This window comes from Sutcliffiella horikoshii (assembly GCF_008180725.1).
Taxonomy (GTDB): domain Bacteria; phylum Bacillota; class Bacilli; order Bacillales; family Bacillaceae_I; genus Sutcliffiella_A; species Sutcliffiella_A horikoshii_B.
Window position 1 is genome coordinate 1 of record NZ_VTEV01000012.1, and the last position, 57,671, is coordinate 57,671.

The following is a 57,671-nucleotide window of genomic DNA, read 5'->3' on the forward strand; positions in this document are numbered from 1 at the left end:
TTTCCCGAAGTTATCCCAGTCTTACAGGCAGGTTGCCCACGTGTTACTCACCCGTCCGCCGCTGACCTTTCAAAAGCAAGCTTTTAAAAGGTCCGCTCGACTTGCATGTATTAGGCACGCCGCCAGCGTTCGTCCTGAGCCAGGATCAAACTCTCCAATAAAGAGTCTGAGCTTTTGCTCAAAATTTGCTAGCTTGTGTTACTTAAAATCATTTTGTCGTGTTCCGTAGAACCGACGTTATGACGCTGTTGTTTTGTTTAGTTTTCAAAGATCATTTTCTGTCGCTCCGTGGCGACTTAATTACTATACCATGCTGTGCGTTTCTCGTCAACATGTTTTTTTAAGTTTTTGTTGCGCGCATTACAGCGAGTTAACAAATCGTGTTTTGCAGCAACGAATAATAATATACCATGCTTACCTTAACACGGTCAACTACTTTTTTAATATAATTTTAAATTACTATTTTAAGAGGACTTTCTTCTATATATAAAAGCAAGAGTGACCTCTTATATATTCGGTACCACCTATACATTTCCTTAAACCCAACTAACAGAAAAAACCCCTGCCATATTTTAGCAGGGGTTTAAAGCCTTCTTTTAAACTATTCAACCAAGAAAACAAAATACAGAACGAAGATGACAAACAATGCATACATGATTGGGTGAATTTCTTTCGTTCTGCCCTTCATGATCATCGTGATCGGGTAGAAGATAAATCCTACTGCAATACCTGTTGCGATGCTGTATGTTAATGGCATTGCAATAACTGTTAAGAATGCAGGTACTGCAATCTCAAATTTGTTCCAATTAATTTTTCCTAATGCTGATACCATCAACACACCGACAATGATTAGTGCTGGTGCAGTTACTGGTTCAGTGATGACAGAAAGCAATGGGAAGAATACTAGTGATAATAAGAACAATCCTGCTGTTACGACAGATGCGAATCCTGTTCTACCTCCAGCTGCTACACCGGAAGATGATTCAATGTAGGAAGTGGTAGTGGATGTTCCAAGTACCGCTCCGGCTACTGTTGCTGCAGAGTCTGCGAAAAGTGCTTTTCCTGCACGTGGAAGTTTGTTGTCTTTCATGAAACCTGCTTGGTTTGCAACGGCTACAAGCGTACCAGCCGTGTCAAAGAAATCTACGAATAAGAATGTAAGGATAACAACTAGCATTTGGATCGTGAAGATATCTCCTAAACTAGCAAACGCTGCACCGAATGTAGAATCGATACTTGGAACTGACCCGACAACTGCAGCAGGTCTGTCAATTAGGCCAAATAGCATTCCAACTACTGCTGTAATGACAATCCCGAAGAAGATTCCGCCTTTAATGCCTCTTACCATAAGAATAACTGTGATTACTAGACCGAAGATTGCTAATAATGTATTACCGTTTGTTAGATCTCCTAATGCCACAAGTACTACTTCGTCTCCGACGATAACGCCGGCATTTTGTAAACCGATGAATGTAATGAATAACCCGATACCTGCTCCAACTGCATATTTTAATTCTGCTGGAATAGCATTGATGATTTTTTCGCGAATACCGAATAGTGTTAAAAAGATAAAGATGATACCAGAAACTAATACGCCTGCTAGTGCTGTTTGCCAAGGAATGCCCATCCCAAGTACAACAGAATAAGCGAAGAATGCATTAAGACCCATACCCGGTGCAAGTGCGATTGGGTATTTTGCATAGAGGCCCATGATTAAGCAACCAACTGCTGCGGATAGTGCTGTCGCTGTAAAGATGGCACCTTGATCCATGCGAAGAGCATCCGGATAATCCCCTACGCTTGCCAAAGATAGCATTAGTGGATTTACTATCAATATATAGGCCATTGCCAGGAATGTCGTTAGTCCCGCAATGGATTCTGTTTTGTAGCTAGTACCGTGTTTCTCAAACTCAAAATAATTCTTCATGCAAAAATCCTCCTCAAGATAATTCGTACAAACATGAAAACGCCCCTGGCATAAACCAGGAGCGCTAACATTTAACTGACGAGGATAGGAAGTAGTGATAACATTCATCTAATAAATTCAGATACATGTACCACCTAGTTCCTATTACCTCGTAGTCAAGCTGTTTACGGTAGCCTGGTAGAAACTTTTGGGCCATATTCCCAAATTTATACGAGATTTGAACTATAAATGTATGATAATTTCAGTTTTTATATTACCAAGCTCACAAAGATTCGTCAACATAAAAAACGAACATTCGACAAATAATTTTTACCAATGTTCGTTTTTAACCCAAATCAAAAGCCGACCAGGGGATCCCAGTCGGCTTTTTTATTTATTATTCCCACTCAATTGTTGCAGGTGGCTTACTTGTAATGTCATAAACCACACGGTTGATGTGGTCTACCTCGTTGACAATACGCGTGGAGATTACTTCTAGCACATCCCAAGGGATACGCGCCCAATCGGACGTCATTCCATCAATGGATGTCACCGCACGGATACCGATTGTGTAATCATACGTACGTTGGTCTCCCATTACTCCGACACTGCGGATGTCTGGAAGTACCGTGAAGTATTGCCAGATATCGCGGTCAAGACCAGCTTTTTTAATTTCTTCACGAAGGATATGATCGGATTCACGAACGATTTCTAGTTTTTCATCAGATATTTCACCAAGCACACGGATTCCTAGACCAGGGCCTGGGAATGGCTGGCGCCAAACGATTTCGTCCGGAATGCCCAGTTCTGTTCCTAGTGCACGAACCTCATCTTTGAACAATGTGTTCAACGGTTCAATCAGTTGGAACTGCATGTCCTCTGGAAGCCCGCCAACATTGTGGTGAGATTTGATGGTTTGTGCGGTTGCCGTACCACTCTCAATGATATCTGTATAAAGCGTACCTTGTGCAAGATAGTCGATGCCCTCTAATTTAGAAGCTTCGTCATCAAATACATAGATAAATTCGTTACCAATAATTTTACGTTTTTGCTCAGGGTCAGAAACACCTTTTAGCTTGTTAAGGAAGCGGTCTTTTGCATCTACTTTGATAACGTTCATGTTGAAACCTTCACTAAACGTCTTCATTACAGCATCCGCTTCGTTTTTACGTAATAGACCGTGGTCTACGAAAATACAAGTCAATTGGTCACCGATTGCTTTGTGAATCAACACAGCTACAACCGAAGAGTCTACTCCGCCACTTAGTGCGCAGAGTACCTTTTTGTCGCCGACAACGTCACGGATTTTTTGCATTTCGATTTCAAGGAAGTTCTCGATTGTCCAGCTGTCTGTGCAACCACAAACGTTGTACACGAAGTTTCTTAATAGATCGTTTCCATACACAGAGTGACGTACCTCTGGATGGAATTGAACACCGTACATTTTCTTTTCTTCGTTACTGATTCCGGCAATTGGACATGCTGGGCTAGTAAGGTCAACATCAAAGTCTTCCGGTTCTGAAACAACTAAGTCACCATGACTCATCCATACAACTTGCTGTTCCGGAATATCTTGATACAACGCAGATTGGTTAGAAACAGTTGCAAGAGCTTTTCCGTATTCACGGTGACTTGCTTTTTCTACTACTCCGCCAAAGTGCATCGTCATCAGCTGCATGCCGTAACAAATACCTAAAACAGGGATGCCAAGTTCAAAGATTTCTTCGTCACAACGGAAGGAGTTTTCCCCATAGACACTGTTTGGTCCGCCAGAAAGGATGATTCCTTTTGGGTTCATTTTTTTAATTTCTTCTGCTGTAATCGTATGTGGATGTAGTTCGCTGTAGACACCGAACTCACGGATACGACGTGTGATTAGTTGGTTATATTGACTGCCGAAGTCAAGGACGACGACCATTTCTTGGATACCTTCCACCCGAATTCACCTCATAAGTTTATTATTTTTCGGAGCATATCTTTTCGTTTATTTTGACCTAAAAAAGGAAAGATATGCCTTTCGTTTTCAAAAGGGCACTCTGTTTAACTCCTGTAGATTTCCGTTCCAGGTGTTCACTTTCCTAGTGTCGCTGCTGGAGCCTCCTCGGCTTCGCCTGTGAGGTCTCCGCCTAACGCTATCTCCCTAAGGAGTCTCACACTTTACACTCCAATCTACAGGTGGATAAACTATCACATTTAAAAGTTGAAATACCCTTTAAAACACAAAAAAACTAGAATCTTCCCCTCATATATACATAAGAAGGCAGAATTCTAGTTTGCTAGTGGGAACTTATATAAATATAATGCACCCTACCAGGAATAGAACTGCCTTCATAGTCGGGTAGTTGACGGCAACCCGGTAGAGACTCTCGAACCATATTATCGAGGATATATGAAGCCACTAAAAATTATAGTTGTATTAATTTGACCTTATTCTATCAGTGTGTTTCTACTAGGTCAAGATGATGTCTTTTTAATTAAATTTTCCCATAATTCCACCGATTTCTCCCATTCTTGTTCAGAGGAATCGCCGCGGTAAAGGACACGTTCGTAACGAGCAGTGAGGGATTGCATATCTCCAGTGCTGTAATAGTCATCGATATACTTGGCATATTCGCGAAGTGTCTGACCTTCTCTTCGTGTAAGACCGATGGAATGCAACTGTCTTAACAAGGCAGGATACGCTTTATTAAAGGTACCCTCATCCTTCTTTCCTTTATAGCGCAAGATATAGTAATAAGGAATCCACTTATTTCGGGCAAAAAATAGCACGGCACCTGCAGCAAGTAACGACGCCATGAAAAGTGCTACTGGCTTCCAAGAAATATCCGCAAAATTCCACGTTCCACCATTAGAACCGGATGCTCCGGCAGCCTCTTCATCTTCCCCAGGATCCAGTTCAGGAATATTGCTTGGATCTGACTCTGGCTGTTGCGGTTGTTCAATAGTATCTTCTTCCTCTGTCGTTTCTCCTGTATTCTCTTCTACAGACTGATACACAAAGCTATATGGGTTAGAGAATCCGCTTGTTGGTTCATATGTTACCCAGCCAACTTCCGGATAGTAGACTTCCACCCAAGAGTGGGCGTTGTTGTTTGTTACTTCAAAAAGCCTTGTGTTATTATCTGTGACATCGACAAACTCACCTTGCGTATACCCCTTTACCCATCTTGCCGGTATGTCGACAGCACGTAATAGGGCGACCATGGAAGTCGAGAAATTATCGCAATACCCTTGCATCGTTTCAAACAGGAATTGATCCACATAATCCTCGTCCCCTGCTGGAACGGCAACTTCTGTAGTTTCATAAACAAAGTCGTTGTTGCGGAAATATCTTTCCACCGCATTGACTTTATCAAAGCGTGAAGTAAACGACCCGGTTATTTCTTCCGCAAGGTCGACCACCCTGTCTGGCAAACTATCAGGCAACTGAGTATAACGATCCACAAACTCTTCGTTGCTTTCTTCACCAGTTCCAGGCTGTGCTCCCTTTAATGCTTCTATATAATACCTTGGAAAATCATAGTTCACACTGTATTCTTCTAATTCAATGGGATCTCCCTCTTCATCCAACGTACGGATTTTTTCCGTACTGTCGTTTAGACTAAAATTAATCCCCTCTTCTTCCACTTGTATTTCATTTAATCCAAGCGGATAATTGATATGGGGATAAGTTTTCTCCATCGTCAATGTTGCAGAATAGGCATCTGTCGGAACCTCATCGCTCATCCAAGTGACCTGATCATTGAGCCCCCTATTAAGTTCCGCTCGTTCCCCTTCAGTTGAATCCCAGCCTTTTCCGGTATAAATGTCTTTTGTTTCCACTCGCCAATAGTGAGTGCGCGTCAGCTCTGCTTGGAAAACGACGCTATCATCCGGGACAAACGGGCCACCAAGGCGGGAATCATTTTCTCCATAGCCGATTTTACGCACACCGCCACCAGTTCCAGGACCGTCTCCATTTCCGATTCCCTTTAAAAAAGGCACAGGATCCGGCCATATAGGTGCAGCTTTAGGCGAGAAGTAACCGGCAGTAGCGGAAAGGAGAATAAAGATAATCAGTGGAACTCCCCATCCAATCAGGAGTTTGCCGCTTCTATATACCCCTTCCCTTTCTTTCAATCTCTCTAAATGGACAAACCCAACAATGGATAGTCCAACAACAATCAACCGCATAATCGCTTCATTCCCTTGATACGGTGTAAAGGTATCAAGAATGGCAACATAGGTGATGGTGAATATAACAAATAACAACATCTGTTTTCGATACAAGATCCAGTAGATTACGAGATAACTTACAAGCCAAAGCAGGATAAACAGCAGGATACTTCTAAACATCCCTGTCATCGCAATCCAATCTTGTGCCCATATAACATTCACGTTATATTTCAAATCATTCCAAAGGTATGCAAACCAGTCCTTACTCAGAAACTTTCCATCTATATAGAGGATATGGATAAAATAAAACATAAACCCGAGATGAACGAAAAAGCTTAGGAGTGGAAGTATTTGCAAAAAGGAAAGCGAAAAAGATATTAGAAGGAACACAACGAACACATATAAGTTCGCGGTATTTGTTACCTCCTTTAACGGCAGGATCCATTCTAATAACAAGATAAATCCGAATACATGCATGAGTAAGGCATAACCGTTTCGCTGATAGGGGTTGGATTTTGCCATCGCTAACTCACCTCACTTATGATGGGACTTTTCGGCATAGTCGGATAGACGGTCTTTATCAAAATATTTCTCCGTTTTAACAGGTCCATGTAGGAAAGTTCTTCTTTCGTCAAACGAACTCCCTCATCCTTTGTAAGATGGACTTCTAGATGCAGGTGTCTAGTAGAGAGTTTCTCAAGACTTTCTACCATGCTCCTGTTAAGTTTGCCTGTGATAAAAATAAATGTAACGGTTGGTTGGAATTTGCCGATTTCCATTTCAATCACTTTGGAGAAATCCCTTTTGCTGTTCGGTTGGATTTTCGCCAGGTGATAATAAATCCCTGCAAATTGTTCTTCCCCGCTTCGCAACGAGTAAACCGATCGATCTTCCCCAACCGACACAAGGCCAACCTGGGATCCATACTTGAGGATAGCTTTGGTCATGGCAGCGCTATAGCTGACCGCACTTTCAAACGAGGCGCTTTGGGAACGATCAATAAACAACATAACATCATGGGATTGCTGCTGTTCAAATTCCTTTGTCATAATATCGTTACGACGCGCGGTCGCTTTCCAATCAATCCAAGAGAATCTGTCCCCAGGCTGATACTCCCTGACACCTACCGTCATCGATGTATCACGAACCATTTTCATTTTGGAGGACGTGGACCCTTGATCAAACTTATTTTCGTGTTGCCTATATGTCATGTCTGCATAGCTTGGATACACCAAAAAGTGCTGTTCCAATTCTATTGTTCTCTCTTTTTCAATCAAGCCGAGGAAATCACCTGTCACCAAACGGATCCCAGTCAATGTATGTTCTCCGCGCGGTACACGGTCTAAGGCATATTGAATGGTGATGGTGCTTTTAAACCACGGAAAAAGAATCCGCTTTGCCTGCTTTGTTTGCTGACAGAATAATAGGTCATTTGGTAGAATTTCTTCTACTAAAAGATACGCAAGCGGTACCGGCACCGTTCTCCTAAGCGTTATAGTCCCTATTAACCTATCGCCGGCACGGTATTTTTCCTGATTGATCGTTCTTGACACTTCAAAATCCTTGAGCGGATACACTAAAATGAAGAAAGCATACAAGGCAAACGGGAGAAAGCTCACGAATAAAAACCAGCTGACAAACCCGCCTTGGAACATAGCATAAACAAAGGTGGTGACTACCAACAGCAGAAAAGAAACCAATTTCCAGATTTTTTTAGCTTTCTGAAAAAATGCCTTCATTATCTGCTCATCGACCTTTGAACGGGAATTGGCGTGCGGTCAATCACCTTTTTCACCACTTGCTCTGCTGTCATCCCCTCAAACTTCGCCTCAGATTTAAGGATAATCCGATGCGGCAACACATAAGGAGCCAAATATTGAATATCATCCGGAAGCACATAATCTCTGCCATGTATAAAAGCATACGCTTGGGCCGCTTTCATCAACGCCACTGAACCACGCGGACTTGCGCCTAAATAGACGGACTGGTGAGTACGAGTACGATTGACCAAGTCAACGATATATTCTTTTACCGTCACATCCACATGCACTTCTTTTACCTGCTTCTGCATTTCCTGAAGTTCTTCCAAAGTAATAACCGATTGCAACTCATTGATCGGTTGTTTCTTTTCCGTTGTATGTAAAATATTCACTTCTTCCTGAGGCGACGGATAGCCCATATTCATTTTGAATAAAAAGCGGTCAAGTTGTGCCTCAGGCAATGGATACGTTCCTTCATATTCAATTGGGTTTTGTGTTGCCATTACGAAAAACGGGCTTCCTAATGACAGGGTGTTTCCATCCACCGTGACACTTCCCTCTTCCATTCCCTCTAACAGAGCCGCTTGTGTTTTAGGAGAAGTTCGGTTAATTTCATCCGCTAGGACAATATTCCCCATAATTGGGCCAGGTCTGAACTCGAATTTCAATTCTTTAGGGTTATAGATGGAGCTTCCTGTTACATCTGAAGGCAAAAGGTCAGGTGTGAACTGGATACGTTTGAAATTTGCACCGACGGATTTGGCAAGAGATCTCACCATTAATGTCTTCCCAACTCCAGGTACATCCTCAAGCAGCACATGTCCTCCCGCAAGCAAAGCAACAATACTTAATTCTGCTACATGTTCTTTACCAATCATTACATTGCCAATATTGTCCAATATTCGTTTTACTTGTAATGGTGTAGTTTCCAAAATCCGTACCCCCTAGATTCTATATTTATATATAAATCGACAACATTTAACACCTAATCTACACTATATTCGCTTTTCTGTCAGAAAAACCCTTTAATACCCATGCAAATAGTTTCAATTTTCCCTATATATAGAATAACAAAAAAAGTAGAGCGAATGGTACTAATCGCTCTCAGGGAAAAAATAGCAAAGAATATCAAATTACAAAGAAGGAATTTCGGATTCCGTGTAGAATTTTTTACATATAAGAGGGTGTAATCAACTTAAACATTTACCCTTATATCAAAAGGGTTAAACTTTTTTAATCATGCATCCCTTAAAATCTTCACAGAGCACAGGGCCAAACTCCTTGTTCTTAAAGGGATGAGACAATGGAAGTGAAAGTGCAGCAATCCGAATTATCGAGTGAAATAGGAAGGTTACTTAGGAAACACTTCGGAAAAGGGCCCGAGGCTGTTTTTGTAACCATCGCATCTCCTTATGTCATCATCTATTTGCGCCATTTTCTATCTCCAATCGAAAATATGCTGCTAGAAGACAATCACACGATGACAGTTGAAGAAATTCGGGATAAAATGATGCGCAAACTGAATGAGAAAATTAAAGAAATAATTCATTCCGTCACGGGATTACCGATAAAAGAGTTTTACTATGATTGGACTTTCGAGAACGGATCTGGCCTTTTGGTCGGAGTCGAGGGAAAAGCAGAGAAATTCTTTGAATACAACTATCCAAACCGACGAGAAATGGAAACCATCATTACCAAGATTAGCGCCGAAGCAGAGAAACATCCGGACATTACATATTCCCATATGTTGAACGACCGCACACTCATTGTCATTCGGGAGGGCATCCTCGTTCAAATAGAGGAACAGCTCATTGAACTGGGATTTGAAGAAGCATTGACTCTTGCAAAACGGAAACTGGAGAAAAAACTTCTATTCCAAGCAAAGCCATCCTTTCAACAACTGTTGAAAAGGGACATCACCGAAATATTTGTTAACTGGGACTTCAGCTTAGACAAAAGCATTATCGTGTTTATTTTAGCACCACAGAAAACATAACCGGCAGTAATGATCTAGGCATGGAACTAGACATAAGCCAAAGAGAAGGCAGTACTTACCTGCCCTCTCTTTGGCTTTTTTTGTTAACAGCTTACCTCTCCGCTTATGGAAATTTGCTTTACCCCAGGAGGGATAAAAGGATGGAAATTAAACACCAACTCACCATCAAAGACGACAAAGATATCATTTATGTAAGAAAGCTTGGACGTGAAATAGCCACTGGTATGGGCTTTAACTATATTGATCAAGTACGAATCACAACCGCCATCTCAGAACTCGCGCGGAACGTGGTCAAATATGCCGGATCCGGCACCGTATCCATTGAAGTAATACATAAATACGCCCCCGGATTATGCGTAATTGTAATAGATAACGGACCCGGAATAACCAGCATTGGCAAAGCAATGGAAGACGGCTACTCCACCTCCGACAGCCTAGGCGCCGGCCTACCCGGAGTAAAAAGAATGATGGATGAATTTTTGATAGATTCCGTGATCGAGCAAGGAACCAGGATTGAAATGGTGAAGTGGTTGCGGGGGTAGAGGGCTGTGGGGTGGCCTTGGGGTTGCGGGGACAGGCTCCTCGACCCACCTCACTTCTCCTGACACGGTGAATTGCATTTATTGAATAATTCAAAGCTTTTATTGAATAATCCCCGTTATTTTTTGTACTTAGAACTCAAACCCACTCCAAAAACTCCAGCCTGTTTCCAAAAGGATCACTTACGTAAATTCTATTTGCCCCAGGAAGATTCTCGTCCACCGTGTATTCCAGCGCCTGTGAACTTAAATACCTTTTAAAATCTTCTATTCGGTGCACCTCAAATGCCGGATGTGCTTTTTTAGCAGGAACAAAAGGCTCCTCCACGCCTAAATGAAGATGAACGGCCCCGTTACTAAACCACACGCCGCCTCTTTTTCCAAGTGACTCCGGCTTTTCTATTTCTTCAAAACCCAAAATCTCACCATAGAATCTACGCGCATCACCCTCCATCCCCTTTGGCATGGCAAGCTGGACATGATCAATTTTGTTGATAGTAAATGACAAGGTAACCCCTCCTTTTGTTTATACTTTCATCTTACTTAAAAGAGGTGGTCATAGAAATAACTGTTATTTTATGAATGCCTATAAGCTTTTCTTATTCTTCTTCACCTTTTATGTATCGTGCAGAAAAATAAAAGGTACCTAGTGAAGTAAGTACTCCTGCACCAAAAAGGATACTCCCTATAATGACGAAATTGTTGGTTTGGGTGTCGACTATTCTTTCATAATTACTTGTATCAGCCATACCACCTACGCCATCCAACCACGAATCCCCTATCGCCGTACCAAAGGTAACACTTAGAAACATTAACACCAAACCACCAATTATTAGTGCTGCGTTAAGAATCTTTAGTTCTTTAATATGCTCATAATTCATATATACTCCTCCTATCATAAAAAAGCTATTATCCATATAGACTTACGCACCAACCAAGAAAAAGTTTCCAAAATTAAAAGGTGATGCCACATGCGCATCACCTTTTTATCTTACTCTCGTCATCCCATCTAATTCCTTATATATTCTCTTGTTTTAACCCATCAATAATGTTTTCTTTTCTAATTTTTGAAGTGGAATATAGCATGGCCGAGCTGACGATAACGAAAATGGCAGTTATCACAAACAGGATATCCAGCCACGGCAGGCTAAAACCATATTCAAAGGTTACATTTACAGAGCGATGCAATAAATACATAACACCTATACTGATTGGCAGACCAATCAGGAGGGAATTGACTCCATAAAAGATGCTTTCGTAATTAATCATTTTGTTAAAACCTTTCGGGGTCATTCCAACAGACTTTAGCATCGCAAATTCCCTTTTTCGCAAGGAGATACCGGTAGAAATGGTATTAAAGATATTGGCGATGGAGATCAAGGAAATCAAGGCGATGAATCCATAGGTGAATACCGATAGGAACATGATCATTTGTTGATCACGCTCTCTGCTTTGTACCGCGTTATAGATATACATAGAAGAAGGGACGACTTCCTCCAACGTTTCTTGCATCTCCATTGGATCACTGCTATTCAAATACAGATAGGATTGGACTTGATTTGCCGCACCATCATTAAGGATACTATCGAACGTTTCCATGGGGACAATGACATCCAAACCGCCAAGTGTTGCAGTTCTGATTCCCATTAGGAGTTCGTCTGTGAGTGCGCCGATTTCCAAGTCCGAAAGAGTAGTGTTTTCGTTTGTATCATAGTCTGTAAATAGTAGCTCCAGCTTATCACCTGGCTTTGTTTGAATCGATTCCGTTTCAACAAACTTAGATGCTTCGTAATCATGATAGGAGATTGTATTAATAATGATAGCCTTCGGGTTATTAGGGTCCTGATAATTCGCAGGATCTGTTCCTACTCTCTCTGCATACTCTTGAAAACTGCTTTCGCTTAAACCGTATAAATTAATATAATATGGGTGTTTTCCTTCTTGGAGTGCCCAATTCTCCTTTTTTATACGTTCAACTAATAAAGGAGGAAACATCTCTTCATCTATTAAGGACGTCAGCTGGACGGACTTATGAAGACTATGTTCCGTGACACCTTCTAACTGTACCAACGACTCCAAACCGGAAATGTCTCCGCTACTATCTGAAACTAAAATATCAAAGTCAATGCCTTCCTGTGACATTTCCACCGATGTGCTTAAATTCGCCGTAAAGAACGATACGGTTAGAAAAAGGATGATGCTGATAACAAGTGAAAACAATGTGGCATAATACCTTTTCTTATTCCTTTTTACATTTTTCAGTCCGATTTCCGCTTCCAAGCCGAATATTTTCCTTACCAGCTTGGATGTCTTGACCGCTTTGCCCGTCAGCTTTATATCCTGTGTCTGGCGGATTGCATCAATGGCCGAAACTTTGGATGCTTTACGGGCAGGCAGGTAGGTGGAAATGAAGATGGTGGTGCTTGAAATTAAACAGGCAACCAGAACAGAAAGCGGTGTGACAACTACTTCGAGCTTAACACTTGTTGCCAATGCACCCGCTATATAGGTATTGATGAACATAAAGGTAATTGCTATCCCACCAAGCCCCGCTAAGACACCGATTGGGATACTGATCAACCCAATGACGGCCCCTTCAAAGAATACCGAATTACGCTTTTGTTTCTTGGTTGCCCCAACACTTGAAAGCATCCCCAAATGCCTTGCCCGTTCTGATACGCTAATTGCAAAAGCATTATATATCAGAGATACCGAACCAATCACTATGACAGCAATAATGATACCTGCCAAAGAATACATGGTCGTATGGAGATTATCGTTATCTGAGATTCCATAATATCGGAGCAGCTCCTCATTGAAACCTACCCCAACTATATCGTTTTGTTGTGCCAATTGTTCCGCTTGTTTAAAAATGGAACGGGTTAAATCCTTTACCACCACAACGGCATCAACATTTACCGCTTTATTCAGATTTTCCTGATCGATATAATTGATCACCGTATATCCGGGTGCCCACGGCTCCTCCCAAGAAGGCCTTTCAATTGTTCCTACAACAGTGAAAGTTTCTGTTGAGTGTATATCCAAGTCTTCAAGGAATCCCTCTTCATCCCTTTGAACCGTATCGTTCTGCAGCAAAGCATCCGGCTCACCTTCCAACATACGATTTCCAATATCAACGGCCATCTCAGCGCCAATTTCATAGTTAATCCCTGTGTCTTTCGCAATATGATCAGACACGACTACTTCATTTGCCGCTTCAGGCAGGCGTCCACTGGTTAACTTTATAGGAAATTGTTCCAACCCTTCCTCATTGTATCCTTTAAAAAAGAGATAAGGCTTATCACTTATCTCATCCCCTTCCAACAGTGCATACCCCATATCGCTGGAAAGAATCAATTTTTCCGTATTCCCATCTTCTTCGATAGTTTTTATTTGATTACTGGTGACGTTTTTATATTGAACATGCCACTCTCCGCTGTCTGCAATGCTTTGCCTTTTAAAAAGGTCGAGAAAAGAGACTCCAAGCGTCGCAACAGCCATCACCATCGCAACCGAGATGATGACACCAATAATCGTCACCAACGTCCTTCTCTTATTTTTCTTCAGATGCCTTAATGTCAGCTTATTGATGATGTTCATGGACGAATCACCTCGTCCTTCGCAACTTTTCCATCGTTGATTTCAATGACACGATCAGCCTGCAGCGCAATCCTTTCATCATGGGTAATGACGATAAGGGTCTGATTATAGGTTTTATTAAACATTTTCAAAAGTTCCATGATCTCGCCGCTATTTTTACTATCTAAATTACCCGTCGGCTCATCCGCCAGAATGATCGCCGGATTGCTGATGAGGGCCCTTCCGATAGATACACGCTGCTGTTGTCCACCGGAAAGCTGATTGGGCAAGTGATTCAGACGATGATCCAATCCAAGGGTGGATGCAATATTACTGAATTGTTTCTGGTCCACTTTGTGTTCATCCAATAGTAATGGCAGTGTCATGTTCTCTTCTACTGTCAAAATCGGGATTAGATTATAAAACTGATAGATCAATCCGATTTGCCTGCGTCTGAATATCGCCAGCTGTGTTTCATTCAATTGGTAGATATCCGTATTATCTACAAGCACCTTGCCACTTGACGGTCTGTCCACACCACCCAGTAAATGAAGCAACGTTGATTTACCAGATCCGGATGGACCGATAATCGCCACAAATTCTCCCTTTTTCACCGAAAATGATACATTATCCAATGCTTTTACCGCTGTATCTCCCTTACCATATACCTTAGACAGATTTTCTATTTGTAAAATGCTCATCGCATTCGCCTCCATATGTTAAATGTATCTTTAATATATCTGCCTAAGATGACTATAAGGTGACTTCCTAAGTGACAGTTTAGTCACTTAAGGGGACAGATTCATGTCCAACAGGACGAACCTATCCCCTTATATCAGGTGCGAGCCTTGTTATAAAACTTAATATGAAACTCGGTACCCTTGCCTTGTTCGCTTCTGACCTCAATATCCCCCTGCTGACTTGTGATGATGCTGTATGCCATGGCAAGCCCAATTCCCACGCTATCTTCTCCTGCATTTTTTCCTTTATAAAAACGCCTGAAGATATAGGGGAGATCTTCCTTTGGGATTCCATGCCCATTATCCTTTACTTTTATCTCTGTATAAAGTGGGTTTTCCGAAAAGGAAATGGAAACTTGGCCGCCTGTTGAAGTATGCTCCACACAGTTTTTCAAAATATTAATCAATGCCTCTGCCGTCCAGTGATTATCCCCTGTAAAATTAACAAACTCATCCCCTTGCACCAATAAAGTCTGCTCCTTGATATCCATGGGAATCAACACCGACTGCACTGCCCTATCTATAAGCGCGCGTACTGAAACTTTATCTTTTTTAAAAATAACAGTGCCCGCATCAATTTTAGATAATTTTAAAAGAGAGGACACAAGCCACTCGATTCTTTCTAATTGCACACGGATATTTTGTGTGAATTCAGCACGCTTCAATTCATCGAGCTTATTATCGCTGAGCAAATCGGCCATGACCATCATGGAGGTAAGCGGAGTTTTCAATTGATGCGAAATATCGGAAATCGCATTTGTTAATTTGACTTTATCCTCTTCCAAATAGGTGCGCTGCTCAGAAAGCATAAGGGTAACTTTATAGATATCGCTTTTTAAAATACTCAGTTCGCCCTCATGATTGTCACGAACATCCAATTCATAATCACCATTGCTGATACGGCGTAAATACCCTGAAAGTTTTTCAATTTCACGGTACCTCCACTTGGTGAAAATCAAACTGCAAGTAATGAGCAACATGGTGGTTGTGAGAATAAGTATTGCAGCAGATATGGACAGGAAGAATCCTGCTGCCACGCTGGCTACAGCGCCAATCAAGACCATGATGACTATGTATAGTTGGATCTCTCTGTTACGCCACATTTCATTGACCTGCCTTATAGCCCATTCCACGAACGGTTTTGATGATCACAGGGCTTTGAGGGTTGTCCTCCAGCTTTTCCCGCAACCGCTTAATGTAGACGGTCAGCGTATTGTCATTGACAAAATCCCCTGCCACATCCCAAATCCGGTCAAGCAGCTGGGCTCTTGTCAGCACCTGCCCGATATGGTTGGCAAAGATCATCAACAACCGGTATTCCAATGCAGTCAGCAGGACCTCTTCCCCATTTTTGAATACCTTGCCTTCTAATGAATTAATGCGGATATTCTCGATATCTATGTAGCTTTTTGCCTGCTCAGGCTGCTTATGGTAACGTCGTAAGACCGACTTAATGCGGGAAAGGAGCTCACGGATCCTGAACGGCTTCGTAATATAATCGTCCGCTCCCATATCCAGCCCCATCACCACATTTACCTCATCATCAAAGGCCGTAAGAAAAATCACCGGTTTGTCCTCACGCTTCTTCACCTGTTCGCAAAGGTCATACCCGCTTCCATCAGGTAAAGACAAATCAAATAAACATAGATCTATCTCACTAAGTCTATCACCGATCGCTGACTCTGCTGATTGAACATCATGACAAAGAATGGTCTCATACCCTTCCTGCCGAAGAGAATACTCCAAACCAGTAGCAATCGTCCTATCGTCCTCAACCAACAACACTCTCATCTTTCAACACCCCAACCAAGACCTTTTCTTTTATCATATTTTATCTCTTCCTTCGCGTCAAAAACGTCTTTTTCACAAGCACTGAAATTATCTTGAGGCATGGCAAACGGATACAAATGTAAAGGTGATGCATATTTGCACCACCTTGTTTAGCTGTCCATAAAACATTTTTCTACTATACTATGCAAAAATAGTCGATATTACTCGATGCAATTTCAAGGCCCTTATCACAACAAAAAAAATCAGCTTAATCGAACGTTTGTTTAAAAATTACTATTCACTTAGGCACTACTCTAGGGATGGTTGCAACTCTTACATATTCTTACATAAATATATGAGCAGGGGTTAAGGAGAAGAAGTAGACTCTTTTTTCTATTATCTAGAAGTTGGAAAGCAGGGGCACTGGATGAAGACCTTGTTTTTTGCGGTAGAGACGTCTTCATACCCTCGATGAAGACCTCTCTGCATCCATTTTCACCTCAGAGATGTCCTCATACCCTCGATGAAGACCTCTCTGCATCCATTTTCACCTCAGAGATGTCCTCATAACCCCTATGAAGACCTCTCTTCCTCCAGTTTCACTGCACAGACGTCTTCATAACCTCGATGAAGACCTCTCTTCCTCCTGTTTCACCGCACAGACGTCTTCATACCCTCGATGAAGACCTCTCTTCCTCCTGTTTCACCGCACAGACGTCTTCATACCCTCGATGAAGACCTCTCTTCCTCCAGTTTCACCTCAGAGATGTCCTCATAACCCCGATGAAGACCTCTCTTCCTCCTGTTTCACCGCAGAGACGTCTTCATACCCTCGATGAAGACCTCTCTTCCTCCAGTTTCACCCCAGAGACGTCTTCATACCCTCGATGAAGACCTCTCTTCCTCCAGTTTCACCGCACAGACGTCTTCATATCCTCGATGGACCTCTCTTCCTCCAGTTTCACCGCACAGACGTCTTCATAACCCCTATGAAGACCTCTCTTCCTCCAGTTTCACCTCAGAGATGTCCTCATAACCCCGATGAAGACCTCTCTTCCTCCAGTTTCACCGCACAGACGTCTTCATACCCTCGATGAAGACCTCTCTTCCTCCAGTTTCACTGCACAGACGTCTTCATAACCCCTAAGCAAGCCTCTCCTTCTACAACTCTACAAAACCAAAAACTTTTCTAACTTCCTTTTCCAATTCACCAATCAACTTAAACGCATCTTTCCTAGGAGCCAATGCCTTCACAATGCTTGCATAGTACCAGTGCTGCTTCTGTTTCCCTCTATTAAACCGCCCCCAAATCACTTCCCCATGCTCTTCAAGGTCCGTTCGAATGGAGCGTAAATTATGTAACTTATCCGCAACGATCACTTGCAATTCATCCATCGATGCATCTTTTAACCCATCAATGGTGTGTTGTTTTCTGTCTTCCCAAGAAAGACTTTTGTCATTTTCAGAAGCAGCCACAACTAGATTTGCTACAGGGGCACCGAACTCTTTCACCAAACTATCATAAGTAGCTTCCGTATCTTCTAGTGTGTCGTGCAAAATTCCAGCAGCAACCACTTCTTCAGAGCAACCGGCACCTTGCAACATCATCCCAACCGCAAAAGGATGCGTGACATAGGGTGTCTCCGTCCCTTTTCTTGTCTGGTTTTTATGTGCCATAGCAGCGAAAATAATGGCTTTTTCAACTAGTTTCATATATAACACTCCCCTACCTTGTTATTTTCATATACCATTCGAAAATAGTCGATATTTCCCGAAACGATTTTAAGCCCTTACGTTCAATAACAAAATTCGATTTGTTCAAACGTTTGTTTAAAAATTACTATTCAATCTGAAATAAAATCAGACATCTCTTCTTTTAAGTTTATACTGACTCATATAAAAAAGACACATGAAATCCAAATGATTCCATGTGTCTGACCTATAACTCTATAACAATCTTCTTCTCTTTCTCACAACCACCAAACACCCTACTCCCATCACCAGCAAAATAAACCCGATGACATAAAAGTCATATAGATTAGTAGCCGTGTTCGGAAGCTTCTCTCCACTCTGTTTCTTTCCTTGTTCGTTTTTCTTCTCATCGCCCTTGCCTGGAGCTGCGGGATTATTTACCTTAACCGGATCTGCAGGTTTTCCAGGTTGCCCAGGCTTTGGATTCACCGGCCCAGGCGTACCTGTACCTGGATTACTTGGCCCTCCAGGATTTCCACCTGGTATCCCCGGTGTCCCCGGTTTCCCCGGTTCTCCTGGTTCTCCTGGCTCAGACGGATCCGGCCCTTCCACCACTTTCCCCTTAGTGAAAGTCCAAATATCCGACGTAGTCACCCCAGTGTGCTCATCCTCCACCACAACATACCACCAATAACGCTCATTTTCCGCAAGCCCTTCCCACACCATTTCTGCCACACTTCCGCTCGAAACGGCTACTTGCTTGCCAATTTCCACTTCCGTATAAACGTTTACCGCAAAATAATCTGTTGCCACTCGCTTTTCTTTTGGCTGAAGGTCTAACTCAAGCACAAACTCATCCTTACCTGGATAGGTTTCCGTATCATAATAGTTATACTGATCCAGATACGGAGAGTACGTATTTACGACAATCCGGTTATTGTCCGTATCAAAATGCAGCAGTCGCATGAAGCCCTGTCCGCCTTCTGGACCTGCTTGATAGTCGGCAAGCATTTGATAAACTTGGCGGTCAGGCGCACCGTCACCGTCATCATCTACTGCATCAACCAACAACTGCGACTCATGATAATGGCCGCTCAACACCGCAAACACATTTTCATTTGGCAGCACAACCTCCTCATACAACTTGTCACCAAGCGGATGGCGCACTCCCGTTGCCTGCAAGTACTCATGAAAATTCAAGATCGCCATGCGGTCTGGATGGGCAGCAAGCACCTCATTCATCCAGGCAATTCCTTCGTCTTCCACACCCCAACCGAGATACACCATGATATAGTCATTTCCGTTGGAGGAAATAAGGTCATAATGACCGCGGTTATTTTTATAACTACCGCCGTAATAAGGCTTGTCCTTAAAGCGATCTTCTCCAAAATATTTATAATACTGTGTGTAGTCATTCGTTTTGTGGTCCACGTCATGGTTTCCTGCCAGCACGCCATATGGAATTTCGTTCTCGTCCAAGACGCCCATAAACTGATCCGCATAATTCCATTGGGACTCTTGATCGGGCATATTTACAAGATCTCCCGTGTGGAACACATATTCAATTTTCATTTCCTCTTCCATTTCCGCTATCCATTCGGTTTGTCTTTCATAGATGTGCGGGAAACTTTCCGAGTAATACTGCGTGTCTGACATCCAGACAAACGTATAATCATACTCTTCAGGGGAGGCTGGAATTTCATCCTGAACCAGCACGTTGATGTTGCTTTCTTTTACAAAATCAGCGACTGCGATCTCTCCTTGCAGGCCAAAGTCTTCCGTTCCAGCAATCTTATAATCAATAATCTCCCACTTGTTGGACGTGTGGTTCCAGGCATACATCGTCACTTTTCTGCCTTCAAGGGAGTTCCCCTTCCAAACAAGCTCGACCGAATCCCCTTCATGAACAGAATCGTCCACCGTTACATCAAAGCGGTGATAAGGGAATTCTGTAGAAGAATCCGTGATGAGATATTCCCCGTCTTCGTTAGAAACAAGGGCAATATCCTCTTCTGTAAAAGCTTCCTCGCCCTCTGGAACCATCGTTTGCGGCGGCTCGACTTCGTTGGCATTTTTGAAGCCCTTCATACGATCACCTTGGGTTACATCGTACTTATACCCACCGTAAAAAGTAACATCTAAATCATCGTCAGTCGGATCCGACACCTTCACTTTTAACGTCGGGTCGCCGTCCACTGGTGTTTCCGCCTCATCTGCCGGGGATACCAGTTCCGGTTTCAACGGATTTTCATTCACAACGGAGAAGTGCACCACTTTTACTGCTTCATTTCCTACTTCATCGATCGCCACGACTTTCAACGTATGCTCGCCAGCCGAAAGCTTAGAAGAGGCCGTCTCAAAAGGGACCGCAATCACCTTATCATCAAGGAACACCCTCGTTTCTTTTACCCCGGCTATCCCGTCGGTTGCTGTTACGTCGATGGTAAAAGCACCCTTATATTCCTTGCCTTCTTCTAGTGAAGTCGTGATGCTTGGAGCCGTGTTATCCACCATTACGGCAGTTGAAATTTCCTCATCTGCATCCATGGCGGAAACTACATGCTCCCCGTCCGAGACAGAAGTCGTGTCCCATTTATAGGATTTAGAAGGAGCCTGCTCCCCTGTCACCGTAAAAGTAAATTCTTCAAAAATACGGTCTGTTCCGTCATCGCCCATGTCAAACACTTGAGTGGGATCATTTTTCCCCGCATCGCGCAGGATCGTTCCATCTGCCAAAACGAGGCGGACATTTCTCAAATTATAGTCATCTCGGTTGTCCTCGGACTCCAGGTCAAACGGGGACGCCTTGTTACCCGCACGAATCGTAATTGTGTTGTCCCCAAGCTCCAGTTTGTCCGGGTTAATCGGAACCGTGATTGTCTGCCATTCATTGATCCAATCATCAAAAATATGCAGAACCTCATCTCCCATGGTGACCCCGTTCTGGAAGAAGGTATTGATGCCGCTTACCTCAAATGCGAAATAAGAGGTATGCTCAACAGCTTGGAACGTTTCCCCTTCCACTTCTTTCCCATCTATCAATAGCTTCACATCTTCCGGAGTATCCGTGCTGGAAGTCCCTTTCAATATCTTCTCCCCAGCAAGGATTTCACCGTCTTGTACATTCAAGCGGAGACTGGAGAAATCTAATTCGGTTGTGACATTCACCTTATACGTTTCAGTTGTCACCTCATTCATGCCATCTGTAATCTCGAAATAATATTCTACATATTCTTTTGCGATAATTTCAGGCGAGTAGACGGTATAGTGGTAAAGCAAGTCATTATAATCCTTTGTCAGGATGGCTTGTTTGAACTCGGTCTGGTCGTTCGTCCGGTAAAATAAACGGACCGTCTTCACTTCCTTATCATCCTGGGCATCTAGAACGATTTCAATATTTTCCGTCTGATCAACCTCGGTTACCTTTGTTAAATTTTCATACGTCGGCGCAACCGTATCTGCTTCCATTTCCACCGTTTCGGCAGGCACTTGAGAAGCATCCACCATACCAGGTGTTGCCGCTTTTTCCGCCGCACTTGTCTTGATCATCTGTGTCGAGCCATCTAACGGGTATTGATATAACACACCCATATTGGCTGCCGTATCCTTCACATTCGGAACATCATTGTAATAGGCGACCGCAAGCTCCTTTTTCGAGTTCGTTGCCACTACAAGTCCGCGCATCGCACCATTGGCCATGCCGTCACTATAGATCCGAACGATATTTTTATCCTCCACTAGGTCCGATCCGTAATTGGCATTGAAATCCGCCACGGTCTGCTCGCGGTTTTGCGCATTGATGATCCAGAATACTAGCGTTTCCTTGGATGGAATCACCACATCATCCGGAATCGAAGGCCACACCACATCTGTCGCACTCTCCGCCCCGTAACGATAATAAAGCTTATAATCTTTAAAACTCATATCCTGATTCGTATTGTTATAAATTTCAATGAACTCATAGCCATCCGCCGATCCAACATTTGTTGAATCTGGAACCACTTCCGTTACCAAAAATGGCGGCAATGACTGATAGTCCACTTCGATTTGTTTTACCTCAATCGTGAACTCATCCGTCTTGGCAACATTCCAACCATCCGAAGCTTCCACATAATAAACGACATCCCCCGAAACATCCACCCCAAGTATTTCCGCACTATAGACAGAAGATCCTTCAGACGTTGGGTTCATGGACAAGGAAGTAAATGTCTCGTCCCCTTTCTTTTTATAAAATAAAGTCGCAAAAGGGTTCGCCATATCATCTGTAATGGTCGCTTCAATCCGAATTGGCGAGTACGCAGTGCCATTTGTGACAGGCGTATGCTCCACCACAGGCGCCATTGTATCTTCCGGGATTTCCTCCAGCTCCACCGGCTTAGTCGGGACCTGGCTTTCCTTTGCCATACCAGGTGTCGGCGCAGCCAGTCCTTCCAACTTCATCATCGCCGTTCCGCTTGTCGGGAACAGATAATCAATGCCCGCTCCGTTATTGTCATTGTCACTGCCAAGATAACTTGCCGACACGACTTCCGCACCATCTGTATCTTTGATCACAAGGGCACGGTTGCCTCCATTTGCAAAGCCAGGGAAGACATCCTTGAACTCGACAACCTGATCTTCCGTTAGCGCCAGCCCAAAGTTTTCGTTAAACTCAGCCAGCGTCCTGTTTCCGGTGTTATACCAAAATACGAGTTCCTCCTGCGGCTCCAAAATCACAGCAGGCACCTGGAATGGCAGCTCACTTCCCGTGTCCGTATATTTATAGACAAAAGAATAGTTTGCCAGATTCATCGGTTGATTCGTATTGTTGTACACCTCAAAAAACTCGTAGTAATCCGTTCCTCCCCCTTTGGAGTTCGGGGACAGCTCGGTGATGAGCAATGGCAGCTCACTGTAAGTTTCTTCTGGGACTTCAACTGAAATAGTAGACGGTTCCGTAGCTGCTGTGTTCGTTCCATCCGCTGCTTCGATATAGTAGGTGATTGGTCCATCCACTTTGGAAGCTGGAATTTCGGCAGTATAGTTAGAAGTCTCCTCTTGTTGAAGCATACTTAGACTCGTGAAGCTTTCCTCTGTTTCTTTTTTATAAAATAATGTTGCCGCAGAGACACCAACGTCATCCGTTATCGTTGCATGAACAGGGATGGCAGTGAACCTTTCCGCATCTGTCACGACAGTGTGCGCAATCACTGGCGGTGTTTGATCAACGACAGGCGCTTCCTCTTCTACCACTGTTACCGGCTGCTCAGGTACTTGAAGAGCTTCAATGGATCCTGGCGTTGGCAATGCAAGAACCGCATGCTTGTCCATCACCGTCCCGCTCGCCGGAAACTTATACTCAATTCCCGCTCCGTTGTTATCATTCTCACTTCCTAGATAACTAGCAGAAACCAATTCCTTCCCTTGCTTATCCTTGATCACCAAGGCGCGGTTTCCACCGTTCGCAAAGCCTGGAAAAACATCTTTAAAAGAAACCACTTGGTCTTCTGTTAGTGCCAAACCATAGTTCTGGTTAAAATCAGCAAGGCTTCGGTCTCCAGTGTTATACCAAAACACCAGTGTTTCCTGTGATTCAATGGTCGTGTCAGGAACAGGGAAAGGAATCTCCCTTCCTGTATCGGTGTATGTATAGACAAAATTCAAATCCGCTGTAGAAATCGCTTGATCTGTATTATTGTAGAGCTCATAGTACTCATAATAATCAGTTCCAGCACCAGCGGAGTTTGGAGAAATTTCTGTGATGAGTAGATGAGGGAGCAGGTTATAATCCAGCTCTTCTGTGATGGCCTGCTCTTCCGTTTGTTGCTCTTCAGTAGGTTCTTCTGGTTGTTCCGTTGGTTCATCCACTTCTTCCTCTTCTGCTGGAGGTGCAACTTCTGTTTGTGGTTCTTCCACTACCGGCTCTTCTTTTACAGGCTCTTCCGTTACCTCTTCTTCCACCGTTTCCACATCCTGCGGTTCTACCTGTTCCTCGGCAGGCGGCTCTGTATTTTCGACCGGCTCACTATTTTCTTCCGGGGTTGTTTCCTCATTTTCTTCTACAGGAGGCGTTTCCGTTTCTGTAACCTCTTCCTCCGCATGCACCACTCCGAGTGGCACAATCGGCTGAAAATTCGTTCCCACAATAGTAATAATCATCAAAGACGACAGCAGCTTCCGACCAAACTTTCGCTTCTCTTTCCTCATCACTAACCTCCACCGAACTATTTTGAACATTTAAAATTTTACCGATGGATTGTTAAGTGGGTATGAAGGTGTTGTAAAATTTATGGAAAGCTGGGTAGTTTTGAAAGTCTAGACCAAAATTGCTGATGCGACCTAAAACCACGGCCCAAGTAGGATTTTAATCTTTTGGGACGTTTCTCGCTTTTCGCTAGCTTTAAAATATTGGCATTGGCCGGTTCTTACCCTTTGCATTTATCTTCGACCATTTAAATGAAATTTCATTGTCACCAAAGGCTTCATATTGGTGATGAGGACCTCTCTCCTCCTTTTTCCTTGTCACGGAGGTCTTCATATCGGTAATGAGGACCTCTCTCCCCCTTTTCCCTTGTCACGGAGGTCTTCATAACGGTGATGAGGACCTCTCTCCTCCTTTTTCCTCGTCACGAAGGTCTTCATAACGGTGATGAAGACCTCTCTCCTCCTTTTTCCTCGTCACGGAGGTCTTCATCCCAAAGAATCCAGCATTCCATTATTTTATAATTTCTCAAACAACAAAAACCCGAATGACGATGTCCATCATTCGGGGTCTGATATGTTACCTAACTACCGCTTCTCTCAACCCACGACTTCCTTCCAAGTAAAAACATTGTCGCAATTTTGTATCTTTTTTCCTATATCTAAGTTAGGATGGGAGTAAGAAGGAAGGCAGGTGATACCGATGACGCATGCACATAGCTTGGTTTATGAAACAATGGAAGAAGCGGCAGATGAAATTTTAGCGTTGATTAGTAAATTTGTAGATGTGAACACTTTTTTCATTGCAAAGAATGATAAAAAGGATGTAAACATTATACATACCTTCAATCGTAATGATGTTGTGCTTCCCTCAGGGTTTGAAACATTATACCGCGATTCCTATTGACAGTTTATTGTTAAAAGTGGTCGGGAACCACTTATCATTGAAGATTTGAACATATCTGACCTAACCAAAGACATGGAAGTTACCAAAAATCTTGGGGGCGGATCGCTTATCGGTGTTCCCATTTACTATAAGGATGGGGAGAATTACGGTACCTTGTGCGGAATGGATTTGCGTCCCTTCCATTTTACAGAGAAACACAAGGATTTATTTAAAGCAATGGCCAAATTGCTTGGAAACGTACTGGATTTACAAAAGAAAAACTTACAAGTTCAAATGCTCTCCGTGCCTCTAGTCCCAATATTTGATGATATGGCTGTCCTTCCGCTTATCGGGGAGGTAGATTCTGAACGTACGTCTCGGGTGATCGAACACACTTTGGCTGAAGCGGCAAAGGGAGAATTAGAATACATCATCATCGATTTATCCGGCCTTGCTCGCATCGATTCGAGAAGCGTCGAAAATTTAATGCTTATCTCCAATTCTCTTAAACTGGTAGGAGTCCGCGTTACCTTTACAGGGATTCGTCCAGACCTTGCAAAAAAAGTAAACCTGTTACAAAGTACCTTTGAAGACATTACGTTTAAATCGACACTTAAACAAGCTATCCAGTCGATTAGAAAAGGCTCTTAAGCAATAGCAATAAGTAAAAGGCTTTATATGCTGTTCATGGCATATAAAGCCTTTTCTATTGTTAATAAAAATTGAACTATTCGTATTCTCATATAGCATGCGGAAATAGTCGATGTTTATCGATTAGATTTAAACCGCTTAGGGACAATAGTTGAAAATGACTTATACAAACATTTGTTTAAAAATAGTTATATAAGGAAAATTCTTTTTCTCGCAGCATTATTTATGGCGAAGTGTATCATCTCTTCTATCTGTATAGAATGAACAGAGCTTGTTTATCCTAAGAGTTAAGGAGGTGTTTATATGGCACAGGATGTATTATGTGAAGTAAGTAGTTGCGTTCACAACATTAATGCTCAAAACAAGTGTGGCGCTTCTCAAATTTATGTAGTTAACAACAAAGAACGTAACGCTTCAAACAGTGAAGAAACGGATTGCAAAACATTCGAACCTGCTGGACACTAACTTTTTCAAAGCGGCAATCATGACGGTGATTGTCGCTTTTCTATTTTAGTATTGATAATAATTATCATTATTATTCGTCTTTTAACAAACATCTTTCTTATCATTTAATCTTTATTTGGTAGGGAAAAAGCCAGAAAAACAAAATACTGTATAAAAATAGTGTATATTTCTATGTTTTTTCTTTTAAATACGAACATTTATTATAGACAATATTATAAAGTTCGTTTATAATCAAATTTGTGTTTAATGAATATAACTATTTTCATTCGTATATTCTTAGAGATATGGTCTAAGAGTTTCTACTAGGAGCCGTAAAATCCTAACTACGAATGGGTGGATTACTCTACCCATTTTTAGTCTGGATTTTTTTTGTTTTGGATTTTATCGAACATTACTGTGAAAATTAATCTTTTAGGGGTGTGTCTCATGGAAAATGTATTTGATTATGAAGATATTCAGTTAGTTCCAAATAAATGTGTGGTTAACAGTCGTTCCGAGTGTGATACAACGGTAACACTTGGTGGCCGTCAATTTAAGCTTCCTGTAGTGCCAGCCAATATGCAAACAATCATTGATGAAAAGATTGCCCTTTATCTTGCTGAAAACAATTACTTTTACATCATGCACCGCTTTGAGCCACAAAAGCGTCAGGCATTCATTGAGAACATGCATGCAAAAGGTCTTTACGCTTCCATCAGTGTTGGGGTGAAAGAAGAAGAATATTCATTTGTTGAAGAACTTGCAGCAGCAAACCTTACTCCTGAATTCATCACGATCGACATTGCCCATGGGCATTCCAATGCTGTCATCAATATGATCCAGCATATCAAAAAACACCTGCCAGAGAGCTTCGTTATTGCTGGTAACGTTGGAACACCTGAAGCGGTGCGCGAACTAGAACATGCCGGCGCTGACGCAACAAAAGTTGGGATTGGACCAGGTAAAGTATGTATCACAAAAATTAAAACTGGTTTCGGAACTGGTGGCTGGCAGTTGGCTGCACTTCGTTTATGTGCAAAGGCAGCAAGCAAACCAATCATTGCCGATGGCGGAATCCGTACACACGGCGATATCGCGAAATCCGTACGTTTCGGTGCAACAATGGTCATGATTGGCTCCCTTTTTGCAGGCCATGAAGAATCACCAGGTGAGACTAGCGAAGTAAACGGAAAGCTAGTGAAAGAATACTTCGGCTCCGCTTCCGAATTCCAAAAAGGCGAAAAGAAAAACGTAGAAGGCAAAAAAATGTTCGTTGAGCATAAAGGTGCCTTACAAGACACGTTAACGGAGATGGAACAAGATCTTCAATCTTCTATCTCCTACGCCGGCGGAACTACGTTAGACGCAATCCGTCACGTAGATTATGTGATTGTGAAGAACTCTATTTTTAATGGGGATAAGGTGTACTAAGGTTTAGGGGAAAAAACATGGCAGCATACTTAATCCCGAGGGGTAAGGTATGCTGTTTTTTTGTTCTTATTCGTATTAACTAAATACAATGGAATGTGCTCTCTACCTTCATCTCATTTCCGCATCTCACATAGATTTAGAGTCCAGTCACAAACAACTTAACCTCCTGAGAATCTTGAGAAAGCTTAACTTTCTTTTCAAATACAAACCCTAGCTTTTCAAGCAGTTTAACGGAACTATGGTTATCTAAAGAAGTAATAGCCACTATCCGATTTAGGCCTATAACTTCTTTTCCGTATTTCATTACAGCTGAGGCTGCCTCGTAAGCATATCCTTTTGACCAATACTTAGGAAGGAATGCAAAACCAATATCCACATCATCTAAGGACTCTCTTTTAATAAGACCACAGATCCCGATTGGAATTCCATCCCCTTTCAATTCGGTTAAGTAGAGACCAAAGCCCAATCGTTCATACATGTCACAAGGTCCATTTAAAATATAATCCCTCGCATCTCCCAGGGTCCTCACCCCCTTGTCTCCGATATACTTTAGCCATGAGGGCTCATTTAAAAGCTCCAGTATAAACTTTGCATCATTAGATGAAAGTCTTCGGAGCACTAGTCGTTCCGTTTCTAGAACCTTCAAGTAAACACACCCTTATCCTTCAATTGCCTTACTTAAACCAACCCTTCCACCTAAACCAAATATACAAGCCGATTCCCATGACGACCATGACTCCAAGCGCGATAAAGTACCCATATCTATAGGTCAGCTCCGGCATATATTGAAAATTCATCCCGTAAATCCCTGCAATAAAAGTCAGTGGTGCGAAGATGGAAGTGATGATGGTAAGGACCTTCATGACATTGTTGGCTTGATGGGAGTTTAAGGAAAGGTAATTATCCCGAATGTCCGCCGTCAATTCCCGGTTGGAGGTAACCATGTCAGATAGCTTCAGGAGATGATCATAAATATCCGCGAAGTACTCTTTCCTTTTCATGACCCCATCCAGGCGATGCGTATTGAGCATGCGGTACAACAAATCCCGCATAGGGTTGATCGTATGTCGCAGGTCCAATAAGGAATACCTCGTATCGAACAGCTCGTCCATCAGCTGATTCATCGATTTATCTTGCGTGTTGTCCTCAATTTTGTCCAACTGGTCCTCTAACTTATATAGCAATGGAAAATAATTATCCACGATGTCGTCGAGAATTTCATAAAACACATAATACTCATCCCAGTTTTCCACGTCTTTAGGTGGCTTGTCCAGGCTCTTCCACACCGCATCCACCTCTTTAGAAGGTGCCTGATGAAAACTCACCACATAATTTTCCCCTAGAAAAAAATTCACTTCCTCTTTATGAAGCTCGTCTTCCTTTTGTTGAATACTGTGCGTCACGAAAAACGTATGATCCTCATAATGATCAAGCTTTGGCCGCTGCAATCTATGTATGCAATCCTCTATCGCCAATGGGTGGAAGTGGAAAGTACTGTCTAAATGTTTAATTTCCTCTTCTGACGGCTCGTTGAAGTCAACCCAGATCCATTTATAGGCGTTTCTATTGAGGTTTTCAATGGTTATATCTTTTTTGATTTGATGATCTCTTGTCATTCCGGCAATTCTTATCATTTGGCTTCCCCTCACATTCGTATAGGGTTTTTATACCCTGTTTTGTGTGGTTTTAAAAGTGAGGAGGATGTAATCTAAATATAGGTTTCTACAATATTAGCATCTTCTCCAGCTTGTTTAGGGACAAGGGAAAAATTTTCCGGAATCTCCTTTCTAATGGCATCCAAAGTAGTTCTCATCAGAATTATGGGTGTCGGTTTATTCACATCGAAGAGTCTCGCCACGAACATTCCTTTGTAATCAGTGGGGCTATTGTAAATACAGATAATGGGCATGGCATACTCTTTCATATTAATTTCACTAAAAGAATTGATTAATTGGTCTTTTGTTTGCATAGTGATCCTCCTTTATGTTTTTACGTTCGGCAGCTGATGAATCGACTCCCGAATTTAGTTGTAAAGTAAAATTATCTTTATCATACCGTTATTTTTTCATCAGAAAAAGAGTTGTTTTTTAAATTGTTTTATTTTTCTGTCACTTAAACTTATAAGAAAAGGCAGTCCCGTTACAAGGACCGCCCTTTTCTACTTATGGAGTTATTCCTAAGGCTTTCTTAATAGATTCAATTGTTTTTCCTTCCGCTTCTGCTTCCGGGTTTGGCGTATCCAATACAAAATCATTTTCACTTAAATAATACTTCTCAAGAAGATTAAAGTCTTTTGCGTCTGTTAGGCCATCGAAATTGATATCTGTGTCTCTATAGTCTGTACCCCAATGCTTTTCTACTAAAATTGCATCATGGATATCTATTGCATTATCTTTGTTGATATCTCCTGGTTTTGATACTGCTGGCCTATAAATAATAAATTCACCTATATCAATACCATTTTCTTTCCGTCCTACTTCAAGCGGTGTATAGGTTGTGTAATGTCCAGGTATATCAATCACCACTGTATACTTTGTCTCCGTTACCGGCAATTTATCAAAATATAGTCTACCATTGGACTCAAGTCTTGCAGGATACGAATTCCCTTTTGCATCTACTACACTTATCGCTGCACCTACTTTGGAGTAATCTCTACTGTAATCAAACCTACCTGCATCAGTAAGGAACCCTTCAGCACCTAAGAATCCTGCATCCACATTTGAGAAAGATGGATAGATTGGATGAGCACCGATTCTCGTTGTCAATCTAGGGCCTCCATTTACCTGCGTGGTACTGACACTGCTAAATATTGGAGAATATGCGTTCTTGAATTCGTTTGCAGTAGTGTCGACTGTTACTTCAAAAAGTGCAACATCACCTGATAGACCTTCTCCAGGAATGGAAATATCGATCACTGACTTTGTTGTTCCGGGCTTTGTGGTGGTTTCAACCAACTCAGATCCTTCCGGAAGGCCATCTGCAAGTTTGAAGTTCACCGGAGCATCCAGAAATTTGTCACTATAATAGAAGTTCAACGAAAAGTCATGCGCTTTTTCTAGGTTGTTAGCATAAAACGTATAGGTGATCACATCACCCATTTGATACGATTCTTTATCCGGTTTGGCAAACACATATTGGGTTCCTTCTTTTGCATAATATACAACCTTTGGAACTGCTGTGTTTCCTGCATAATCCGCCCCTAAATATTGAATCTGTGTGAAGTTTCCACTAATATTTACTTCTTTTACGAACTTCCCATTCTCATCGACATCCGCTCTAAAACTTGGTCCGTTTGGTCCGTACCACAAATTACTACTTGCTTGAGTTAGCGAAATGCCTGCAGATTGAGCCGCTTTCATCTCGTTATCCATTATTGTTCCTGAGATAGTAACTGTACTTTGACCTTCTGGCAGTTCGACAATCGGAAGATCTCCTGTCGGCATAGCGTTTGTATTGTCAAACTTCACTATAGGCGCGCCATTTTCAAGACTGATCAGTGATGACTTCTCAAATTGCTTCCCATTTTTTGCTGTTCCAATCATTTTCACTTCATAGATGCCGTCTTCCGCTCTGACCTTCGTATAACTGATCGGCTTCTTTTCATGGCCAGTAAACGGGAAGTAATATCCGGCAAATCCTTCTGTAATGTAGTAATAGTAATCAATAGCTGCGCTTGTTGCATTAACGGAAGTAATCCATCCCAACTCTTCCTTCGTATCAGGATCTACAAGTACCCAATCCAATCTTTCCATTGGCGAATTCAAGATAAAGTCCAGGTCAGTTGCTTTTCTGCTGTATGGATTGTTCACTCGATCCGTTGAAATGCTTGGTGTATAGACTTTAAAGAAACCAATACCCTCTTCCACTACTTTCGCTCCAAATGGAATGCGATAAGTTTCTTCTGAATCTTTTTTATTCTTAATCACAATATAACCTTCGTACGTACCTTTTTGAGCTGTTTTTGGAATGGTTAGAATCGCATTAATGCGTTCTTCTTTATTTTTTTTCACTTTTATTGAGCTAGGGACACTCAATTTCACTCCGTTTTCCACTGCATCTAGAGAGCCTGACGCTGCAGCTCCAACATTATATTCTACTGAAATTTCATATTTATTGTTTTTCTTACTGTTATTGGTTATCGATAGACCAGTCGTTTTTTCAATCTGTTCATCCCCCATAGGTACGAAGCCAAAGCTAAGTCCACCAGTCTGTTCAGGGATTAGGATTTCTTCTCCGTTTTCAATAAATGTTGTTTCATCAAGTACAGAAATGAGCGTATCAGAGTGAATGGCCTGGTATGGATCCACTCTTCCAGCTCCTACCTCATATACACTGTATTGATTTTGTAAGGGATCTGCTGTATTCATCAATAATGATTTAATATCGCCTGGTGTATAATCAGGGTTTGATTCAAGCAATAGGGCTGCCACCCCTGCCACTAGAGGCGAAGCCATGGACGTTCCAGATAACCTCTGGTAGGCATAAGAATAATCCGAAGCATCCTCTTTATTTTGCATATACGACGGGACGGTTGAGAGAATATTGACACCAGGTGCCGTTACTTCAGGTTTGATATCATACAGCGTTCCGGAAGGTCCTTTTGAACTGAAAGAAGCAAGTTCGTCACCGCTGATTTCAGCCGTGCCCATTTCTCCAAGTGTAACTGTTGGATTCCCTTGTTCAAACATTTCTTTAACAGCTAAACCATCCTCATTCGTTAAAGAAAAGGTCGGAATGTTAGTATTGTTTTCTCCCAGATAGTGAGGAATATGGCCTTCTTCAGGATTTGTGTTATAAATCACTACCCCAACAGCACCATTTTGTTTTGCATATTCCATCTTTTCAATCAGAGCATAGGATCCACGGACAACAAAAGCAACTTTCCCAGCTACATCTTTGCCGTTGTAGTCAGCTGGTCCACCCTCTCCCACATCTACCATTTCATAGTTCTTTCCTTCCAACTTGCTGAACTCATCTGTCCATTTGTTGGTCATTAACTGTAATACTCCTTGGTGCTGCTGACCTGATACAGTGAATCCTCCGCCATACGTTATGACAAAGGAAGGTGCAGAACTTGCCCCTACCGTCAAAGCGAGTGCCGCCGCTCCAGGAGAACCAAGGGTACTGTTTCCTAAATCACCTGAATTACCTGCTGCAACCACCGCGGTAACTCCGCTTAACACTGCATTATTAACTGCAAGGCTGGATGCATCAAGCGGGTTGTTCGTCTGAGCTCCTAAAGATAGATTGATAACATCCATTCCATCTGCAACCGCGCGGTCAATACCTGCTATTGTCGCACTGTTCATACCGCTGCCATAAGGGCCTAACACACGATAGACATTCAGCTCGGCGTCCGGTGCAATCCCCAACACTTTGTAGTCAGAATCATTGGTTGCCTGTCCTACAATTGTTCCAGACACATGTGTGCCATGATTAGTATAATAGGAGTTTCCTTGGTAGGTTTCCGGATAACCTTTTGCTGCCTTCCAATCTTCATACGTTGTTTCCATTGGATCATCATCATTATCTACAAAATCATATCCACCTTTATAAGCTTCTTTTAAGTCCGGATGATTGTAATCAATCCCCGTGTCTATGACTCCGATCTTGACTCCTTCACCGGTAAATCCTTCTTTATGTAACTTATCGATGTTCAAAAAAGGAATACTCTCTACTTTTGTTGTTGCTCCTTCTTCTCCATCAGCTTTAGGCGGAGGCGCAAGTTGTACTTCAAGCTCACTGTAAACCGCCTTAACCACTTCAGATTCAAGGAGAGTTTTAACTTCATTCGCAGGAAGTGTAATGGTTACTCCATTTAGTGCCGTTTTATATTCATATTTGATTTCATACGGATCTTTCGAGGATTTTTCCTTCTTCTTTATTTTTGTTTGTAGATCTTTTTTGAACTTCTTGTGAGATTCTTCGACCTTTTCGGACGCTGCTTCTAATGAGACTTTTTCCCCTTTAAGGGATTTCTGGAATTGTTCAGCCTTTGCAGGGAGCTGATCAAACTCTACAATTACCGTTACCTCTTCAGTACTCTCTAAATCTATGTCCCTAGAAAGCTGTAACCCTCTTAAAGATCGGTTCACTTCTAGGTTTTCCAAGGCTTCTCTCTGTTCTTGTGAGAGATTTGCTAAGATGTTTACTGCACTAGATTGAGATTGTGCATGTCCAATAGATTGAGAGCTAAAAGGTGCCATTGCTCCTACAATCAGACCGACACTCAAGGCTGTCTTTAAATACTTACCCTTGTTCATGTATTCATCCCCATTTCATCCTGTTTGAATTAATTATAAAACCATCACTTTGGGACTGTCATTTGGGGGATTTTATAGGGTATTTCGCTAGAGTTCGATACTGATGCACATCTTGAAACTCAGTAATATCAGGCATTGCCGGTTATTTAGATACTCTAATTAATGCGAATAGTTATTTAGGTCTAGGTATTTAGAATTATAATAGTTGGGATATTATTTTTGAAAATTTAGTTTTTTTGATTTTGGTACATGGTTTGGGAAAATTGCTAGACATAATTTACAATTTGAATTTTGAATGGAGAGATGTAAGGGGACGGTTCTCCTGCTTTGTTAAAAGTGCAGAATCGTCCCACCGCTTTCTGTGGGGTTTTAAAGTAGCGTACACTGCCTACAAAAAATCAAACAGGCACTTAATGGAGTTATAGGTTATACACTAGAGGGAAAGGAGTGTCAGCTATGCCTTGGCATCAGAAAATTCCTCACTTAATCAATCAGCCTATTGGCGTCTCGTTTTTAGATGGCACAGGAACTTCAGGGGTGTTATGTGGAACCACTAACGGAAAGCTTTTAGTAATGGAATACCTATACCATTCACAATTCGCCTTAAAGCAATATGATATGAATACGGTACAGGATATACATGGGTACCCGGGGTGTTAGGGTCAGCGGTTTTGGGGATGAGGGTGTTTTTTTAGCAAGGGGACGGTTCTGTGCTTCCTTAGACTTTAAAGAAAGGGCAGAACAGTCCCAACCTTCCAAACAGAAAACCTGAAATCATTCTACATGCTCTAATTCTTCTAATCTTTTGTTTGTTAAAAAACTAATCTGGTAGATATTATCCTTACTTTCTACCCAATAATCATACGTAACCTCTGGTTCACTATCAAAAACAACACCAATATAGTATGGGTTTCGTTGTTTATAGCCGTCCTTACGGTGAGGAACAGTGGTAATCGTCCATTCTTCATCTGGATAACGCTCTTCTAAGTATGGTCTTAGTAATTGCACCTTCTTCTCAATCTGTGTATCAATCCAAAAAGGACGAGCTACAAAGAATATACAATAAGCTACCAATATAACCGAGGCTAATAACCAACCGGTCTTTCGCCATCTTCCTTTTAGAAAGAGTGCCAGAATTAGGATTGAGAAAATTATGCCCACGACAAACATTAATTCTATTATTTCTGTTGGATGCATGAAACGTATCCTCCTTTCCTTAGGACTGCCAAGCATCGGGACTTCTATGCTTCATTAGTAGTTTTATGGGAACTTATCTAAGAGGAAATAAAAAAATCCCGTTTCACTATTCGAAAAGGGATTATTGCTTAGAAAAATGATACTACCTTTCACATGCAAAATTATCTTTATCTCTATCCATCTTAGGTTGATAGGCTGGATGATCAGAAGCTACGCCATTTGGATATTTCTTTCTAAGTTCAGTACAATTTGCAAAGACCTCTACCCCTGAACTTGAAGGCGCTTCTGCCTCCGCTTTAGCTGCTGCTTCTGCCTCCGCTTTAGCTGCTGCTTCTGCCTCTGCTTTAGCTGCTGCTTCTGCCTCTGCTTTGTCCTCAGAACGCTTTTCCTCAATCTTTTCCTCTACTTGTGAGGTATTCGAACTTTCAGATGAACAAGCAACTAAACTAATAATCAAAAATAAAGATGATAAACCTACTAAATACTTTTTCAATTCCCTATCCCCCAAAATAATTTTCCTATTATTTGAGGCTGGGACATAAGTGCTTTAGTCTAAATAAAACCCGAACTAATTTGAATTTTTAAATCAAATTAGTTCGGGTCTTTTTTCGAAGTATTCGTTTAGTTTTTAGGTTACACCAGCGGTTGATTGGAGTGCAAGACACGAAGACTCCTGCGGGAGAAGTGGCTAATGTGAGACCCCGCAAGCAAAGCCGAGGAGGCTCACGGGTCACCCGCGGAAAGCGAAGTCTTGCGGGAAAATCAATAGCGGTATTTAGAGCCGGTACCTATATTGTTCGTCTTTTATTATCATCTTTTAGTTTTGTCCCAGCCTCTATTTACTTAATTAAGAAAAAAATTATACAACCTTGAAAAGGGGTTAGGTTTTACTATAAATCTTACCGGTTGCACTTAGGCTCATCATTTTAACTGTTATCAGCCCCATAGATAGCCAAATCCTGTAGTCAAAGACAAAAATATAAACTTGCATCAGCCCATTGGAGTCTCTTTTGTAAGATTCAGAGGGACGGTCCTTTTCTTCCCTATTTTACGGTATTTTTAGAATGGATTGACTAGTGAGGTATTCACTCCTTTCCAATATAGTTGTTAAAAACTATTTAGACGTATCTATCTAGTGCAAGTATTTCGTGATTTCCACTAATTATAGAAAGAAAAGAAGCAGAGGTCCGTCCCCTGCTTCTTTGTTACACAAAAATCTCTTCACCTTATAAGATTTAAAGGTGAAGAGATTTTTTTATTTTAATTTTGTTTCTAATATTAGTATAGGCTTATCGTTTAAATTTGAAATATCATAAACAAAAAATGAATTGTTTATGGTGTTCAACTCAAGAAGGAAAACAGAGTCTCCACGGTTTAAATAAGAATAAAATGTACCTTCATTATTTCCATTATGTGTAGTAACTTCAGTCCCATTAAATATATTTGAATCTAGTGAAGTAATAACTTTTTCTATGGAATTACTAGTATAAGTAGTTTGTTGTTTAAATATATTCAAAAGATTGTAAAGAAACAGGGTTGTTATTATTAAGAAAATACTAGAAAGTATAATAATACTCTTTTGGAAGTTAGACACTTTTTCACCATTCCTATAAGTTATTCAACATATTTACTAGGCCAGCTGCTAATTGAAATTTGATTGCGGAAATTTTGGATTCCTGTTGATCCACCACTAAAGGTTACAGATAGATCAACTCCACTAGTACCTCCAGTTATTGTAGCTGAATCTAAAGTTCCTATTTTTTTGTAAGTATGTTTATAGTTCATAACTCCATACATAGTTGTACTTGGCACACTAGTAGCCCAAATAACTGCTGTGCCTTCTTGTCCTGTGTATCCACTTCCATTATAAACATATTTATCTGCATATTTCCAAATAAATCCGTTGCTCAGTCCATTAAAATGAGATGATGTATTTACCCTTAGAGAACCCAAGCTATCGTAAACATATAATCTGGTTGGGTATGATGCAAAAACTATTCCACTTGGTCTAGAGTAATCAGTTTTCCATAAAGATAAACTTACTACATCATCAGAGCTATCAGATGTATCTATCTTTCCAGCTGCAAATTCCCAATTACCAATCAGTGTATAAAGTCCGTTTTTGCTATTTCTATATCGTTCCAGACTAATATTTACATCACTATGGTGCAAAGGTTGGATTAATTGCTCTTCGCCTTTTTCAAATCCATTTTTCAACAGATATTCTTTGATTTTCTCTGGATTATTTGCAATTTTTTCCAACCCTTTATTAATCTTATTTACAAATTTCTCTTGCTCCTTTGTTAACTCTTGGAATACAGGCTCATCACTTTCAATTACTTCATTTGCAAATGCACTGGTAGTATTATTAATAGATAGTAATAATACTAGTGAAACAACAAGAAAAACGATTTTTTTTAACACTTCTTCCACCTCTTCGAATTATTTTCCTGAATTCAGGTTTTTGCGCGCTTATATATAATTACTCAAAAAAATACAAATACCTTCATTTTTTACATATATTCCTAAAAGAATAATTCTCAGTTACTAAGTATTTGCTATAAACGGATAGGTGTAAATCTAGATTCAGAGGGACGGTTCTTTGCTTCCTTACTTTACGGTATTTTATCGAATGGATTGACTAGACTCGTGAGGAATTCACTTCCTTTCACTTTAGTTGTAAAAACTATTTAGATGTAACTACCTCGTGCAAGTATTTCATGAGTTCCAGTAACAAAAGAAAAAAAGGAGCAGAGGTCCGTCCCCTGCTTCTTAGTTCTAGGTATTTAGAATTATGATTATTGGGATATTATCAGTAAAAATCTAATTTGTTCTCGAAGAAACTAGGGGACAGTTCATTTTTTTAGACTACAAAGAAAGCAGCTTTCTGTGGGGTTTTAAAAGTAGCACACAAAAATCAAACAGGCACTTAATGGAGCTATGGGTTATACACTAGAGGGAAAGGAGTGTCAGCTATGCCTTGGCATCAGAAAATTCCTCACTTAATGAATCAGCCCATCGGAGTCTCGTTTTTAGATGGCACAGGAACTTCAGGGGTGTTATGTGGAACCACTAACGGAAAGCTTTTAGTAATGGAATACCTATACCATTCACAATTCGCCTTAAAGCAATATGATATGAATACGGTACAGGATATACATGGGTACCCGGGGTGTTCGGGTCAGCGGTTTTGGGGATGAGGGTGTTTCATTCTTAATATAGCCCAAATGAAACATGTTAGTTAAACAAATCACTTTGAAGATTCAAATTCCTTCAACGATTTCTTGAATCCTAATAAGGGTAAATTACTTTCTAATCGGTTTACAATAGCATTCGCACATTCTTTCATTGAGTGGGTGTATGTATTAACTTCAACATCGTAAATTTCTTGGTGATGTACGAAACTAAGCTGAGAAAGTGCTTGCCCAATTTGTCGGTCTCCTCTGGACTTTTCTCTATTCTTAAGCTCCTCTACAGTACAATGCACTCCCACAAGAAGAATTGGATAAGAGCTCAGAGTTTCATAAAAATTTTGTAATGTTAAGGGGTCATGGAGAATTTGATCAAGTATTAAATTGACACCTCGATCTGAGAACATTGCCACATTCTTATAATAAAAATATTCCGTTTCAACCGGTATAAGTCTCTGGTTTTCTCTATCTTCCATCTTCTCTATTACCAAATCATAATCATCTATGCTAAAAGTAAAAAAGTCAGGAAGTAACTTTGTTATTTCCTTCGCTAGAGTTGATTTTCCTGAACTTGACACACCGTTTAGAACTATAATCATTCCTTTTTTCACAACTCACACCCCAATATCCTCAGTTATAGACCACATTCTAAGAACTTCCTAAAGCCTCTCACGCCTAAATAGTCATCTTCCAACTAGACAGCGCCAACCAATTTTCCTGCTCTTTATAATCAGGCGATATTTTTCCTACAAGTCGCCAGAAGGATCGGTCGTGATTGAGATGAATCATATGGCACATTTCGTGTACTACTACATAATCGATTACCTTCATTGGGGCCATCGCCAACTTCCAATTGAACGTTAACTGTAATTGGGAATCACAGGTTCCCCATGTAGTCTTACTATCAGATATACGGATAGACCTTGGTTTTACTTTAAAGTTACTTTGATAGGATCTTACACTCTTCTCCACTATAGCTTTGCATTGCTGGTAATAAAATCTCTTTAAAGCTTGTTTTATCCTTCCGTCCTCCACCTGTTTCACATAAACATTTATATGTTTCTCATCAAACGCGACATAATCTTGTTCAATAGAACTATCTTGATAAACCTTTACAGGATAGGTGTTTCCTAAATAAAGAACCCTCTCCTCCTGACTGTATTCCTTCTCCTGCTGCCCAAGCAGTCTGTCCTTCATCTCCTTTGATTTTTCTTGAATCAGTTCCCACCTTTCCTCCAGCAATTGAATCACTTTTTCATCCTGTGTACCTTTAGGAGCCTGGACCTCAACATTTCCATAAACGTCCATACGAATGGCAATGGATTTGCGATTTTTGTATTTTATCTCAAAATGGATGGTTTGACCTGAATATGTATGTATCATTGTATCACCTTACATCATTTACTTTTCTAAGTAATTATATTAAATTTCGGTTGTAAAAAGTAGAGGAGATTAATTCCTTACTCCAAAGTCCAAAGGAAGCCAATCTGTCACTCCACAGGAAGTAGAAGGAGAGTTCTCTTACTTCCTGCAGAGTGTTAGATTGGTCCCGATCTCTGGTAACATACTAATTATACTATTTCAACTATTACCAGTTCCATAGATAGCAAAAACCCTGATAGTCCAGTACAAACATATAACCATTCCACTTAACCCTATTCTGTATCTTACCAACCTTATCTGCATGGTACGGATCCAGCAATATGTTGATACGCGAGTAAATCATACCATCAAAACCACCCATATTATCTTTAAAAAAGATAAAAGAAGAAAAAAAGCACCTAATTAAATAATTAGGTACTTATTATCTATAGTTATATTTTTTTATTTGCTTTGAGATTTCATTTTTGTGCACATTAAAATCGGTTATCTTAATCTTTAGTATTTCTTCTATTGAGACCCATTCACCAGTAAAATCGTGCTTCAATGAGGCAATTATCCCTGATACTAAGACTATTATCTCAATGTAGTTATTTTTTGAATTATTTAGTTTTGTATAATTATATTGTTGATATTCCGCTAGTCTTCTGCAAGTTTCTGTTGATGAGTATAAATATGTATTATTCACCAATGATTTTATGTGTTTTTCATCTTCCATTTTCTTCTTAACCTTAGGATCATCTATCAAAAATAACATCTCTGTCCAAGATTCCAGTATTTTATACATCTCCTTTCCACTTGATTCTCTATAGTAGTTACTTATTTGCATATATTTAGCGTTTTTGAATGCATTATTGTTTTCATAAAATTTCCAACCAATATTTATTAACGATGTAACTACGGTACTTGTAAGTATTGCAACCCAAAACTCATTCATGAACTTCCCTCCTATATAATCTACATTTCAACAAAAGGAGTTAATATCCTGCTCTTTCAAAACACTAATAAATATTGAAATCTACTTTCACATTATTTATATCTTCAAACATTTTAATTGTATCTTTAAGAGTTGCTAATAAACATTACATTTAAAATGAATAGTTTCAAGCGAAATAAACTCAGAGCTCACTTTTTTCATAAAGACAGTAAATCGCCGATTAATAAATAAGTATATATAATATATCTTTCCGCTTCCTCTAAAGATACTTCTGCATGTGTTCCTTTATTAGCTGCCCCATACACACTGTCTAATCTTTCACCTAGGTACTTTAAGTGTGATCCAACAAGTTCCTCATAACGGTTACTGGAAGACTTTGATTCTACATATTGAATTAACCTATTTATTACTTGATCTTCCCCAATTTTTATTGTTCTTTCCCCTGCTAAAACAGGCTCTTTCATTGGAGGATATAGTACATCAGCTATGTCTTTTAAGATACGTCTACAGGAATGCACAGCATTTGCCCAATCTTCCGCATTAGTAGACCTTAAATTTTCATGCACTGAGACAAATCTTCTTACAGCCTCTGTTGAAATTTCCGTCAACTTTTCATCAATCAGCAATCTTTTTCGGGTAAAAATATCATCAGTTATGTTACTGAATTTAAGCTCAAAATTAAGATTAAAAACATATTCATATATACTGGATTTTACTTTTTCAATCCTTCCTGTATAGGTTCTAATTTCATTTGCAGCCATTCCCCTTTCATAGCCATTTCCATTTGGTATTGTCGGATTAATTGTTGATGCCGATGAAACAGAGACATTTGGATCTTGAGCTGCTTGCATTCTCATTTTTAATGCATCAATCGTTGCCTCCATTACACTAACAGTTTCTGTAAAAGCTCTTTCCCCATCTAAATCTTTATTGTAGTAAATCCGGTTTGATTTTCTAGCTGACTTCCAAGCAGCTGTAGTCATTTTACCTGTTTCATTTCTAGAGAAACCTTTCATTTCCTCTCTAACCCACTCTACAGCTTCCATATCATTAACTAGACGAGCTAATCTCAATGTTTTTTGGATAATTGATTGCAACTTAATTTCTTCCATTTCAATATTTTGTAGTATCTCTTCTGACAAATCTAACGCTTGATCCAATCTTGGTTTCATTCATTTCACTCCTTTAAATAATTAATAATTACTTTTCTTCTTTTCTTTAATTTTTCCAAAGCAGGGAGACTGCTCTCTTACTTCTTTGAGAATTTAAAGGAAGTGTCAGAGCCCCCCCGTTTTCCATAACAATCCCTTTCCACTTTCAGTTGTTTTACTTCACCCTTCAATCTTCTTTCATATTCAATTGAATTAGGTGCTTACATTTAGGACATTTACAAGATAACTTGTACACTTTTTTCTTAGGATTGAATTCCTTAGCAAACTGCTCAATCACACTAGGTATCGAAAATAGAACCATGAAGAGAGATATGTAGGTGATTATTCTAGTATTCTGATTAAGCTCCTTAATAGCTAATGTCAAAAATACAAATACAATAAAGAAAATTATCAATACCACTAAATAGATCCGAATGAATAAATTACCTTTTTGTTTTAAAAATTCCCACATACTAACACCCATTCTTAATATCTATACGGATGGAGGAAGTTTTAGTTTCATTTTACTAGTTTGTACTAAAGAAACCTCCAAGAAGATTAACTACACTAGCTTAACGTTTGTATTTAAACTCTAAGTGTCCATTTGAAAGTGGGATGAGGTTTTCTTGCTTCAGGATTTAAAGGATGGCTTACCATTAATTTGTTACATTATCTCGAACTCTACTGTCGGCAAAAACCTAGAAAAAAACCCTCTTTCTCAACGTTTGATTTTTCTGTAAGAGTTCAAAAATTCACAGCATTATTATTCTCTGGGCCTTTTTTGGTTTGGCTTCCCAACTTTTATAGTGATTTATCTCATTTTTCTAGATCTTCCAATTAAGAACCTAGAACTCCAATACCCATAATTGGACAGCCCTATCTTTAAGCATTGTTGTTCCACCACTATTTTTCTACATCACCAAACCAATATCTCTATTCTTACTACTTGCTCTGTTCATCTACACATCTCCTACCACCCAAATGGGTATTTGTTTGTAATTGAGAAAAGTAAAAGAAGCACCAAATTAAGGTGCTTCAAATTTCTATCTATTCTTCAGTTAAATGAAACGATAACTGTAGTTCTCCTTCTATTAATGTCTTTGTAGGCAGTATATTAGTGAATTTTTCAATATTACCTATATCAATTATTTCTGGTTTATCGCTTATTAGTTCTGGAAACAAAATTCTATATTCATTTTGATATGCAAAAAATATGTCTTTTTGAAAGAAAAAGTCCGAGCGACTTGTAGCAAAGGCTTCCATTCGGTCTGTGTAATTGATAGACATATCTCTGTATTCAACAGCATTCCTTACAACCGCAATATTTTTATCCCTACAAACTTGCTCTACTCTATTCAAAAAATGACCTATATTAATACACATCACATGGTCCCCAAAATTTTCAAGAGCTCTCTCTTTTAATTCCTGAGGCAATACGAGCTTCGTAACTGCAACATTATCTTCTATATGAACTATTTCCAATAAATCAGTAGTTATTCCAGTCATGCAGAATAGATGTTTTTGATAGTCTTCATTGCTTTCCATACTGGCATTACTTGCTCTTCCTGTAAAAAGAGTTTCACCTGTTTCAGGGTGTTTAAAAGTTAAATTCACATCAGAAATCCTCAAGGATGCATCAAAAGCATCACCTTGACCTTTTCTTTTCTCTGTTATCTCAAGATCCTTATAGTATTGGAAATTATTTAAGTAAAGTGTCCCATTTTGCAAGCTCTCTAAATTTTTTTTACTAGAAAACTTCAATGCAAAAGGTAGTTTATTATTAACTGCCAAAACCTCATTTAATCTTTGCTTTTTTTCCATGATTGATGGTTCTCCTTTCAATTATCTTATAAAAACATAACTATTTTTAGATTTTAAGTCTATATTATTTTAACGACAAATGCCGACAAATCTGATTCTTAAAAGACCTTTCTTTTCTCGTACCGGTACCTCAATTCCAACTCTTTGTGTTTATTTTGAACATAGAGAAACACCTAAAGAGATGCTCATGGTCTAATAATGCTCTTTAATTGAATACTCGAATATTATATATATATGTAACGGAATAGAACCTAGTCCAAACCCTTTTTTCTTCACTCCAGCTTTTGTTTTACCCATATATTATCATTTAATAGAACCTAGAAATTCATGCCCATTCCACGTCAAGGATGCCACGTTTATATATGTTTCAACCTAATACTATCCAATTTCTAAAAGAAAAAAGAAAAAGGACTACCTCCTTTTTATAGGAAGTAGTCCTTTACTTAATACATTTTTTGAATCAGATAACAGGTGAGTGAAACTGAATTACATCATTCCGCCCCTAAGGTGAGAGTGTGTAATATCTTTAACGTTTTGAGCGTAGAGTGCGGTATATTAAGGTTTTACTAAATTCTGTATGTAACATCTTCAACGGAATTTTACCGTTTTTCACTGAATTGCGTTAGCAAAATGTTAGCAATTCCAAGAAAAAAGTCTGTTGATTTTGTTCTTACACTCCACTTGTCCAGATCTTATGTGGCAACACAAGGGGTGCTGGTGAGTATTTTTTTGTATTAAAAAACGCTTATAATTGGCCGTTATCATCTCCAACTAAATACATATGTAAGCCTAATTTTAAACGCTTTAAATCTTCGAGGTCAATATCTCTTTCAAAAATCTCGAACTTTGCATCATTTAAGAAACCATGAGGATCTTTACCTTTATTTTCATTAAAAAAATTTATTGCTGTGACCTGATTAATTACTTCCCTTAAAGTAGGCACAGAATCAAATTCCTGTACTTCTGAATTTACAACAACTTTGAAGCCTGTTGGAATTCCAACACTCCCCAATATTGGAGATACATTTGCTACATGATTTCCTGCACTTAGTCTTTTTAACTTTTTAACATCTAAAAAGCATGTCCAGTCTAACCAGTTATTTCTACGTCTAATAACACCATAATTTTCGAAACATGGAAATACCAACCCAACATGTGACCTTCCGGAAGCCCATCTTTGTAGTAGATCCACTTGACCAAAAGTGCCAATATGTTTCAACTTCTTCTTAATTTTTAAATATCTAATTTTAGCTTTGTTATCAATTTTGAATTTATAAGTATTTGAACTCTTATTAAAAGTATCTGGAGCTTTATATTGCAAGTACAAGGGAAAGGCGTACTGTTTTAGTTGAGTATCAAAACCATATATAGCTTCACGCCGTTGTGTCGGTCCATAAGTCCAAACATCATATCCACTAGTAACAGCTTCATAATGTAGCTCTGAAGTTATATTTAGTTCAGCAGTTTTTTCTGATATTATTGGCATAAACTGTCTCCTTAAAATCCTTCATTTCTTCCACAAGAGCCAGTTTCACTCCGTGATAGTAAGAATAACTATATATTAAATAATCAATAACTATTATATTTCTCGCTTCTTTTCTTAAATGCCTCTTCTGATCCTTCCATAATATCTAAAATTGCTCGCTTTACATCCGGATTATCTAATCCACCTTCTGTTCTAAGTTTCCCTTTTCCTACATCAGTTTTTAATGCATAGATTAATTCAGCATCTCCATTTACTGGCAAATTAGCATTATGTGAAACAAGAATTATTTGACGCTTATTTTTCATTTTTCTGATGATTGGAACCAATTCATTATAAATAAAATCAGAATCAAGCTCATCTTCTGGCTGATCAATGATTATCGGCCCTGTGCCCTCTGTAAATAACAAAGTCAGTATCGCTGTATTTTTTTGTCCATCTGATAGGCCATTGTCTAAAAGTGATCCAGCTCTTGTTCCATCTGCTCTATATAATGTAATATCTATTGTATCTTGAATTCTTTTGGTTCGGAACTTTTCCCATTGTTCAAAATGATCGTTCAAATGGGATTTTAATTCTTTATAAAAAGGATTTAATTCACTTGGTATTATAGCTTCATTTTCTAACCATTCTTGTATAATAACCCATGGCGATGGTGATGATGTATGTTGAAACTGTGAATAAGCTAGTTCTCCAATGAACTCCCAGTTCCGTCCCAACTTAGACCGTCCATCAATAGGGAATTTCATCCACATATTCATATAGTGATTGATATCACCCATGTAAATTATATCAATTTTTAAAAATGGAACATCGTTTCCATCAACAGTAACCTTTGGAATTGTATCAATGCTAATTAAGTTATTTACCTTTGTTTGCCTAATTTCATGCTGCTTTTTCCAGATCTCATTTAAGCTATCATATAAATTTCCTTTTTCCTTTAATAATTCTAAAGTTTGAGTTAATTCTTCCTCCTTTTGTACTATTTCCTGGTCTTTTCGGTTCAACTTTTGCTCTGTATCTTTTAGTGATTCGAATTCCTCTTCTGTAATGCCTTTCGCCTTACACGCATCTTCGAATTCTTTTTCATTTATATCAAATTCACTTTTTAAACTATCCCATGAGTCATGTTTGTCAATTGTACTTAGTAAGCTATTATTTAAATCCTCTTTCGTTTTTTGAATATCACTTTTTATTGACTTAATAGCCTGAACAAATTGTTCCCTAATATAATTTATATATTCAGATTTAATTAGGTTTTCACTATCTAGAACCATATTTTCATATTGTTCATTTATGGTGGTTAATGTGTCTACAAGTTGTTCTACACTGCCATCAATCTCAGTTTTATCACTTCTAACTTTAGATACAAAAGCTCTAGTTAGTATTACTTTTTTCTTCTTTTCACTAAACTCTTTAACCGAAGTAAATGTATCCCGCTTTCTATTTAATTCTTCAAACTCTTGTTCCAATTCAATTTTTTCTTCCTTCAGACGCAAAAATTTCATCTCACTTTGAATTAGAGAAATAAGTTTCTCAGCTACTTCTTTTTCTTGATTACTTTCCTCTTTCAACTCATTTACAGAAATTCTATCAATTAACGGCATTAGTGAGGGCGAGTCTTGGCCCATTTGTGTAATTTCGCGCTGACTATAAATATTTATACCTAAGCTTTTAAATATCACATCTATATCTTTTACTTCTGTTCTAGAGGGTATTGTAACTTGTCCATTTGAAAAATGAAGGACATCTGTGAGACCGTTAGGGTCCTGCCAAGTCAATTTTAATATAGATTCTTGTTGAAGTGTGCTTTGGATTCTAGATAACTGTTCATTGAATTTAGATACGGAATTTGTACAAAGTCTTATATACTCTAATATTGAAGACTTCCCAGAACCCCTTCCCCCAATTATACAGTTTAAATTTTGTGAAAAATTAATAGTTTGATTATCCAAGAATGATACATCTCTAATTTCTAGTGAGGTTATCTTTCCATAATTATTACCTTCATTTGGAGAAGAGACCTGCAATTTGATCCTAGAGCTATGATCAATAAATGCTTGCCTTAATGAATCGATTGAAGGTTTTGAAAATTGAATCCAACTGTGTCTCTTTCCAATAAAACCTTTATCACTTTCAGTTAAACTATAACAATCTGAAGACATTACGGTCGCGATAGCTCTATCCCGTTTCCAGTGTTCGTGACAGTCATCACTAGATAGGATTATTTTTTTTATACCTCTCGGTAAACTTTCTATTACTTTAGGAATTTCCATTACTAATAATCTTGGGTCTTTAAACATTTCTCTTTGGAAGTGATCAGTCATAAAACTGTCATTCAACATTCCACTTTCAGCAAGGGGATGAGCAGCAATTACAATTCCAGGATAGTCCTTGTGCTCTTGAATAAAAGTAAGAATGGTATTAAAGTCTCTATTTAAAGGAGTTATAGTACCATTAATTACCCTTCTTCTACTTGGCAAGCCAAGTTCTGTTACCATTTCATCTATTACATCTAAGGGAGTATTGGTTTCGAATAAGCATAAGACATGCACCCCTAAACCTTGTGCAATCTCCACTTCAAAACCTGGGAAGATTACTAAAGGTTCCTTGTCCAAGTTTCTTGCCACTTCTTGATTTCTCCCAATTAATCGTTTTAGATACTCTTTACCAATAAAATTATGATCAGTAACACCTATAACCTTTAATCCTACCTCATGACATCTTTTTAAATATAAATCAACCGATTGATTTAGCTGTTCCTCAGTATACGTACTACCAATATATGCATCACAAGTTCTTACCCAATTATGCTGGTCTCCTGGTGTTTGCATTTGCAAATCACATTTTAACCATTTCATCCCATTAAACAAGAATATCACCTCTACACAATTTTAAAACAAAATACCAAAAAGTGTAAGATTTTTTAATAAATTATCGAAAATTGTAATTTCTAAACACTAAATATTACTCAACTAATTAATAAATCCTTAAAATACTGCAATTTGTGCGTAAATAAATTGGGTAACTAATGAAATATAGTTAACCAAAAAAATCAGCTTCTTGCTCGTTTATTTGAATCTTCAACTTCTTCAGAATTAAAACCAAATAAGGATAACAGGGTTGACTCTTGGTTTTCCAAAGTAACTTCCCACCTTTCTAATCTTACCTTAATTAAGAAAATCTTTATTCAACGGTAGATAAACCAACAAAAAAAGCACTGTCCTTATATCTGCAGATGACACACGTATGGTGTACTACAGATATAGAGACAGTGCTTCTGCTCTACATCTATTCAGAAAATAGACTATCAAATTATATTGCTTAGCTTCTCGAATTTTTTTCCAATTGCTTATATTTAATATCTATTACAGGATTAGTAGCTTTTGCAAACAAAAGTAAATAATAATTCTTTAGAGAATCAGAATATTGATTAAAAGTTCAGCAAATTATATTGAGATTAGGCAATTTAGAAGTGTTGCTTATTGCAGTCACAGGATTTTTGAACAGAATCCTGTCCCGTCCTGCATCACTATCACCTCTAATACAATTGTACCAAAATACTCTGCAGCCGAATATAGTAATTCTAATACATGCCTATCCATAGTACATTATCAATATGCTCCAGCATTTACTACCCGTTCGCCAACCTTTTCAATAGCATTTTCTACATACTCCATAAATCCATCTAATGTCTGTGGATATTTTATCTTTTTAGCAAATTCTATACCAAACAAAGGACACTCTTCGAATAATGATGTATTAAAAATTTGATAGTCAGTAGTTTCATTTGAATAGAATATAGGCTGACTTCTTACAAATTTAGATATCTCATCCTTCGTAAAAGCTTTAGTTGTCATATTGAAATTATGTTTTTGCTCAGTTGAAAGTTGAAATTGAAACTCAGTAAAGTCTACATAACCAGTACACCCGATTGAGACTCCGTGAGCAGGCATCTTTTTATGAACAAAACTATCATCAAAATGAACTTTTAGATAAGAAGAAATTAAATTAGCTGAAGCATGGCAGCACCAAGGAAAGGTATTCAATTCCCCTCTGTGGACTACATTAAAGAAGTGGTATAAGTAATACGTATAATCCTCTGCAATCAGTTCACAAAAGTCTCTAATCTTTTCTGACAACCTCTACACCCCCTTAATAGTTATGATTTTCTCTTTAGTTTAGCATATAGAATAAGAGGTTTGATAACCAAGTACCAACTAAAGTTCACTAACGATTAATAACAACGGCTTAAATATTCATACTTAATCCTCTCCTTTAATTTCTCCTATTCTTCAACTTCCTTCTCTAAGCTAAAAGTTGAAGATGTCATTAATGCATTGAAAGAACACAAAGTAGTGCAGAATAAAGCCTTGGAACAAATAGGTAACGATTACTATGATAAAGACTTTGTCTTTGCAAAAATGGAGCGACATCATGGTTATCCGAATGTTATTAAGACTATTCAAAATAGGATGGCTAGATTACTTGCTTTGGCGAATCTAAACAAAACACTGACACCCCACGGTTTAAGGCATACTCACACGTCCCTTCTTGCCGAGGCGGGTGTCTCACTTGAACAAATCCTGGATCGGTTGGGTCATACTGACGATCAAATTACAAAAAATGTGTACCTTCATGTAACTCAAGAAATGAAAAAAGAAGCCTCTCAAAAGTTCACTGAACTCATGAAAGACCTCTGTTAATTTACTTCAATGTTAGCAGAATGCTAGAATTTCACTCTCACCTTACTCAAAAACCAACTCATATCAATGGTTTGAGGGCATTATTACATCATTCCGCCCATTCCACCCATGCCGCCCATGTCAGGCATGCCGCCGCCAGCGTTTTCTTCTGGGATGTCTGCTACTACTGCTTCGGTAGTTAGGAACATCGCAGATACGGAAGCTGCGTTTTGTAGTGCGGAACGAGATACTTTGGTTGGGTCTACGATACCAGCGTCAAGCATGTTTACCCATTCGCCTGTTGCTGCGTTGAATCCAACTCCGATTTCTTCTTTCTTTAGACGATCTACGATAACAGATCCTTCTAGACCAGCGTTGTGCGCGATTTGGCGTACAGGCTCTTCCATTGCGCGAAGGACGATGTTCACACCAGTTGCTTCGTCGCCTTCTGCTTGGATTTCTGCTACTTTGTTGTAGATGTTTACGAATGCTGTACCACCACCGGCTACGATTCCTTCTTCAACAGCAGCACGTGTGGAGTTTAGAGCATCTTCAATGCGAAGTTTACGCTCTTTAAGTTCTGTTTCTGTTGCCGCTCCAACTTTGATTACAGCTACGCCACCAGCGATTTTAGCTAGGCGCTCTTGTAATTTTTCACGGTCGAATTCAGAAGTTGTATCTTCTAATTGTGCACGGATTTGCCCTACGCGAGCTTGGATCTCGTCAGTGTTGCCGTGTCCGTTAACAACTGTTGTGTTTTCTTTTGTTACAACGATTTTGTCTGCGCGTCCTAATTGGCTGATGTTCGCAGTTTTTAGGTCAAGACCTAGTTCTTCTGTGATCACTTCTCCGCCAGTTAGTACTGCGATGTCTTGAAGCATTGCTTTACGACGGTCACCGAATCCAGGAGCTTTAACCGCTACTGCATTGAATGTTCCACGTAATTTGTTCACTACTAATGTAGCCAACGCTTCACCTTCTACGTCTTCTGCAATCAGTAACAACGGCTTGCCTTGTTGAACTACTTGCTCAAGCACTGGAAGGATTTCTTGGATGTTCGTGATTTTCTTATCTGTGATTAACACATAAGGGTTTTCAAGAACAGCTTCCATTTTGTCAGAGTCTGTTACCATGTATGGAGATGCATATCCACGGTCGAATTGCATACCTTCTACTACTTCAAGCTCTGTAGTGAAGCCTTTGGACTCTTCCAAAGTGATAACGCCGTCGTTCCCAACGCGCTCCATTGCTTCTGCAATCAATTGACCTACTTCTTCGTCTGCTGCAGAGATAGCTGCAACTTGTGCGATAGAAGCTTTGCCTTCGATTGGTTTAGAGATTGTTTTTAATTCTTCGATTGCTACAGCAACCGCTTTTTCAATTCCTTTACGAACGCCCATTGGGTTCGCTCCAGCTGTAACGTTCTTTAATCCTTCGCGGATCATTGCTTGCGCAAGAACTGTTGCAGTTGTTGTACCGTCACCAGCAACGTCGTTTGTTTTGCTTGCAACTTCTGCTACAAGTTTCGCACCCATGTTTTCGAATGCATCTTCTAATTCGATTTCTTTCGCGATCGTTACACCATCATTTGTGATTAGTGGAGAACCGAATTTCTTTTCAAGTACTACGTTACGTCCTTTTGGTCCTAATGTTACTTTCACTGCATCAGCTAGTTTGTCTACACCGCGAAGCATGGAGCGGCGAGCTTCTTCACTGAACTTAATTTCTTTTGCCATGATAGATAGACCTCCTTAGGAAATTAAATAAATTTTGGTTACTGCTCGGTTGATTTCCGTTGCAGGCGCTCGCTTTCCATGGGCGGTCCGGGAGCCTCCTCGGCTTCGCCTGTGGGGTCTCCCCTGTCCCTTCCTCCCATAGGAGTCTCGCGCCTTCCACTTCAATCAACCATTTAGAAATTTTATAAGATGCGGGGCTAGTTCGGTTAGCTCTCCGCTTTGATGATTAGATTATTTGCTTACTACTGCAAGTACGTCTGTTTCTTTTAGGATTAGAAGTTCTTTTCCTTCGAATTTCACTTCAGTTCCTGCGTATTTAGAGAAGATTACGCTGTCGCCTTCTGCTACTTCAAGTGCTACACGCTCTCCGCTTTCTAGTACGCGGCCAGTTCCTACTGCTACTACTTTACCTTCTTGAGGTTTTTCTTTCGCAGAGTCCGGTAATACGATACCACTTGCCGTTTTTTCCTCTGATTGAACAAGTTCAATTACAATGCGATCGCCTAATGGCTTTAACATGAAAACAACCTCCTTGGTTTCATATGTAATATTTTTTATTAGCACTCTTATCACTTGAGTGCTAACACAATTATTATAATAATGAATCTGCTTCTGTTTTGCAAGTATCTTTATCTAAAAAATTTTCGACTTGCAACCCTTTTCATTATCTTCAAGTGCCTGGAGGTTTAAACGTATTCTTTTCGTAAAATCTACGCATTATGGGAAACCTTATCGTTACAGGGACATATAGATTATATGGTACAATACGAAAAGTGAATAATGCATAAGGCTCTTTTCATAAAGGTAGTTGCTATACCTAGTAAAAAGTCGGCAATTGGACTTTTTACCGCTTATCTACTCTATTTTTCTGTGTAATCTTTTCTGATTCCAGAAGAAAAGAGCACGACAGTATGGAGTATAACGAGTACTTTATTCATACGATAAAACAACAACTATTACGAAAATAGCCTTGAAAAAGAGGAGCTTATTATGACAAAAAACTATTGGTTGGTCATTATTACATATGTCCTGATGCAGCTGTCCGGATTGCTTGGGTACCCGCTGTTGATCTGGCTTGGCGTCGGGGAAGGCATGGAGCGTGCCACCAGAGAGCCATATCTCATCGGCGTCTGGGCATTTATCAGCTTTACAGTTGGATTGGCCATTGTTGCCTGGATACTCCGCAACGAATGGACCAAAGGCGACTTCCGAGGCGAAACGGCCTCCATCCCGAAAACAGTACTATGGGCGGCTGTTGGCTTCCCGCTTGCACTGATTGGGCAGGCTGTGGCGGCACAGATTGAGCTGCAGATTTTCGGCATTCAGCCTGGCTCTGAAAATACACAAGAGATCATGGGATTTGTGACGGCATTCCCTGTCATGATTTTTGCCGTTGCTGTCGCTGGACCAATTCTAGAGGAAATCATTTTCCGGAAGATCATTTTCGGTGCCATCTATAAGAAGTTTAACTTTGCTATCGCACTGACAGTGAGTTCGCTACTTTTTGCCGTGGTCCATCAAGATTTCAAGCATCTGCTCATATACTTTGTCATGGGAGGCATTTTCGCTTTCCTATATGTAAAAACGAACCGCATCATCGTTCCCATCATCGCTCACGTTGCCATGAACTCGTTCGTGGTCACAGTGCAATATGTATTCAGAGATGATATAGAAGAAATGATGCGTCAAATGGAAGAAATGCAGAAGAACTTACCGAATTTTATTTCGTTCTTTTAAACAGCTCTCCGTTAGAGCTGAACTTACCTGGAGGATTTGCACATGAAAATAACACCATTACGAATGGTTTTCTTCTATGCGATCATGGGCAGCTTATTCTTGTACCTGGCGATTGTTTCTGTGAAGGATACCATCTGGCACTGGCACACAATTTTATTAATGCTCATTGCCACTTTTGACTTTGGTGTAGCTATTCGTTCTTATCTGCTACATCAGAAGATTAAAGAGATACAACAGAAGAAAAAGTGATTGGAGACTCGTACCTGGTTTTGGGGTGCGGGTTTTTTTATTTAGGGGAGTCTGTGAATCGAGTTGATTTCCGTTTCAGGCGCTTCGCTTGCCTGCGGGCGGTCCGTGAGCCTCCTCGGCTTGCAGCCTGTGGGGTCTCACCTGTCCCTTCTTCCCGCGGGCGTCTTCGCGCCTTGCACTGCAATCAACTTGGGGTTAGCACTTACCAAGGGTTTGGGGTTTGGTTTTTACTAGAAGTGGTTTTGGTAATTAGGTTTGTGTTTTTGGGGTTGGGGCGCGGGTGTTTTTGAAATGTTACCTTTTTTGTAGAAAAAGCGGGGGAATTTACTCGTTTTGAGGAGGCTCTTGAAGGGTTCGGTCATTTCGCTCAGGTGTTCGGACAATTTTCTCGTTTTTTTTAGGGGATTCGGACATTTGAGGTTGCTGTTCGGTCAACTTTCAACGACCTTTGGACACTTCAAAATTTCCTTCGGACAAATTCAGAAAAACTTCGGTCAACTTTGCCAAATCTTTGGTCAACTTCGTGGAAACTTCGGTCAATTTTCGAAAATCTTCGGACATTTGGCACGATTGGCCGCGTCATCTGTCCCTATGCCCCACTTCCCAAAGTCCACCGCCCTCTGTGACGTGTCCCTTTAACGCAGGCTCCATTAAACAAAACAAGCCCGTCCCCTAAAAAGAGACGAGCCTGCTTAAATCTAGTTATTCATCTTCTCTTCCTGCTCCATCAACGCTGCCGCTTTCTGCGCTTTTCTATAAGACACACGAGAAATCACAATACTGATTTCATATAGCAAGAACAACGGTACGGTTACCATCAAATGCGAGATCAGCTCTGGCGGTGTAATCAATCCACCGACTACAAGCAGGCCAAAGTAAGCGAACTTACGGATTTCCACCAAAAAGCTTGGTGTAATGAGGCCAAGCCTTGTTAAGAACATCACAATTACCGGCATTTGAAATAATATCCCAAACGGTAGGGTCAGCTGAAACAAGAATTGAAAGTATTCGTTGATTCCGATTACCTGGTTTATTTCCAACCGGTCTGCAAGCCTACCCATGAAATCCACGACAAACGGGAATAAAATGAAGTAAGAGAAAGCTAGTCCGCTTAAAAACAGGAAAATGGAAATTGGTATATAGCTTAACGTTACTCTCCGTTCTTTTTCTAACAAGCCTGGGCTGATGAAGGCCCAAAGCTGATAGAGCGTGACGGGGAACGTTATGATAAATGCAATTAAAAAGGCGAATTGCATAAAGATCTTGATGGGGTCTGTCATACGAAAGGCGTTCATCGTCAGCTCTTTCGCTTCATCTGTTTGCTGTAAATAGACAATGATCGGTTCGGCCAAGAAGAAGCCGCCGATTGCCGAAACGAAAAAGAAGGATGCTGTGATGATGATTCTTTTTCGGAGCTCGCCTATATGGTCATACACCGACATTTCTCTATCTAGCATATATGTTCATCCTTACATTACTTCGTTTCTTCTTTTTTCTCTTTAGAATCGTCGTCATCGGCCAATCCTTTAGTTGCGTTTTTGAATTCGCGCAATGTGTTCCCTGCTGCTTTCCCAAGTTGAGGCAACTTGCTTGGACCGAAAATAAGTAGTGCTACAAATACAATAAGTAAGAGGCTTCCCATTCCTAATGAACCCATATTTGACACCTCCTCGAAATATTCTTATTCTACAACTTTTTTACTCGCTTGGATAGTGCTTGAGAAAATATACCAATGACTGCAGTTCCACCGCTAAATCAATGTGATGGATGCGTATCTCTTCCGGAACATTGATACGTGCCGGTGTAAAGTTCAGTATGCCCTTTACTCCCTTTTCTACAAGTCTATCCGCTATTGGCTGTGCTACCGGAGCCGGAACCGTCAAGATGGCTACCGTTACATTCTCGGGCATTTGTTCTTCAATATCGTCTAAATGATAAACAGGGACTCCTCCGATTTCCGAGCCGATCTTGGACTCGTCCACATCAAAGGCCATCACTATTTTCGTATTATTATTTTTCATAAAATTATAATGTAGGAAGGCGGTTCCTAAATTACCTACACCTATTAGAGTAACATATGTTAATTCGTCTTGGTCGAGCGTTTTCCTGAAAAAAGTTAACAAATATTGAACATTATATCCATATCCCTTTTTCCCCAACGCACCAAAGTAACTGAAGTCCCTGCGGATCGTGGCGCTGTCCACCTTTACCGCCTCACTAAGCTCCGCAGATGACACGCGCTGCTTGCCGGACGAATGCAAATTCTGGATGAAACGATAATATAACGGCAAGCGCTTAGCCGTTGCCTGTGGAATTTTCATTTGTTCGTTATTCATTTTACTCCCCCATTTGTCGAACCTGTTTGCCTTTCTATTTTAACACGGAACGAAAACGATTACATTTCTATGTCTATACTAATTTACCTGACTGAATGGTTCCCCTAAGGCTCGCAGTTCGGGGCCGAAACGGAATCGGGCGATTTTTCAGATTTACGGGCGATAATCTCGATTTACGGTCGATTCGGCCAAAACCAGCCCCTCCCTCAAAACCAGATACCCAAAATCTTGATGTATACCCCAAAGAAAGATACACTTAATCTAGAATTACTCGAGGTGAAGATGATGATTATTTTACAAGTGAATCAGTTGACCAAATACTTTGGCGCTGACCTTATTTTATCGAATATAAAACTAGAAGTACAATCCAAAGATAGAATTGCCCTTGTCGGACGCAACGGGGCAGGGAAATCTACTCTATTAAAAATCATATCCAATCAGCTATCCTTTGATTCAGGAGACCTGATTAAACCTAAAGGCGTGTCGATCGGCTATCTTGCCCAGGACACGGGGTTGCAGACTGAGCGCTCGATCTGGGACGAGATGCTGACCGTATTCACCGGCCTGCGCGAACTGGAAACACAGATGCGCACACTCGAAGCGAAAATGGGAGATCCCGCTTATTTTGAAGACGAGACGCAATATGCTCGCATCCTCAAAGAATACGACGAGGTCCAAGAAGCCTTCAAGCAAAAAGGCGGCTTTCAATATGAAGCAGATATTCGCTCCGTCTTGCACGGCCTGCGTTTTTCAGAATATGATTACCAAACTCCAATTGAAACACTCAGTGGCGGACAACGGACCCGCTTGGCCTTAGCGAAACTGCTTTTGACCAAGCCAGACCTGCTCATTCTCGATGAGCCGACCAACCACTTGGACATTGACACCCTTTCCTGGCTGGAGAACTACCTCCAAGGTTACCCTGGTGCCCTGCTGATTGTTTCCCATGACCGCTATTTCTTGGACAAGGTGGTTAACATTGTTTACGAGATTTCGCGTAAACAGTCCGCTAAATTCATCGGGAACTACAGCAAGTATTTAGAGCAAAAAGCAGAACAGTATGAACGCGACATGAAGATGTTCGAAAAGCAACAGGACGAGATTGCCAAGCTGCAAGATTTTGTGGCAAAGAACTTGGCCCGTGCCTCTACTACTAAACGTGCGCAAAGCCGTCGCAAACAGCTTGAGAAGATGGAAGTGATGGACCGGCCAAAAGGTGACGAAAAATCTGCCTCCATCATGTTTGATATTGACCGCCAAAGTGGAAATGATGTTCTTAAAGCAAGAGATCTAGCCGTTTCCTACGATACGAATCCGGTCTTCCGTCAAGTGGACTTTTCGATGAGCCGCGGCGACAGTGTTGCACTTGTCGGGCCAAACGGGATCGGGAAGTCTACCTTATTAAAGACGCTTGTCGGAAAATTAAAGCCGCTGGAAGGTACGTTTTCCTTTGGCGCTAATGTGTCGATCAGCTATTACGACCAGCAGCAGGCAGACCTTACCTCCAACAAAAGCGTTCTAGCGGAGCTGTGGGATGAATATCCTCAGAAAATGGAGAAAGAGATCCGGACCGTTCTAGGAAACTTTCTATTTTCCGGGGATGATGTGCTGAAGCCTGTATCCACCTTGAGTGGTGGCGAAAAAGCACGTCTTGCCCTTTCCAAGCTGATGATGGAGCGCTCAAACGTGCTAATTCTCGATGAGCCTACCAACCACTTGGACCTAGACAGCAAGGAAATCCTTGAGAATGCCTTGATTGATTATCCTGGCACCATC

Annotated in this window: 44 protein-coding genes, 1 rRNA gene, 1 pseudogene and 3 riboswitches (1 of these 49 running past the window's edge); of the genes and pseudogenes, 12 read left to right on the plus strand and 34 right to left on the minus strand. The window is 40.2% G+C overall.

Features of this window, described 5'->3' with window-relative positions:
• The 6 genes from FZC76_RS20570 to FZC76_RS20595 all read right to left on the minus strand — a co-directional run.
• Positions 1–161: ribosomal RNA gene (locus FZC76_RS20570) — 16S ribosomal RNA — on the minus strand; the annotation flags it as partial.
• Between the two features lie 440 nt (positions 162–601).
• Positions 602–1,927, minus strand: coding sequence for an NCS2 family permease (locus FZC76_RS20575; RefSeq protein ID WP_148990031.1), 1,326 nt, complete (start codon positions 1,925–1,927; stop codon positions 602–604).
• A gap of 132 nt (positions 1,928–2,059) precedes the next feature.
• Positions 2,060–2,161: riboswitch (purine riboswitch) on the minus strand.
• Positions 2,162–2,303: 142 nt separating this feature from the next.
• Positions 2,304–3,824: a glutamine-hydrolyzing GMP synthase gene (guaA, locus tag FZC76_RS20580; RefSeq protein WP_148990080.1), complete on the minus strand. Its 1,521-nt coding sequence runs from the start codon at positions 3,822–3,824 to the stop codon at positions 2,304–2,306.
• A gap of 393 nt (positions 3,825–4,217) precedes the next feature.
• Positions 4,218–4,319: riboswitch (purine riboswitch) on the minus strand.
• Between the two features lie 41 nt (positions 4,320–4,360).
• The gene (locus FZC76_RS20585; protein WP_148990032.1) at positions 4,361–6,583 is read right to left on the minus strand and encodes a DUF4129 domain-containing transglutaminase family protein; all 2,223 of its coding nucleotides are present in this window, start codon (positions 6,581–6,583) and stop codon (positions 4,361–4,363) included.
• A 2-nt stretch (positions 6,584–6,585) separates the two neighbouring features.
• Positions 6,586–7,800, minus strand: coding sequence for a DUF58 domain-containing protein (locus FZC76_RS20590; RefSeq protein ID WP_148990033.1), 1,215 nt, complete (start codon positions 7,798–7,800; stop codon positions 6,586–6,588).
• Positions 7,800–8,753: an AAA family ATPase gene (locus FZC76_RS20595; RefSeq protein WP_222928524.1), complete on the minus strand. Its 954-nt coding sequence runs from the start codon at positions 8,751–8,753 to the stop codon at positions 7,800–7,802. Before FZC76_RS20595 ends, FZC76_RS20590 begins: the two co-directional genes overlap by 1 nt.
• A gap of 371 nt (positions 8,754–9,124) precedes the next feature.
• Here FZC76_RS20595 and FZC76_RS20600 point away from each other — a divergent pair, with 371 nt between their 5' ends.
• Positions 9,125–9,817 (plus strand): Na-translocating system protein MpsC family protein, encoded by a 693-nt coding sequence (locus FZC76_RS20600; RefSeq protein WP_148990034.1) that lies wholly within the window; start codon positions 9,125–9,127, stop codon positions 9,815–9,817.
• A 140-nt stretch (positions 9,818–9,957) separates the two neighbouring features.
• Complete coding sequence (locus FZC76_RS20605) at positions 9,958–10,359, plus strand: anti-sigma regulatory factor (RefSeq protein WP_148990035.1); 402 nt, start codon at positions 9,958–9,960, stop codon at positions 10,357–10,359.
• Positions 10,360–10,495: 136 nt separating this feature from the next.
• Here the strand turns inward: FZC76_RS20605 and FZC76_RS20610 are convergent, their stop codons facing one another.
• From FZC76_RS20610 to FZC76_RS20645, 8 genes are all read right to left on the minus strand, one after another.
• On the minus strand, positions 10,496–10,864 hold the full coding sequence (locus FZC76_RS20610; protein WP_148990036.1) for a VOC family protein: 369 nt from the start codon (positions 10,862–10,864) through the stop codon (positions 10,496–10,498).
• Positions 10,865–10,955: 91 nt separating this feature from the next.
• A complete protein-coding gene (locus FZC76_RS20615; protein WP_187442172.1) occupies positions 10,956–11,237 on the minus strand; it encodes a hypothetical protein in 282 nt (93 codons plus the stop codon).
• A 136-nt stretch (positions 11,238–11,373) separates the two neighbouring features.
• Positions 11,374–13,956, minus strand: a complete 2,583-nt coding sequence (locus FZC76_RS20620; protein ID WP_148990038.1) for an ABC transporter permease — start codon at positions 13,954–13,956, stop codon at positions 11,374–11,376.
• Positions 13,953–14,636: an ABC transporter ATP-binding protein gene (locus FZC76_RS20625; protein ID WP_148990039.1), complete on the minus strand. Its 684-nt coding sequence runs from the start codon at positions 14,634–14,636 to the stop codon at positions 13,953–13,955. The genes FZC76_RS20620 and FZC76_RS20625 overlap by 4 nt, the downstream gene beginning before the upstream one ends.
• 134 nt (positions 14,637–14,770) lie before the next feature.
• On the minus strand, positions 14,771–15,778 hold the full coding sequence (locus FZC76_RS20630; protein WP_148990040.1) for a sensor histidine kinase: 1,008 nt from the start codon (positions 15,776–15,778) through the stop codon (positions 14,771–14,773).
• 1 nt (position 15,779) lies between these two features.
• A complete protein-coding gene (locus FZC76_RS20635) occupies positions 15,780–16,466 on the minus strand; it encodes a response regulator transcription factor (protein ID WP_148990041.1) in 687 nt (228 codons plus the stop codon).
• A gap of 1,140 nt (positions 16,467–17,606) precedes the next feature.
• The gene (locus FZC76_RS20640; RefSeq protein WP_148990042.1) at positions 17,607–18,158 is read right to left on the minus strand and encodes an HD domain-containing protein; all 552 of its coding nucleotides are present in this window, start codon (positions 18,156–18,158) and stop codon (positions 17,607–17,609) included.
• Between the two features lie 234 nt (positions 18,159–18,392).
• Positions 18,393–24,323 carry a lamin tail domain-containing protein gene (locus tag FZC76_RS20645; RefSeq protein ID WP_148990043.1) on the minus strand — a complete coding sequence of 1,977 codons (5,931 nt, stop codon included), beginning with the start codon at positions 24,321–24,323 and terminating at the stop codon, positions 18,393–18,395.
• Positions 24,324–25,020: 697 nt separating this feature from the next.
• Here FZC76_RS20645 and FZC76_RS20650 point away from each other — a divergent pair.
• The 4 genes from FZC76_RS20650 (at position 25,021) to guaC (ending at position 27,729) form a co-directional block, all read left to right on the plus strand.
• Positions 25,021–25,224: a hypothetical protein gene (locus tag FZC76_RS20650; protein ID WP_148990082.1), complete on the plus strand. Its 204-nt coding sequence runs from the start codon at positions 25,021–25,023 to the stop codon at positions 25,222–25,224.
• Between the two features lie 33 nt (positions 25,225–25,257).
• Positions 25,258–25,854, plus strand: a complete 597-nt coding sequence (locus FZC76_RS20655) for an STAS domain-containing protein (RefSeq protein ID WP_392396861.1) — start codon at positions 25,258–25,260, stop codon at positions 25,852–25,854.
• Positions 25,855–26,157: 303 nt separating this feature from the next.
• Entirely contained in the window at positions 26,158–26,319 is a 162-nt protein-coding gene (locus FZC76_RS20660) for a DUF1540 domain-containing protein (protein WP_148990045.1), read from the plus strand.
• A gap of 246 nt (positions 26,320–26,565) precedes the next feature.
• A riboswitch (purine riboswitch) is annotated at positions 26,566–26,665 on the plus strand.
• A gap of 80 nt (positions 26,666–26,745) precedes the next feature.
• Positions 26,746–27,729, plus strand: coding sequence for a GMP reductase (guaC, locus tag FZC76_RS20665; RefSeq protein ID WP_148990046.1), 984 nt, complete (start codon positions 26,746–26,748; stop codon positions 27,727–27,729).
• A gap of 136 nt (positions 27,730–27,865) precedes the next feature.
• Here the strand turns inward: guaC and FZC76_RS20670 are convergent, their stop codons facing one another.
• From FZC76_RS20670 to FZC76_RS20685, 4 genes are all read right to left on the minus strand, one after another.
• Positions 27,866–28,375 (minus strand): GNAT family N-acetyltransferase, encoded by a 510-nt coding sequence (locus FZC76_RS20670; protein ID WP_148990047.1) that lies wholly within the window; start codon positions 28,373–28,375, stop codon positions 27,866–27,868.
• Between the two features lie 28 nt (positions 28,376–28,403).
• Entirely contained in the window at positions 28,404–29,363 is a 960-nt protein-coding gene (gene corA, locus FZC76_RS20675; protein WP_148990048.1) for a magnesium/cobalt transporter CorA, read from the minus strand.
• Positions 29,364–29,437: 74 nt separating this feature from the next.
• Entirely contained in the window at positions 29,438–29,698 is a 261-nt protein-coding gene (locus FZC76_RS20680) for a hypothetical protein (protein ID WP_148990049.1), read from the minus strand.
• Positions 29,699–29,891: 193 nt separating this feature from the next.
• A complete protein-coding gene (locus FZC76_RS20685) occupies positions 29,892–33,992 on the minus strand; it encodes a S8 family serine peptidase (protein ID WP_148990050.1) in 4,101 nt (1,366 codons plus the stop codon).
• Between the two features lie 456 nt (positions 33,993–34,448).
• Here FZC76_RS20685 and FZC76_RS20690 point away from each other — a divergent pair, with 456 nt between their 5' ends.
• Entirely contained in the window at positions 34,449–34,652 is a 204-nt protein-coding gene (locus tag FZC76_RS20690) for a hypothetical protein (RefSeq protein ID WP_148990051.1), read from the plus strand.
• A 114-nt stretch (positions 34,653–34,766) separates the two neighbouring features.
• Here FZC76_RS20690 and FZC76_RS20695 read toward each other — a convergent pair whose 3' ends face one another.
• From FZC76_RS20695 to FZC76_RS20705, 3 genes and pseudogenes are all read right to left on the minus strand, one after another.
• Complete coding sequence (locus FZC76_RS20695) at positions 34,767–35,189, minus strand: DUF1275 domain-containing protein (protein ID WP_148990052.1); 423 nt, start codon at positions 35,187–35,189, stop codon at positions 34,767–34,769.
• A 142-nt stretch (positions 35,190–35,331) separates the two neighbouring features.
• A pseudogene (locus tag FZC76_RS23745) lies at positions 35,332–35,457 on the minus strand (excalibur calcium-binding domain-containing protein); the annotation flags it as partial.
• A gap of 1,346 nt (positions 35,458–36,803) precedes the next feature.
• Complete coding sequence (locus FZC76_RS20705; RefSeq protein ID WP_148990054.1) at positions 36,804–37,613, minus strand: hypothetical protein; 810 nt, start codon at positions 37,611–37,613, stop codon at positions 36,804–36,806.
• A gap of 551 nt (positions 37,614–38,164) precedes the next feature.
• Here FZC76_RS20705 and FZC76_RS20710 point away from each other — a divergent pair.
• Complete coding sequence (locus FZC76_RS20710) at positions 38,165–38,389, plus strand: hypothetical protein (RefSeq protein ID WP_148990055.1); 225 nt, start codon at positions 38,165–38,167, stop codon at positions 38,387–38,389.
• A gap of 50 nt (positions 38,390–38,439) precedes the next feature.
• On the opposite strand, the gene FZC76_RS20715 is transcribed toward FZC76_RS20710, so the two are convergent.
• The 8 genes from FZC76_RS20715 to FZC76_RS20750 all read right to left on the minus strand — a co-directional run bounded on the left by FZC76_RS20715 (position 38,440) and on the right by FZC76_RS20750 (position 49,294).
• On the minus strand, positions 38,440–38,991 hold the full coding sequence (locus FZC76_RS20715) for a chloramphenicol phosphotransferase CPT family protein (RefSeq protein ID WP_148990056.1): 552 nt from the start codon (positions 38,989–38,991) through the stop codon (positions 38,440–38,442).
• A 64-nt stretch (positions 38,992–39,055) separates the two neighbouring features.
• Positions 39,056–39,763 carry a M48 family metallopeptidase gene (locus FZC76_RS20720; protein WP_148990057.1) on the minus strand — a complete coding sequence of 236 codons (708 nt, stop codon included), beginning with the start codon at positions 39,761–39,763 and terminating at the stop codon, positions 39,056–39,058.
• A 421-nt stretch (positions 39,764–40,184) separates the two neighbouring features.
• On the minus strand, positions 40,185–40,697 hold the full coding sequence (locus FZC76_RS20725; protein WP_148990058.1) for a hypothetical protein: 513 nt from the start codon (positions 40,695–40,697) through the stop codon (positions 40,185–40,187).
• A 197-nt stretch (positions 40,698–40,894) separates the two neighbouring features.
• Positions 40,895–41,869, minus strand: a complete 975-nt coding sequence (locus tag FZC76_RS23295) for an AbiTii domain-containing protein (RefSeq protein WP_187442173.1) — start codon at positions 41,867–41,869, stop codon at positions 40,895–40,897.
• A gap of 1,026 nt (positions 41,870–42,895) precedes the next feature.
• Positions 42,896–43,669, minus strand: a complete 774-nt coding sequence (locus FZC76_RS20735) for a hypothetical protein (protein WP_148990059.1) — start codon at positions 43,667–43,669, stop codon at positions 42,896–42,898.
• A 745-nt stretch (positions 43,670–44,414) separates the two neighbouring features.
• Positions 44,415–45,155, minus strand: a complete 741-nt coding sequence (locus FZC76_RS20740; RefSeq protein WP_148990060.1) for a hypothetical protein — start codon at positions 45,153–45,155, stop codon at positions 44,415–44,417.
• Between the two features lie 83 nt (positions 45,156–45,238).
• Positions 45,239–48,025, minus strand: a complete 2,787-nt coding sequence (locus FZC76_RS20745; RefSeq protein ID WP_148990061.1) for a TrlF family AAA-like ATPase — start codon at positions 48,023–48,025, stop codon at positions 45,239–45,241.
• 741 nt (positions 48,026–48,766) lie between these two features.
• On the minus strand, positions 48,767–49,294 hold the full coding sequence (locus tag FZC76_RS20750; RefSeq protein ID WP_148990062.1) for a hypothetical protein: 528 nt from the start codon (positions 49,292–49,294) through the stop codon (positions 48,767–48,769).
• Positions 49,295–49,492: 198 nt separating this feature from the next.
• On the opposite strand from FZC76_RS20750, the gene FZC76_RS20755 reads away from it, so the two are divergent.
• Positions 49,493–49,858, plus strand: coding sequence for a tyrosine-type recombinase/integrase (locus FZC76_RS20755; protein ID WP_262372743.1), 366 nt, complete (start codon positions 49,493–49,495; stop codon positions 49,856–49,858).
• Positions 49,859–49,941: 83 nt separating this feature from the next.
• On the opposite strand, the gene groL is transcribed toward FZC76_RS20755, so the two are convergent.
• Positions 49,942–51,573: a chaperonin GroEL gene (gene groL, locus FZC76_RS20760; protein WP_060666774.1), complete on the minus strand. Its 1,632-nt coding sequence runs from the start codon at positions 51,571–51,573 to the stop codon at positions 49,942–49,944.
• 231 nt (positions 51,574–51,804) lie between these two features.
• Positions 51,805–52,092, minus strand: a complete 288-nt coding sequence (gene groES / locus FZC76_RS20765) for a co-chaperone GroES (protein WP_148990064.1) — start codon at positions 52,090–52,092, stop codon at positions 51,805–51,807.
• Between the two features lie 471 nt (positions 52,093–52,563).
• On the opposite strand from groES, the gene FZC76_RS20770 reads away from it, so the two are divergent.
• Complete coding sequence (locus FZC76_RS20770) at positions 52,564–53,310, plus strand: CPBP family intramembrane glutamic endopeptidase (protein WP_148990065.1); 747 nt, start codon at positions 52,564–52,566, stop codon at positions 53,308–53,310.
• 42 nt (positions 53,311–53,352) lie between these two features.
• Complete coding sequence (locus FZC76_RS20775) at positions 53,353–53,559, plus strand: YdiK family protein (protein ID WP_088016794.1); 207 nt, start codon at positions 53,353–53,355, stop codon at positions 53,557–53,559.
• Between the two features lie 698 nt (positions 53,560–54,257).
• On the opposite strand, the gene tatC is transcribed toward FZC76_RS20775, so the two are convergent.
• From tatC to FZC76_RS20795, 3 genes are read right to left on the minus strand one after another with little or no spacing between them, the layout of a single operon-like run.
• Positions 54,258–55,016 carry a twin-arginine translocase subunit TatC gene (gene tatC / locus FZC76_RS20785; RefSeq protein ID WP_148990067.1) on the minus strand — a complete coding sequence of 253 codons (759 nt, stop codon included), beginning with the start codon at positions 55,014–55,016 and terminating at the stop codon, positions 54,258–54,260.
• 17 nt (positions 55,017–55,033) lie between these two features.
• Positions 55,034–55,216: a twin-arginine translocase TatA/TatE family subunit gene (locus tag FZC76_RS20790; RefSeq protein ID WP_010191755.1), complete on the minus strand. Its 183-nt coding sequence runs from the start codon at positions 55,214–55,216 to the stop codon at positions 55,034–55,036.
• A 40-nt stretch (positions 55,217–55,256) separates the two neighbouring features.
• Complete coding sequence (locus FZC76_RS20795; RefSeq protein WP_148990068.1) at positions 55,257–55,895, minus strand: redox-sensing transcriptional repressor Rex; 639 nt, start codon at positions 55,893–55,895, stop codon at positions 55,257–55,259.
• A 285-nt stretch (positions 55,896–56,180) separates the two neighbouring features.
• Between FZC76_RS20795 and FZC76_RS20800 the strand changes: the two genes are divergently transcribed.
• A protein-coding gene (locus tag FZC76_RS20800) for an ABC-F family ATP-binding cassette domain-containing protein (RefSeq protein WP_148990084.1) crosses the window boundary here: on the plus strand, positions 56,181–57,671 show its 5' portion. It continues 444 nt past the right edge of the window; 1,491 of the gene's 1,935 nt are visible here — the first part of the coding sequence; it begins with the start codon at positions 56,181–56,183; its stop codon lies beyond the right edge, outside the window.

Bases quoted from the DNA above. Each gene is read 5' to 3' on its own strand.
- FZC76_RS20575 (WP_148990031.1), bottom strand. From the start codon at position 1,927: ATGAAGAATTATTTTGAGTTTGAGAAACACGGTACTAGCTACAAAACA.
- guaA (WP_148990080.1), bottom strand. From the start codon at position 3,824: ATGGTCGTCGTCCTTGACTTCGGCAGTCAATATAACCAACTAATCACA.
- FZC76_RS20585 (WP_148990032.1), bottom strand. From the start codon at position 6,583: ATGGCAAAATCCAACCCCTATCAGCGAAACGGTTATGCCTTACTCATG.
- FZC76_RS20590 (WP_148990033.1), bottom strand. From the start codon at position 7,800: ATGAAGGCATTTTTTCAGAAAGCTAAAAAAATCTGGAAATTGGTTTCT.
- FZC76_RS20600 (WP_148990034.1), top strand. From the start codon at position 9,125: ATGGAAGTGAAAGTGCAGCAATCCGAATTATCGAGTGAAATAGGAAGG.
- FZC76_RS20605 (WP_148990035.1), top strand. From the start codon at position 9,958: ATGGAAATTAAACACCAACTCACCATCAAAGACGACAAAGATATCATT.
- FZC76_RS20615 (WP_187442172.1), bottom strand. From the start codon at position 11,237: ATGAATTATGAGCATATTAAAGAACTAAAGATTCTTAACGCAGCACTA.
- FZC76_RS20620 (WP_148990038.1), bottom strand. From the start codon at position 13,956: ATGAACATCATCAATAAGCTGACATTAAGGCATCTGAAGAAAAATAAG.
- FZC76_RS20625 (WP_148990039.1), bottom strand. From the start codon at position 14,636: ATGAGCATTTTACAAATAGAAAATCTGTCTAAGGTATATGGTAAGGGA.
- FZC76_RS20630 (WP_148990040.1), bottom strand. From the start codon at position 15,778: ATGTGGCGTAACAGAGAGATCCAACTATACATAGTCATCATGGTCTTG.
- FZC76_RS20635 (WP_148990041.1), bottom strand. From the start codon at position 16,466: ATGAGAGTGTTGTTGGTTGAGGACGATAGGACGATTGCTACTGGTTTG.
- FZC76_RS20640 (WP_148990042.1), bottom strand. From the start codon at position 18,158: ATGAAACTAGTTGAAAAAGCCATTATTTTCGCTGCTATGGCACATAAA.
- FZC76_RS20645 (WP_148990043.1), bottom strand. From the start codon at position 24,323: ATGAGGAAAGAGAAGCGAAAGTTTGGTCGGAAGCTGCTGTCGTCTTTG.
- FZC76_RS20650 (WP_148990082.1), top strand. From the start codon at position 25,021: ATGACGCATGCACATAGCTTGGTTTATGAAACAATGGAAGAAGCGGCA.
- FZC76_RS20660 (WP_148990045.1), top strand. From the start codon at position 26,158: ATGGCACAGGATGTATTATGTGAAGTAAGTAGTTGCGTTCACAACATT.
- guaC (WP_148990046.1), top strand. From the start codon at position 26,746: ATGGAAAATGTATTTGATTATGAAGATATTCAGTTAGTTCCAAATAAA.
- corA (WP_148990048.1), bottom strand. From the start codon at position 29,363: ATGATAAGAATTGCCGGAATGACAAGAGATCATCAAATCAAAAAAGAT.
- FZC76_RS20680 (WP_148990049.1), bottom strand. From the start codon at position 29,698: ATGCAAACAAAAGACCAATTAATCAATTCTTTTAGTGAAATTAATATG.
- FZC76_RS20685 (WP_148990050.1), bottom strand. From the start codon at position 33,992: ATGAACAAGGGTAAGTATTTAAAGACAGCCTTGAGTGTCGGTCTGATT.
- FZC76_RS20690 (WP_148990051.1), top strand. From the start codon at position 34,449: ATGCCTTGGCATCAGAAAATTCCTCACTTAATCAATCAGCCTATTGGC.
- FZC76_RS20695 (WP_148990052.1), bottom strand. From the start codon at position 35,189: ATGCATCCAACAGAAATAATAGAATTAATGTTTGTCGTGGGCATAATT.
- FZC76_RS20710 (WP_148990055.1), top strand. From the start codon at position 38,165: ATGCCTTGGCATCAGAAAATTCCTCACTTAATGAATCAGCCCATCGGA.
- FZC76_RS20720 (WP_148990057.1), bottom strand. From the start codon at position 39,763: ATGATACATACATATTCAGGTCAAACCATCCATTTTGAGATAAAATAC.
- FZC76_RS20725 (WP_148990058.1), bottom strand. From the start codon at position 40,697: ATGAATGAGTTTTGGGTTGCAATACTTACAAGTACCGTAGTTACATCG.
- FZC76_RS23295 (WP_187442173.1), bottom strand. From the start codon at position 41,869: ATGAAACCAAGATTGGATCAAGCGTTAGATTTGTCAGAAGAGATACTA.
- FZC76_RS20735 (WP_148990059.1), bottom strand. From the start codon at position 43,669: ATGGAAAAAAAGCAAAGATTAAATGAGGTTTTGGCAGTTAATAATAAA.
- FZC76_RS20740 (WP_148990060.1), bottom strand. From the start codon at position 45,155: ATGCCAATAATATCAGAAAAAACTGCTGAACTAAATATAACTTCAGAG.
- groL (WP_060666774.1), bottom strand. From the start codon at position 51,573: ATGGCAAAAGAAATTAAGTTCAGTGAAGAAGCTCGCCGCTCCATGCTT.
- groES (WP_148990064.1), bottom strand. From the start codon at position 52,092: ATGTTAAAGCCATTAGGCGATCGCATTGTAATTGAACTTGTTCAATCA.
- FZC76_RS20770 (WP_148990065.1), top strand. From the start codon at position 52,564: ATGACAAAAAACTATTGGTTGGTCATTATTACATATGTCCTGATGCAG.
- FZC76_RS20775 (WP_088016794.1), top strand. From the start codon at position 53,353: ATGAAAATAACACCATTACGAATGGTTTTCTTCTATGCGATCATGGGC.
- tatC (WP_148990067.1), bottom strand. From the start codon at position 55,016: ATGCTAGATAGAGAAATGTCGGTGTATGACCATATAGGCGAGCTCCGA.
- FZC76_RS20790 (WP_010191755.1), bottom strand. From the start codon at position 55,216: ATGGGTTCATTAGGAATGGGAAGCCTCTTACTTATTGTATTTGTAGCA.
- FZC76_RS20795 (WP_148990068.1), bottom strand. From the start codon at position 55,895: ATGAATAACGAACAAATGAAAATTCCACAGGCAACGGCTAAGCGCTTG.